Here is a 57229-nt window from a genome sequence, read left to right on the forward strand (position 1 = left end):
CCAGCGCGGTCGTCGGCTCATCGGCGAGGATCAGGCGCGGCTTGCAGATCAGCGCCATGGCGATCACGATCCGCTGCCCCATCCCTCCGGAAAACTCATGCGGATAGGCGCGGAGCCGGTTCTTGGCATCGGGAATGCGCACGGCGTCCATGACCTCCAGCGCGCGCCGCCGCGCCTCGGCCCGGCTGACGCCTTCGTGCAGTTCCACGACCTCTCCCAATTGCCGTTCGATGGTCATGTAAGGATTGAGTGAGCTCATCGGATCCTGAAAGATCAACGCGATTTCCCTGGCCCGCAGCCTGTTCAACTGCGCCTGGGGCAGGCCGATCAGGTTGCGCCCGTCAAAGAGGATTTCGCCCTCCACCTCGGCGTTGCGCGCCAAGAGGCCCATGATCGCCAGCGCGATCTGGCTCTTGCCCGATCCGCTTTCCCCAACGAGCGCCAGTTTTTGCCCCTCGGCCACGTCAAAGCTGACGTCGTTGACCGCATGTACCTTGCCGTCTCCGGTGCGAAAGCGGATCTTCAGGTTTCGGACGGACAGCAAGCTCATCGGCGATCCTTGGGGTCAAGGGCGTCGCGCAGCCCGTCGCCAATGTAATAGAGCGAGACTTGGGCGATCACGAAGAAGGCCGCCGGATACACCAGTTGCCAGAGCGTGCCGAATGTCATGGTGCCCGCCCCCTCAGAGATCAGCGCACCCCAGCTGGTGTTGGGTTCCTGAATGCCGACGCCAAGGAAGGACACAAGGCTTTCGGCCATGATGATCTCCGGGATCACGATGGAGGTGTAGATTACGATCACCCACAGGATGTTTGGCGCGAGATGTTTGAAGATGATGGCAAGGTCCGACATGCCCAGCATCCGCGCGGCATCCACAAATTCGCGGTTTTTCAGCATCATCACCTGTCCACGCACGATCAGCAGCCCGGCGGTCCAGTTCACGATGATGATGACGATGATCATCTGCGTCAGCGACCGGCCAAAGAAGGCCTGCCAGACGACAAAGAAGATGATGTAGGGGATCGAGATCCAGATTGTGTAAAGGCCCACGACCATCTGGTCGAAGCGCCCGCCGAAATAGCCCGCCAGCGCCCCGATGGTCGCCCCCAGCAGAACCGAGATCGGCCCCGCGACAAACCCCACCATCAGCGAGGTGCGCGAGCCTTGAACGACGCGGGCATAGAGATCACGGCCCAACTCGTCGACGCCGAACCAGTGACCGTTCTGCAGGCTTGGGCCGCCGTCGGTCTTGACCCGTCCTAGAACGTTCCAGTCAATCTCTTCGTAGCTCCACCGTGCAAAGGCGTGGCCGAAGATGGCGAAAAGCACCAACGCAAGCAGCATGAAAACGGAAAACACTGCCAGACGGTGGCCAAGGAACCGCCGCCCGGCATCGGCCCAGAAACTGCGCGATGTGACCATCTCTTCGGCGGTGCTGTCGGCAAAGCCGGGGGAGTTCAGGTGTTTGCGGGCCTCGGTCACAGGCTGCTCCTGACTTTCGGGTCGATCCAGGCGTACATCAGGTCCAGCATCAGGTTCAGGGTAAAGGTCAGAAGGCTGTAGAGGATCGCCAAACCCAGAAGGATGGCATAGTCGCGGCTATAGGCCCCGTCGATGAAATCCTGCCCGATGCCGCCGGTGGAAAAGAACACGTCGATAAAGACCGATCCGGTGATCATGTAGACAAAAACCGGCCCCATGTAGGTCAGCGTCGGCAAAAGCGCCGGTTTCAGCGCGTGCCGCCAGATGATCGTGCGTTGCGGCAGCCCCTTGGCGCGGGCGGTCAGGATATAGGGCGCATTCAGCACCTCCAGCATCGACCCGCGCGTCAGGCGGGCGACGGCGGCCATGTAGGACGTCCCCAGTGCAATCGCGGGCATGACGATGTATTCCCATTGCCCGCCGTTCCAGCCGCCGCCGGGCAGCAGGCCCCATGACAGCGTGAACAGAAGAACGAGGATCGGCGCCAGAACGAAGTTCGGAAAGATCTGCGAAAAGATCGCCAGCCCGGTCATGGTGTAATCCCACAGGCTGTTCTGTCTCAACGCGGCGATGATGCCCAGCGGCACCCCCAGCACCAGAACGAAGACCGCAGACCAGAAGCCATAGGTCAGCGTCACCGGAAACCCTTGGGCGATCACGTCGTTCACCGTCCGGTCCTTTTGGCTGAAGCTCGGGCCGAAATCGAAGTGAAAGACGATGTTCTTGATATAGGTCCAGAGCTGCACATACAGCGGCTCATCCATGCCGTAGCGTTCCAGCACATTCTGCATGACCGCCGGCGGCAGGGGCTTTTCCGAGGTGAACGGACCGCCGGGGGCCAGCCGCATCAGGTAAAAGGAAAAGACGATCAGAACCAGCAGCGTCGGAATGATCGTCAGCAGACGGCGCAGCGTGTAATTGAACATGACAGACCTCACAGGCCCTCCGCCCGCAGGGGCGGAAGGCTGTCTTTGTCAAAGGGGCAGGATTATTCGGCGACCTTGTAGAGGTCCTTGGAATACCAGGTCTGCTCGACGTTGTTCACCGGCCAGCCCTTGAGGCTGTCATTCAGCATCATGTTGGTCGAGGCATGGTAGACCGGGATCACGGGCATCTCCTCGGCGAGGATCTGCTCGACCTTGCCATACAGCGGATTGGCGTTTTTCGAGGTCTTCGCCTCTGCCATCAGCGCGTCCACATCGGCATTGGAATACTTGCCGTCGTTATAGCCGGATTGCGTGGTCAGCAGATCGAGAAAGGTGGAGGCCTCATTGTAATCGCCGCACCATGCCCCACGCGCCAGTTCGAAGTTCTGGTTGCCACGGGTTTCAAGAAACACTTTCCATTCCTGATTGGCCAGCGTGACCTCGATCCCCAGCTTTTGTTTCCACATCTGGCTGGCGACGATGGCGATCTGCTGATGCGCCTCGGAGGTGTTGTAGAGATAGGTGAACGACAGTTTGTCGCCGTCCGGGCCATAGCCCGCATCCGCCAGCAGTTCTTTGGCCTTCGCGTCCCGTTCGGCCTGAGTCATGTTGGCGAAATCCACCTCCGGGATTTCGAAACCGTCCGTCGCGCCGGGGGTGAAGGTGTAGGCCGGGAACTGGCCGCCCTGCAGGACGCGTTCGACGATCACGTCACGGTCCAGCGCGTAGGACAGGGCCTGACGCACGCGCAGGTCCTGAAACGCCTCCGGTCCGTCCTTGAGGTTGAAGGTCATGTAATAGTTGCACAGGCGCGGCAGGGCGTAGGCCTCTTCGGGGAACTCTTCTTTCAGCGCTGGATACTGGCCCGAGGGGATTTCTGTCTTGTCGACCTCTCCGGCGCGCCAGCGGGTCAGACCCTGCGCATCGTCGCCGATCACCAGCGTCACGACCTTGTCCAGCACGGTCTTGTCATTGTCCCAGTACATCGGGTTGCGTTCCCGCTCGGACCGTTCCTTGGGCACATGCTGGGTCAGGATATAGGCGCCGTTGGTGACGATGTTTTCCGGGCGGGTCCATTCGCTGCCATGTTCGTCGATCACCCATTTGGGCGAGGGAAAGGTGGTCGCGTGGCTGACCATCTTGGCGAAATAGGGCAGGGGTTGCGACAGCTGAACCACCAGTGTGTGATCGTCCGGGGCCGAGACGCCCAGATCGGTGATCGGCTTTTCACCGGCAATGATCGCCGCACCGTTCTGGATCGACATTAGTTCCATGTACCACGCATAGGGCGAGGCCAGTGCAGGATCGACGGCGCGCTGCCATGCGTAGACGAAATCGCCCGCCGTGACCGGTTTGCCGTCCGACCATTTGGCATCGTCGCGCAGGGTGAAGGTGTAGGTCATGTTGTCGTCGCTGACCTCATGGCTCAGCGCGACACCGGGCACGATCTCGCCGGCCGCGTTCTGATTGTAGAGACCTTCGAACAGGTCACGCACCACTTCGGAGCCGTTCACATCCTCGACAACCTGCGGATCGAACGAAGAAAATTCATCAAGGACCCGGTAGGTGAACACCTGTTCGCCCGCCAGTTGCGTGCCTTCGGGAACATCCGCGGCAAAGGCGGCTGTGCTCAGCGCGGTCGACAGCAGCAGCGCGGTGAAAGTCCTGCAATGTTTCATGGTTCTCCCCTGAAGATGAATGGCTTTGGCCGTAGCGTGACGGAACGGGCACGCATTGGAAAGGGGATTCTCGACGGAGAGTGGCGTGGTTGATCAACTTTTGCGTGTAGGGATTGCGCTGGCCTTTTTTGGCCATCCCGTCGCGTCAAGACAGCAGGCGGACCATCCCATGGGGCATGCCGGACCAATATGCGGAAAGCTCTGGCAGGCTGTCCGCGTCAAAGACCAAGGCCAGCCAGTTTCCGTCCTCATTTGTCAGCCCGATCGCCAGATCTGCACTGTCGAAAGGAGCAAGGAACAGAATTTCGCCGGGGCCGATCTCACCCAAAGGCCCGTCCGGGTCCGAGGCTGTCTGAACGATGGCGTCATGCAAGGCAAGTGGGGTTCTGAAACCTTCCCGAAGGGGTGTTTCCCCGCCTTCAGGCTTGTGCACCGCAGCCAAGACATCTGCTGCGGCCTCTTGGAAGTGGTCCAGGGGATCGGGGACCGCTGCTGCGAATGGCGCAAGGCCCAAATGGCGCATCAGCACCTCCGCCGAGATCCCTGATTGCGCCGGGTCCGGCTCGACACTTGGCGGTTCCGCACGGACAGAGGCTTCAACCGCCTCGCCAAACAGATCTTCCAGCACCTTGGCGACGGCGCTCACCTCCGCCGGATCGGTTGCGCGGAGCGGATGGCCGGTCAACCCTGAACTCTCGGCGCCCTGAACCTCGACCAGGGTCTGCAGGGTTCCGCCCGATACCTCTGCCTTGATCATGGCGCCGGTGTCCGCCTGAATGGTCAGGCAGCGCGGCAGGATGGTGTTGCGGATCGCGCGAAGGGCCAGCCCCAAGGCGTCCTCGCTCAGTCCTTGCTGGGCGCCTTGCCGGTCGACGCCAACGGCGGAGGCACGTGCCAGCAGAGCCGCGAGTTCCTGCGCGGTGGTCATGTCCCGGTGTCCTCGGATCGGATCAGGTCGAGACCGGCGGTATCGACCGCGCTCAGGTCCGCGCCCGGCGCAAAGAGGCAGCACAACGCCTCTGCCGAGTCGCCCGCGGCGCGCAAAAAGACACGGCATCCGGTCGGCCCGGACAACACGGCAAGCCGTGCGGGCAAAGTGGCTGCGGGATCGAACAGGCGAGCCGCTGTCCGGCAGAGTGCATCCAGATGCTCCTGCCCAAGACGAATGGCACTGTCAGACATCAGAACGGTGCCTGCCGAGATATCGGCAAGCAGGACCAGTTCACAGGATGCGAAACCGGCGCGAAATCTGACAAGATCGTCACGGGTCATGAAATCAGCCTTCCTGGCTCCTTCATGACCTCTGGGCAGTTAATGTCAGATTGACGTCAGGCGGATCGCATGTCGGGGCGTGGCGTGCGGGTCTTGGGGCGGGCAATGCGGCGCGGGATAACCTTGCCCGGCTGCGCACGCGCCGGTTGGATAGGCGGGGCGGCTTGCGCGCGCGCCTGTGGTTGCGGCGTCATGGAGGGCGCTTGCCGGGGGGCGGGTTCGGCCGGGAAGTCCGGCGTTCCCGGCGCCTTCAACCCGTCCAATGCATCGCAGAGAAACCGCACAAGGGCCGCCGCGCCGGTCGCCTCCAGCACGGCGTCATCCTCGCGCCCGGCAAGGGCGGCGGGCAGGGCAATGGGCAGGACCTCCCGGAACAACGCGCCGGCCTCTCCCCGGACACGCGCCAGAACGCGCGCCCGGTCCCGCTCCGTCTGCATCTTGTCCATCCGCGTCACCAGCAGCAGGCTTTTGGTCCAGAGCAGCGGTGGAACCTGTTCCCACAAGGCCGCCTCCGACTGACGCCACGCCTGATTGGCGGGGGTGCACCAGATCACCAGATCGACCTGCGGCAGGAACGCCTCCCAGAAATCCGGCACCATGTTCGGGTCCGATGTGCCGGGCATGTCGATCAGATCGCAGGCGTGCAGGAAATCCGCGTCCAGGGACACCGAAATCATCTGCGTGTCATCCGGGCGGCAGCCGGACCAGTCGTCCAAGGCAAGCGGCTCTGCCGTGCCCGCCTTGGACAGCCGTTGCGCGGACGGCGCTCCCAGCCGGTACCAGACCGGTGGCAGTTGCGTCGCGGTGACCTGCACCGGAGAGCTTTGCTGCCCGAGCAACAGGTTGGCGAGCGTGCTTTTACCGGCGCTGAACTCTCCCATCAGCGCAAGGCGCGGTTTGCGGGATGCGGGGGCTTTGGGGGCGTCGCTGGTCATAGGGCGTGCCTCAGATTGTCTTGGGGTTGGAGTTTTGACACGGGCGGCGGGGCCGTTGCCTGACCGGCAAGCCCCAGAACAATGTCGCGTTGGCCCTGAATGAATTCCGCCAGCGCGGTGCGCATCGCGCGCGAATAGGGCGCAGCGCTCTGGTGATGCAGGGTGTCGACGACCGGTTTGGTCTCTTCGTGGATGAGACGGGCAAAGTCCTGCGAAAAAGCCTCGTAGCCACGCTGTCGCCGCCAGAATCGTGACCACCACCCGCCGCGCAGGTCCAATGCGATGGTCTGGCCCAGATTGACCGGCGCCGGGGCGGTGGGCAGGGGCGGCGGTGCGATGCTGCGGACCTCGGGCGAAAGTCCAAAGGCATGGCGATAAAGCGCATCGATGTCAGAGGCCGCGGTCTGAAACACATCCGTCCCCGCCTTGCCCGCGCCCTGAACAAAGACCTTGTAGGCGCTGCGCAACAGCATGCGCAGGCCGGAGGGGTCATAGGTCCAGACCTCGCCTTCGCCGAATTGCTCCAGATGTTTCACTAGCGATTTCGTGGCGCGGCCCAGAAAGGCCCGCTGCGCATTGTCCGACCGTCCGGCAAAAACCTCATGCGCCTTGGCAAGACGCGACTCCAGCGCCGCACTTGCGCGGTCTTCGATCTGCTCGAAACTTTGCAGGATCTCCTGCGCGGACATGTTGATGCTCTGCACCTCTGCCGCATCGGGGCCGCGCAGACTGTCATGCGCCTGAGCCCCGGTCTGAAGGTTGCCAAGTGCGACCTGCAGGCTTTCCTCCAGCTTGGCGCCAGTGCTTTCTTCCACCCGCGCCGCGATGGCCTGCCCCAGAGCGGGCACACCGGACAGGTGCCAGATGATTTCTTGCGGGCTCAACTGGGCCAGATCGCCGTTCAGCTGCGCCTCGGCCCAGCCGATCAATGCTTGCGCGCTGTCCTCACCAAGCGCATCAAAGCTGCCAGAGGCGGCGTGGCTGGCCCAATAGCCGCTACCGAACAGGATCTCGGCGTCCTTGGGGCCGTCGAAACGTTCCAGGGTCGCCAGAATGCTCTTGCGGATTTCCGGAACGGCGCGCGCCGGGTCCGGCAGTTCGTCGATCCGGTTCACGAAGATGATGACCTCGCGCGCGCGGACGTTTGAAATCAACCGGATCAGTCCAAGGTCCACAGAGGAAAGGGCCTGCGCCGCAGACAGGACCACCACGCACAACCGGCTGCCGCGCAGCGCGTTGATGGTGATCTGTTCGCGGATCATGAAGGTATCGTTGACCCCGGGAGTATCGCGTATGCACAGGCCCAAAGGCAGATCGGGCGTGGGCAGCCAGAGATCCGCGGACCGGGTGATATCGGCAAAACGACCCTGTTCCCGGGTGCCGCCGGCCTCTTCCCAGAAATCGTCGCCAAGGCAGACGTAGCGTTTGATCAGCTCCTCATCGAACCGCTCGTATTCATGGGTCTGGCCCAGAAGCATGTGAAACTTGCGTCCCAGACGGGCGCGCGATTTCTCCCGCATCTCGTCCAGTTGCGCGCGGACCTTTTCCATCTCGTCCGCCGCCCCGGCGCGGGCGGCCATCTCCCCCACGCGTCCGCCTTGGCGGATCAGGTGGTTCCATTCGTCATCGGTGAAAAAACGAAAGGCGGCCCGCCGGTCATGGGCCTGCAGATGGGGCGAAAGATGCAAGGAGGTGACGACCGAGGTCCACGGATTGACGTCAGCAGGCAGCAGGTCCGGCCAGCCAATCATCGCGTTGACCAGCGTGGTCTTGCCGGCCTTGACCTGCCCGATCATGGTGACGCTGGCCTCGAAGGCGCGGATGCGGGCGCGCTGATCGCGGGCCTGTTTTGCCAGCGGAGCCTCGGACGATTGCCCGATTTCGGCAAAGGACTGATCAAGCGCGTTCAGCCGGGTGGCCAGCCCGTTCAATCCGTCAAATGCGGTCAGGGCGGTCTGTCTGCTCTGCTCTGGTCGGGTCATGTTTCTGCCTCGGTTTTTTTGCCTGTGCCTTGTTCGCGTTACGCGACAAGGCGTGTTTCTATGTCCTGCCGCACCTGCAACAGCAGACGCGCTGCGTCGCCGACCTGTTCTGCGCCGCCCTCGATGCGCAAGAGCAGTGCGAGGTCTCGGGCCTCGGTCACGGTCGTGCAGAGATCGGGGCAGGCGTCTTCAAGGCTCGGCATAGCCTCCGCCTGATCGCAGAGCCTGTCGAACGCTTCCTCGAAGGCGGTCAACCCCTCCTCCGGGTTGGCGGGATCGAACCGGCCGAGGATCACGTTTTGGCGCATCTGCTCTGCTTCACGCCGGACGGATTGGAACAGCCGCGCAAGATCGGCGCGCGCTGCCTCGTCCAGCGTGGGCGGCGCCAGTTCAGGCTCTGCCACGACGGTTGAGGGAGTAGGGTCAAGGACAGGGGCGCCGGGGGCCTCGACCAGACCATGCCGCTGCAGGAACAGGTGGGCCGTGTGGATGTCCTGCGTCGTCGCCTCTTCGATGACCGTGTTCAAATGCGCCGCCAGCCGTTCTGCCGCGAAGTCGGTCTCGGCGCTGCTGCGAAAGGCGATGTCAAAGGCGGTGTCAAATCCCCAGTCATGCGCTTTGAACCCCTCGGCGGCGGGGGCCTTGGTAAAGATCAGCAGCGCATGATTTCTCAGGCTGTCCGGCGCCTCGTTCCAGGCGTCCTGCTCGGCCCGGGTCCAGCTGCGGGTGCACCACAGCGTCAGATCCGTTCGCGAAGCGGCCCAGCCCAAACCGGCGCGGAGGTCATCGCCGCTGTCTTCGGAGATGATCAGCAAGTAGCGCCGCCCGATCAACCCGGCGGCTGCGGCGGTGACACGCAGAAAGACCGGGTTCTGCCGCAGGATGCTGGCGCTGGGCAGTCCGACGAATGCAAGGTAAGAGCCGTCCGCCAGCATCGCCTCCGTCGACGGCCCCTGACCATACTTCAGGTCCAGCGTCGGCAGATCCAACCCGGGCTTGACGATCTCGGCCCGGCACAGGGCATTCAGGAGCGGACGTTTGCCGGTTCCGGGCAGACCGAAAATGCCGATCCGCACCGGCGCGGTCAGTTTGTCGATCAGTCGGTCACAGGTGGCACGCGCCTTGGCGGACAGGCTTTCGCGCTCTTTCAGCGCTTCGAGCCGGGCAAGTGTGGCGGCCTTCAGGTCCTCGGTGTCCATCACAGCCGCAGCCCTCCCAGCGCGTCTCGCACCGCGCGGCGGCCCTCGGCGACGGGGTGAAGCCGTGGCAGCAGGCGGGACAGGGATTTGCGCAGGCGGGCAGGCAGGCGGACGGGCTGGGACACAGGCGCCGCAAGCCGGATAACAACAATGGAGACATTGTCCTGTTCGGGGCGGTCCTTGTCAGCCACCGCAGCCATCAGGGCGCGCGCCAGCGCAGCACTGTCGGATCCGGCGTGGCGGGCGATCAGATTCAGGATTTCCGTGTCCGGCAGAACGTCCAGACCGTCGCTGGCCAGCAAGAGCGTATCACCGGGCAACAGCCGCAACGGATCCGCCGGGCAGTCAACGCGCGGGATCTGACGCCCGGTGACCGCCGAGGTCAGGCAGTGCCGGTGCGGATGACGCTCTGCCTTGTCCGCGTCCATCGCGCCGTTTTGCACCATGAGGTCCAGCTGTTCCGCCATCGAGTGGTTTTCATTCAGCCGGGTCAGCGCGCCGTCGCGGCACAGGTATAGCGGGCTGTCGCCAACCGACAGCCATGACAGGTGGTCCCCATCCACCGCGACGGAAACCAGCGTGCCACCGGTATCGGGGGAAATGCAGCCCGCGCCGATGTGCTGGCGCAGACGCGCATTGGCGCTGTCCAGCGCTGCGCGGAAAGGTGCCTGCCCGGGGGTGCTGCGGGCGGCGGCCATGAACAGTTCGCCAAACATTTCGGACACCAGGATGCGGCTGGCCAGATCGCCGTCGTCATGGCCTCCCATGCCGTCGGACAACACCGCAAGACCCGGTCCGCCCTGTGGCATATGTGCGATCACCGCGTCTTCCTGCCGGGCGCGGCGGCCGATGTTCTGGGCCGTGGCGGCATCGGCGGTCAGGTCAGCCATCGGAGGCCTCATGCCCCGTGGTCCAGGAAAACTCTGCGCTGCAGAAGGCGACAAAGCGCAACCGCGTCTTTCCGATCCGGATGCAGTCCTGATCCTTTAGTTCCTCTGTGGTCAGCAAAGGCTTGTCGTTCAGCTTGACGATATTGGCCTTGCCGCCGTGTCCGACATAGGTGCGGTTTTCATCCTCGTCATGGGCGATGGCCACATGCCGTTCGCGCGAAATGGCGGCGTCGCCAAAATCCAAGGTGACGGTCTGATCGACGTCACGGCCAATGGTGGACAGACCGGCGGTCAGCGTGAACGACGCGCCGCGTCCGGGGCCGTCAATGACAACCAGCCAGCCGATGGGAAAGCGCGGCGCCTCTGACGCTGCGGCGGCGGGGGCGGTGTCCATGACATCCGGCTCGGCATCCGAATGAAACCCCAGCAGCCGGGTCTTGGCCCGGGTCGAGGCCGGTCGCGGTGCGGCCGAGGGTTCGGTGCCATAGGCCGATGCCGCGCTTTGCGCCAATGCCGAAACCGGGGCGGAAGGCGCGCGAGGCGGCGCCGGTGTTTCTACAGGATCGATGTCCCAGACCTTGGGCCGACTGGGCATGGGCGCCGCTGCGGCGGGGGCTGCCGGTTGAGAGGGTTCCCGTTGTGGGGCCGGTCCGGCGGCAGGCAAATCTTCCCGGATCGTTTCCAGATCGGCAAGGATCATGCGCGTCTGCGGCGGCCTCCGCGAAGGTGACGGATCGCGCAGCGCTTCAGCGACGGCCTCTTCTTCGCGCGGCGTTTCTTGCGCCGCCTTGCGGGCGGCTTCGGCAAGATGGGCATCCTGCGGCGTCCATTTCCGGCTCATCATCGGTTTGGGACGCGGCGGGCGCGGGACGTGATCGCGGGCCTCGCGCGCCTGCGTTTCCTCATCGAACCGAGGGCTGCTGCCGGGTCGGGACGCCGAGCGTTGCAGATCTTCCCAAGGGTCCACCAAGGGGTCGCCCTCTGGTGGTTGCTCGGTTCCGCCTTCGGTCGTTGGCCGTCTGCGTGCGATCAAGTCCTTGAAGCCCCGCATGTTTCTCTGCCCCTGTTATATGTTCGATTGAATGGATTGGCGTGTGCTGCGGGCCGACCACGGCAAGAGCGCTGACAGCGAGAACCGCCGCCGGGGAGGCGGTTCCTGATCGGTTTCTTCGTGCGCGTGTTGCGGCGTGGTCGGCTCGGCGGGCACCTGTTCCCAATCAGCGGGATCTTCGTTCAGGATCGCCCAGTATTCACGTTCGGCGGCGCGTTTCGCGGCCTCATGGTCTTCCTGCGGTGTGGGCGGCGGGGCCGGTGGCGTGGTTTCGGCCTCTTCGGCGATGGCCCGGTTGTTGATCTGCACCATTTCGGCGATGGCCAGATCGATGACCGGATCGGGTGCTGTGGCAATGGATGCAGGACCAGCATCGGCAGGCACCTGCGGTTCACCGCTGATTGCCGCCAACCAGGCCTCTGCCGTTGGCAAACGGTCCTTGGCGAACAGGCAAAGGCATTTGTCGATGGCGGCCAGAAAACGCGGGTCATAACCGGAACAGAACGAAGCCAGCGGGCGATAAGGGTCGGGCCGTTGTTCGGCGACCGCAGCCAATCTCAGACTGCTGTTGGGCGGCGGGCTGCCGGTGATCAGGTGGACGAAGGTCGCCGCCAGTGCATAGAGGTCACTGGCCGGGGACTGATCACTGCCCGCGATATAAAATTCCTGCGGGGAATAGCCGTCTTTGACCGTGTGCACGCGTGACAGGATGCGGCTGGCCTGCGTCGCGCTCTGCCGGGCTGCGCCAAAGTCGATCAGTACCGGGGTGCCCGATGTGTCCAGCAGGATGTTGTCGGGGGAAATGTCGCGATGCAGGATGCCGTTCTGATGCACATAGCACAGCGCGTCCAACAGGACGTAGGCCAGTTCCTCGATCGCGGCGGGGGTCAGGGCGTCGGGGTTCTGATCCAGCAGATCAAACAGGTCGCGCCCCTCGACGAAATCCAGCGCCATGTAGGCGGTGCCGTTGGCTTCGAATATCTGGTGCACACCGACGATATTGGGGTGCTGCAACTGCGCCAGCGCGCGCGCCTCCTTCTGGAACAGCTTGACCGCTTGTCCGAAATCGACGTGGAACGACTCCGAGCGCAGCCGGACTGCCTCTCCGGCGCGGCAGCAGATCGAATTTGGAAAGCATTCCTTGATCACAACCTTTCGGCCAAGGCTGTCGCGGGCCAGGTAGGTGATCCCGAAGCCGCCGGAATTCAGATATTTGTCAATGAGATACTGACCATTGCACAGCTCTGTCCCCGGGCGCAGGGCGTCGCCGAAGTGCTGCGGGGCCTCCGCAGCCGGGATAGAGGACTGATAGGTCATACCGTTACTCCGATCTCCGGTGGAGCGTGTTTCAGTGGGACAGGCCGAATGGCGGGCCGCAGGGGACCCGAGGTCAAAACTGATGAATGATTGCGGCTGCGCCGGTGGTGCAATCCCGGCGAAAATGCGGCGCTTCCGGAGACTGAAGCTCAACCTTTATGGGAATTGTCGTGATATCCGTCCGGGGACGGGATCACTTCGCCGTTCGGGCCGGTCTTTCGCGGCGCCGCGCGCGCAGGCGGACAAACAGGGCAACACCCAGCGCGATGGCAGCCGCGACCGAGGCGAGCAGGCTGGACCAGTCCGATACGATCTGGGTCAGATCGTCCAGCCGGGTGCCAAAGCTGTAGCCAAGAATGACATAGACGCTGACCCAGATAGTCTCACCAGCCACATCTGCGATCGTGAACCGCCAGCGTTCCACCCGACCGGCCCCGGCGATCAAATTGACCCAGGGGCCCAGCGGCGCCACCAGCCACGTGGAGAAAAAGACGCCGACGCCGCCCCAGTTCTGAACGGTTTCCCGGGCCTGCCCGATCAGCCGGTGCCGGCCTGTACGATGCGCAATGACGTCGATGAGCGGCGGACCGCCCCAGCGACCGATGTGATAGCCGGTCTGGTCGCCGGCCACCGCCGCCAGCCAAGCGGTGCCCATCACCTGCCAGAAACTCAGGTCTCCCGATGCGGAAAACGCTCCGGCGGCCAGCATGACCACCGCCGTCGGGATCGGGATGGCAAGGCAGGACAGGTAGGCCGATGCCGCCACGACGATCAACCCATAGGTGGAGACCAGCGAAATCAGGGTCTCCGTCATGGATGCGTCCTGCGGTGCTCTGCGATCGCCGCCTCCAGATCCTTGATCAACTCGCTTACGGGCATGCCACGCTCTGCCGCCAGTTGGTCCAGCGTCACGCGGCGGCCGCGTGTTTCTCGGTTCAGTTGCAGCGTACCTTCCACGACCTCCGGCGGCACCCGCCACGACATCGCGACGAAACGTGGGGTCATCCAGGGGCCAAGCGGGACATCCTGATGTGCGGGATCCCCCCAATAGATCGCGCCCATGATCAGCCGACCCGAAAAGAACAGGATCAGCAACAGCGCCGCCACAAAGCCCAGCGTCAGAACAGGGGCTTCTTGCCACAGCCTCCGGGGCAGGCTGGGTTTCTTGCGGGGCACGGTGTCATCCTGATCCGAGGGCATATCCTATGCCTGTGCCAAGCGGCGGCGCTTGGCAAGACCTTCCCGCTGCGAAATCGGCAGGCAGTTCGCACCCTGCAAGACATTGCAGCGCAGAGCGGTCTTGCAGGCGCAGGACGGGGCAGCGATGAATGGGAGGCGAACAGGACGGGCGCACGCCCGCATTTGGCCGTTGCAAGGGGCAGACGGCCAATGCGAACCGGTGCGTCAGAGGGGACGATCATGGCAAAACTCTTGGTCTATTATGCCCATCCGGGGCAGCGCTATTCCCATGCCAATGCCGCTATGGCCATAGCGGCGCGCGCCTTGTCCGGGTTTACCCTGGTTGATCTTTACGCCGAATATCCGCGTCACAACATCGACGTCGACCGTGAACAGGCGCGCCTGCTGAACCATGATGTGATCCTGTTCCAGTTTCCGCTGTTCTGGTACTCGACGCCTTCATTGATCAAGGAATGGCAGGACCTGGTTCTGGAACACGGCTTTGCCTACGGCCACGAAGGCGACCGGCTGGCGGGCAAGATCATGATGCTGGCCGTGACCGCCGCCGGACCGGAAGAGGCCTATGCCCCGGACGGGTATCAGCATTTTCCGCTGCGCACCTTTCTGTCGCCGCTGGAACAGACCGCGCGTCTGTGCCGGATGCGCTTTCCCGCCCCTTATGTCCTGCACGGGGCTTTGGCCGCACAGAACTCTGGCCGGATCGGTCCACACGCCGAAGGCTATGCGCGCCTGCTATGTGCCATACGGGACGACTGTTACGATTTCGACGCGGCAATGACCCGGGAGATCGTCACCGCTGATGATCTGCCCCTTGTGCAAGAGGCCTGAGACATGACCGATTTCCTGTTGCTGGCCTTCATCTTTCTTGTCGCCGGGGTCTTTGCCGTGCCCGTCGCCACGCGCCTTGGGCTTGGCTCTGTCCTTGGCTACCTGATCGCAGGCATCGTCATCAGCCCGATCCTTGGCTGGCTGCATGTGGACGTGATCTCGATCCAGCATTTCGCCGAGTTCGGCGTTGTCATGATGCTGTTCCTTGTCGGGCTGGAACTGGAGCCGCGCCTGTTGTGGGAGATGCGCGCGCGGCTCTTGGGACTGGGCGGGCTGCAGGTGGGGCTGACCACGCTGGCCGTCATGGGGGTGGCGATGGTGTTCGGGATTTACTGGACCATTGCGCTGGCCATCGGGTTGGTGCTGGCGCTGTCCTCTACCGCCATCGTGCTGCAGACCCTGAACGAAAAGGGATTGATGCGCAGCGACGGCGGGCAGGCGAGCTTTTCCGTGCTGCTGTTTCAGGACATTGCGGTGATCCCGATGCTGGCGCTGATCCCGCTGCTGGCAATGCCGGACCTGATGGACACGGTCACAGCCGTCGCACATGGCGCGGAGGCCGCCCACGGTGATGACAGCCATGACAGCGGCCTTAGCCTTGTGAACGGGCTGGCAGGCTGGCAGGTGGCGTTGGTCACGGTCGGGGCCATTGCCACGGTCATCCTGCTGGGCATCTACCTGACCCGCCCGGTGTTCCGCTTCATCGCCATGGCGGGCCTGCGAGAGCTGTTCGTCGCCACCGCGCTGATGATGGTCGTGGGCATCGCCCTGTTGATGAGCCTTGTGGGGCTTTCCCCGGCGCTGGGCACCTTTCTGGCCGGTGTCGTGCTGGCCAACAGCGAATACCGGCATGAACTGGAATCGGACATCGACCCGTTCCGGGGTCTTCTGCTGGGTCTGTTCTTCATGACCGTGGGGGCGGGGATCAATTTTGCGCTGCTCTTTGACAATATCCTGACCGTCGTGGGCCTGACGCTGGGGCTGATCGCGCTCAAGGTGCTGGTCCTGCTCATTCTTGCGCGGATCTTCAAGGTGGGCGGATCGGACAAATTCCTCTTTGGGCTTGGCCTTGCGCAGGCGGGTGAGTTCGGTTTCGTGCTGCTGTCCTTCACGGTCACCAGCAAGGTGATCCCGCAATCCATCGCCGACCAGCTGCTGTTGATCGTGGCGCTGTCGATGCTGCTGACGCCCGCGCTTTTCATCCTGTATGAGCGGGTGATCGTACCCAAATTCACCGTCGATCAGGACCGCGAGGCCGATGATATCGACGAAACGTCAGAGATCATCATCGCCGGGCATGGGCGGGTCGGCGGCGTGGTGCACCGGATGCTGCGCGCGGCCGGCCACAAGCCGACCGTGCTGGACTACAGCGCCGGGCAACTGGAGGTCATGCGCACCTTCGGGATCAAGGCCTTCTTCGGGGATGCGACCCGGCCGGATCTGCTGCACGCGGCGGGCATCGACAGGGCCAAGCTGCTGATCATCGCCATCGACGGGAAGGATCGGATCACCGAACTGGTGCGCTATGTCCGTCAGAACCATCCCCACGTACATATCATCGCGCGGGCGGTGACGCGGCACCATGTCTATGACCTCTATGCGGAAGGCTGCCGGGACATCATCCGCGAGACGTTCGACAGCTCGTTGAGGATCGGACGGTCGGCTTATGAGGCGCTAGGCATGCATCCCTTCGATGCGGAACAGACCGCCCGCAACTTTGCCAAGGAAGACCGCAAGATCATCGCCGAACTGGCCGAGGTCTATGACCCTGATATCCCGCCGCATGAGAACACGGCCTATGTGGAAAAGACGAAGGCCCTGATGGAGGCGCGTGAGGCGGTCTTGTTTGGCAAGCAGTCGGCCTTTTCCACGCGGACCGACCGGGGCTGGACCCCGCCGACGGCGGCGGATCTGGAGGCGGAAAAGGCGCGTGGAGGCAGCGGGGACTGACCTGCGAAAATGCGTGTCCACGCGTGGACACGGGTTGGCCTTATACAAATCAATGGCTTACAGAGGCGAATTAACCTTTCGTCAGGTTTTGCAGCCGGTGCGCGGCGCTGGCAGGACCCCTCTGGGCCGCCGTCGTGGCCCTGACTTTGACACACATCAACGCGCTGGAATGTGTTTCCCGGCAACCTGAGTTCGTTCTGATCAAAGGGAGGGATTTGAGATGAAACGGAACCTTGTTGGCGCATTGGCGCTGGTCGTGAGCATGTCGATACCGTCGCTGTCTGCGGCGGATGACGCGTCGGACGCCGCGGCGATCGACGCCGTCTGGGAGGCTTATGAAACCGCGCGGGTGGCGGGGGATGCCGACGCCTGGCTGGCGCTGTGGGATGAGGGCGGGGTTCAGATGCCGCCCGGAATGCCTGCACGTGGCAAGGATGTTCTGACCGTGGGCGTGCCCAAGGCCTTTGCGGCGATGCCCGCCTCTGCGATGGACATCAGCCCGGTCGAAACCGTCATCATGGGGGATTGGGCGTTTTCGCGTGGCACCTACACCGCGGCGATCACCTCCGGGGGCAATGCGGTCGCGCTGGACGGCAAGTTCATGACGATCTTTCGCCGTCAGGACGATGGCGCTTGGCTGATCTACCGCGACATCTTCAACGCCAACAATTGAGCCTGTTTCCGCTCTGATCCGCCGCGCAAATACGCTGCCTTGTCGGCGGCGGCGGATTGCTTGCCATCCGGTCGCGAAGCGGACAAGAGTGGCGGCCATGACGGACGAGACAAAGAGAGACGGCGGAGCGCCTTTCGACCCGGCAGGCGACGGGGCGAAGATGGGCTTTGCCGATGCCATGTCCTATGGCGATTACCTGCATATCGACGCGCTGTTGGCGCAGCAGCATTGCCTGTCGGATGCGCATGATGAACTGCTCTTCATCATCCAGCATCAGACCTCTGAATTGTGGATGAAGCTGGCGATTCACGAACTGGCGGCGGCGCGCGATGCCTTGTTGGCGGGGGACACCCCCAAGATGTTCAAGATGCTGGCCCGAGTGAGCCGCATCTTCGAACAGTTGAACAACCAGTGGGACGTGCTGCGGACCATGACGCCGGCGGATTACACCCGCTTCCGCGAGGCGCTGGGGCCCTCGTCAGGGTTCCAGTCCTATCAATACCGGATGATTGAATTCATCCTTGGCAATCGCAATACCCACATGCTGAAGCCGCATGAACACCTGCCCGAAATCGACAGGGCGCTGCGGGCGGAACTGGCGCGGCCCAGTTTCTATGATGAGGTGGTGGCGCTGCTGTTCCGGACGCTTGACGGCGATACAGGCGGGATGCCCGCGCCGCAGCTGGACAGCCCGCACGCCGCCCAGCCCGAGATCCAGGCGCGGTGGAAGCGCGTCTACGAAGATATCGACGGGCATTGGACCCTGTATGAACTGGCGGAAAAGCTGGTCGATCTTGAGGACTATTTCCGGCGCTGGCGGTTCAACCATGTCACCACGGTGGAACGTGTCATCGGCTTCAAGCGCGGCACCGGCGGCACATCGGGCGTGGCCTATCTGCGCCGGATGCTGGGCGTCGAACTCTTTCCCGAACTCTGGCACCTGAGAGGTGAGCTATGACCACGTTGCCCCGCAAGGACCTGTTCGAATTGCCCGAGGGCGTGATCTATCTGGACGGCAATTCGCTGGGCCCCTTGCCCAAGGGCGCGGTGGAGCGTGCCGCCACGGTGATGCGCGACGAATGGGGGCAGGAGCTGATCCGCGCGTGGAACACGGCGGAGTGGATGGCCTTGCCGCAAAAGGTGGGTGACCGGATCGCGGGACTGATCGGCGCGCCCGAAGGGACCGTCGCCACCGGCGATACCCTGTCGATCAAGGTCTATCAGGCCTTGGCGGCGGCACTGAAGATGCGGCCCGACCGGCGGGTGATCCTGTCCGACAGCGGCAATTTCCCGTCGGATCTTTATATGGCGCAGGGGCTGATCGGCACCATCGACAAGGGGTACGAATTGCGCACCCCCGCACCAGAGGAGGTGGCCGATGCGATCACCGATGAGGTGGCCGTGGTCATGCTGACACAGGTCGATTACCGATCGGGCCGGATGCACGACATGAAGGCGCTGACGGAAAAGGCCCACGCGGCGGGGGCGGTCATGATCTGGGATCTGGCCCATAGCGCGGGGGCGGTGCCGGTCGGAATGACCGCCTGCAACGCGGAATTCGCGGTGGGATGCAGCTATAAATACCTCAACGGCGGGCCGGGGGCCCCGGCCTTTATCTACGTGCGGCCCGACCTTGTCGAAAAGGTGGAGCCGGCGTTGTCGGGCTGGCTGGGCCATGCGGCGCCCTTTGCGATGGAGCCGGGCTATCGCCCCGCCATGTCGACCGAGCGGATGCGCGTGGGCACGCCCCCGATCCTGCAACTGGCGGTTCTGGATGCGGCACTGGATGCGTGGGAGGGCGTTGACATGAACGACCTGCGCGCGGCCTCTGTCGCGCTGTGCGAGCGTTTTATCCGCGAAGTCGAGGTGCGTTGCCCGACGCTGCGGCTGGCCTCGCCGCGCGATGCGCAGTTGCGCGGGTCGCAGGTGTCCTTTGCCTTCGAGGACGGCTATGCCGCCATGCAGGCGTTGATCGACCGTGGCGTGATCGGCGATTTCCGGGCCCCGGACATCATGCGCTTTGGCTTTACGCCGCTGTATATCGATGAGGCGGATGTGGTCGCCGCTGCAGAGATCATCGCAGAGGTGATCGTGCAGGGGCTGTGGCGCGATCCCAAGTATCAGGTCCGCTCACGCGTGACCTGAGCGGCTCTTGCCGGTGGAGCGTCGGAACGGGCCAAGGACCTTGCGCACCTCGGTCTGGTCCAGCCGTTGCCGGGCGGAGGGATAGGCGGTTGCGACAGGCTCTGTCAGAAGGTGGAACAGGTCGTGCCGGGCCGATGGCGACAGCACGTTGAGGGCAAGGCCCATTGGTCGGAAACTGGCACACCATGTCCCGTTGGCGAGGATCAGTTCGTGCCGGTCCAACAGGATCAGGACCAGCGGCCCAGCCGGCTTGTCCTGCCGCGAGACACCGACAAGGCAGGTGAGATCGGAGGCGCTGACGAGGGCTTCTGATTGGCCGGAGTATTGGCCGGACGTCTTGCGCAAGTGTCCGCCGCCGATCAGGAACTGCTGGTCGGGGCCGACCCGCAAACCGCGTTCCGGCATGGCACGCCCCAGCGCGCCCTTGCGGATCCGGATGCAGACATCGGGTGAGGATGGCGGGTGATACTGACCTGTCCAGAGCAGCGCCTGATAGCCATTGTCTCTTGTCAGGATCCGGTCCCCGCGGCGCAGCGTTTCGGCGGCAACCTCCCCGCGCAGGGTCTTTATGCGGGTTTTGCCGGCAAAGCCCGCAAACCGCGCTGTGCTGGCCGCCAGCCCGTCCTGTCCCGTGTCGCGCGATGCGTCGAACACGGGTGATACAGGTTCGCAGGAGAGGTGATCCCCCCGAAGAAAAGCGCTTCGATCCATTGCGCGGTCAGCCCCCAACAGCTTGTTGCCGCCAGTTTCCCCTCAAATTATGGAGGAAAGACCTACTTCACCGCCAAAAGCGCATCGCATTTTAACCGGGTTGTAACGGTTACAACCCACGCACGGCGCCACCGGACAGATCGGCGATCTCTGACGCGGCTTCGGCCACGCGGCGGCCAAGGTCGGCGATGCGTTCGCCGTTGAAGCGTGCCGTGGGGCCGGAGACAGAGATGCCCGCGCAGGGTTCGCCGCGGTCGTTCAGGATCGCCGCCCCGATGCAGGACATGCCGGCGTGGCGTTCCTCGCGGTCATGCGACCAGCCGCGCGCGGCGATGGTCTGCAGGTCGCTGGTCAGGCCCGAGACGGTGACATGAGTGCTGGCGGTGAAGGGGGGCAGGGGCATGTCCTCCAGCAGGCGTTGCAACTGTCCGTGGGGCAGGGCGGCCAGGATCGCCTTGCCCGTCCCGCTGGCGTGCATCGAGGTGCGGGTGCCGGGGGGAAAAAAGGCGCGGATCGGGTTCGGCGTCTCCACCTGCCCGACAAAGACCACCTCTGTCCCGTCCGGCACCGCAAGGTTGGCGGTCTCCCCGGTCTCCTGCATCAGTCGGCGCATCACGGGACGGCCGATTTCCAGCACGGAGTTGCGTTTGAGAAAGGCCGCCCCAGTGCGATAGGCCTCGATCCCCACGGTCCATTCCTGCCGTTCCTCGTCAAAGGACACGAAGCGGTGGTTCTGCAGTGTGGTCAGGATGCGGTGGGTGGTGGCGGTGGGCACGTCGATTTCGCGCGACAGGTCGCTGAGGGTGCTGCCCTCATCCCGGGCCAGCGCGGTCAGCACGCCAAGCGCGCGGTCCAGCGCTTGCAGGGTTCCGGCGCTGCTTTCCTTGAACTGCGACTTGGGGCGGCCACGGGGGCGTTTTTCGGCGGCCATGAGCGGGCTGTCCTTTTGGAAAAGTTTTTCGCTGCAGGTGCGAAGGTGAAAAATGAGAAACTGAAAACCGTTTCCCATCAGTGGTTTGATTTAATGTACTCAAAAATGAAAAACGTTTTCAAGAAAATTGCATGGTCGGCGTGATTCCAGCGATATTGGTGGCAAGCAAGGAGAGCCCACCATGACCGACCAGAACCCGGTTTTCATCCCCGGCCCGACCAACATGCCCGACCGCCTGCGCCGGGCGATCCAGGTGCAGACACGCGACCATCGCGCGCCCGATTTCGTTGAGACATTTGCCCCGGTGCTGGAAGACACGAAAAAGGTCTTTGGCTCGACCGAGGGAAAAATCGTCACCTTTCCGGCCAGCGGCACCGGCGGCTGGGAGGCGGCGGTCTGCAACACGCTCAGCCCCGGCGACAAGGTTTTGGTCGGGCGCTACGGCGTCTTTTCGAACAAGTGGATCGACCTGTGCAACCGGCACGGGCTGGACGTTCAGATCGTCGACGTCCCGTGGGGCGAGGGCGTTCCGGCGGACCGCTTTGCAGAGATCCTTGCCGCCGACAAAGGGCATGAGATCCGCGCCGTTCTGACCACGCACAATGAGACCGCCACCGGGGTCATGTCGGACATTTCCGCAGTGCGTCGCGCGCTGGACGGGGCGTCGCACCCGGCGATGCTGTTTGTGGATTGCGTCAGTTCGCTGGCCTCCGTCCCGTTCGAATTTGATGCCTGGGGCGTGGATATCGCGGTTTCTGGCTCGCAGAAGGGGTTTATGCTGCCCACCGGCATGGCGATCCTCTGCGTGTCACTCAAGGCGCTGGACGCGATGGAAAGCGCGAAGCTGCCGCGCACCTTTTTCGACTTTCGCGACATGATGAAGGCCAATGCCTCTGGCGGTTTTCCCTACACGCCGCCGCTGCAACTGATCCACGGGTTGCGCGAGAGCCTGAACATGCTTTTCGAAGAGGGGCTGGAAAACGTCTATGCCCGCCACTTCCGTCTGGCCGAGGGCGTGCGCCGCGCGGTCGATGCATGGGGACTCAGCCTCGTCGCACGCACGCCGGACCTGTATTCGCAGACGGTCAGCGCGATCTATGTCCCCGAAGGCTTTGATTCCAATGTCCTGACCGATCACGCCTATAATGCCTACAAGGTGTCCTTTGGCGTCGGGCTGGGGCAGTTGGATGGCCGCGCCTTTCGCATCGGGCATCTTGGCAGCTTGACGGACGTCATGGTCCTGTCCGGTCTGGCCACGATCGAGATGGCGATGGCGGACCTGAACTATCCGATCACTCTGGGCAGCGGGGTTGCCGCCGCGCAGGAGTATTTCCGCCACAGCAACGCGATCGCGTTGCGCACCGCAGCCTGAGGGAGGGACCGATGCTTGACGCCATGACCCTGGCCGAGGCGCTGACCATCGACGACATGCGGGCGGCCCACGCCCGCATCAAACCCTACATCAACCGCACGCCGGTCTTGCAGTCGCAGTACCTGAACGAGCTGACCGGCGTGCAGCTGTTCTTCAAGTGCGAGAATTTTCAGGAGGCGGGCGCCTTCAAGGTGCGTGGTGCTTGCAACGCGGTGTTCGGCCTGACGGACGAGGCCGCAAAGCGCGGCGTCTGTACGCATAGCTCTGGCAACCATGCGCTGTCGCTGTCCTATGCGGCGGGGCGGCGGGGCATTCCCTGCAACGTGGTCATGCCGCGCACGGCACCGCAAGCCAAGAAAGACGCCGTGCGCCGCTATGGCGGGATCATCACCGAATGCGAACCCTCGACCACATCGCGCGAGGCGGTCTTTGCCGAGGTGCAGGCGGCCACGGGCGGGGAGTTTGTGCATCCCTACAACGATCCGCGCGTGATCTGCGGGCAGGCGACCTGTTCCGCAGAGATGCTGGAGCAGATCGACGGGCTGGACGCGGTGGTTGCACCGATCGGCGGCGGCGGCATGATTTCCGGCACATGCCTGACGCTGTCGAACCTTGCGCCAGAGGTGAAGATCTACGCCGCAGAGCCGGAGCAAGCCGACGATGCCTATCGCAGCTTCAAGGCCGGGCATATCATCGCCGATGACGCGCCCGAGACCATCGCCGACGGGCTGAAGGTGCCGTTGAAAGAGAACACATGGCATTTCGTGTCGCATTTCGTGACCGATATCCAGACCGCCTCGGAGCAGGAAATCATCGACGCGATGAAGATCACGTGGAAGCATCTGCGCATCGTGATGGAGCCCAGCTGTGCGGTGCCCCTGGCGGTGATCCTGAAGGACCCGGAGGTCTACGCGGGAAAACGCGTGGGTGTCGTGATCACCGGCGGCAATGTGGATCTGGATCGGCTGCCGTGGATGGCGGGTTGATAACTCTCGCTACCCGGAACTGAACGTTTTTGGCGGGTTCGCCCCGCCGCATCAAGACAAGGGAGTTTCCCAATGAAAGACGTGACCAAGTTTGACGATCTCGAAGTCGGCTATGACGTTCCGGCCCTGCCGGGCATGGATGAGGCCGATATTCAGACGCCCTGCCTGATCCTCGATCTCGACGCGTTGGAGCGCAATATCAAGAAGATGGGCGACTACGCCCGCGCGCACGGGATGCGCCACAGGGTGCATGGCAAGATGCACAAGTCCGTGGACGTGGCAAAACTGCAGGAAACCCTTGGCGGCTCCTGCGGGGTCTGCTGTCAAAAGGTGTCAGAGGCAGAGGTCTTTGCCCGTGGTGGCATCAAGGACGTTCTGGTGTCGAACCAGGTTCGCGACCCGGCCAAGATCGACCGGTTGGCGCGCATGCCCAAGCTGGGCGCGCGGACGATTTGCTGTGTCGATGACGTGACCAACGTGGCCGACCTGTCGGCGGCGGCGGTCAAACATGGCACCCAGATCGAATGCCTCGTGGAGATCGACTGCGGGGCAGGGCGCTGCGGTGTGACCACCACGCCGGCGGTGATCGAGATCGCCAAGGCGATCGAGGCAGCACCCGGGCTGAAGTTCGCCGGCATCCAGGCCTATCAGGGCGCGATGCAGCACCTCGACAGCTACGACGACCGAAAGGCCAAGATCGACGTGGCCGTGGCGCAGGTGAAGGATGCGGTCGACGCGCTGAAGGCCGAGGGGCTGGACTGCGATATCGTCGGCGGTGGCGGCACGGGGTCGTATTACTTCGAGTCGACCTCGGGCGTTTACAACGAGCTTCAGTGCGGGTCCTACGCTTTCATGGATGCTGACTATGGTCGCATTCTGGACAAGGACGGCAACCGCATCGATCGGGGCGAATGGGAAAACGCGCTGTTCATCCTGACCAGCGTCATGAGCCATGCCAAACCGGACAAGGCCATCGTGGATGCCGGGCTGAAGGCGCAGTCGGTGGACAGCGGGTTGCCGGTGATCTTTGGCCGCGACGACGTCGAATACGTCAAATGCTCGGACGAGCATGGGGTTGTCGCGGACCCCAAAGGCGCGCTCAAGGTCAATGACAAGCTCAAGCTGGTGCCGGGTCACTGCGATCCCACCTGCAACGTGCATGACTGGTACGTCGGTGTGCGCGGCGGCAAGGTCGAAACGCTCTGGCCGGTGTCGGCGCGCGGCAAGGCTTATTGAGACCGCAAGGCGGCATGAGGCGCGGGGTTTTGTCCTGCGCCTTCCCTCTCGACAGAAGGACAAGGACAGATGAAGGACATGCCCCAGACTGAGGGACTGATCATCGTGGGCGAGGCCGACTGTGAACGGCTGGTCGGCCGCAAAGAGGCGTTCGAGGCGGTGCAGGCGGTGTTCGGCGCCATGGCGCGGGGGGATGCCTACAACTTTCCGGTGATTCGCGAGGCCATCGGATATGCGGACGCGCTGTATGGCTTCAAGTCCGGCTTCGACAAGGCGGGCATGGTGCTGGGCGTGAAATCCGGCGGCTATTGGCCCGGCAACATGGCCAAGGGACTGACCAACCACCAGTCGACGGTGTTCCTGTTCGATCCGGACACCGGACAGTTGGCGGCACTGGTTGGCGGCAACTACCTGACGGCGGTGCGTACGGCGGCCTCTTCGGCTGTTTCCATCGCGCATCTGGCGCGCAAGGACGCGCGGGTCCTGGGCATGGTGGGCGCGGGGCACCAGTCCGGCTTTCAACTGCGAGCGGCGGTGGAACAACGCGATTTCGACAAGGTTGTCGCATGGAACCCGCACCCCGAGATGCTGCCGAAATTGGCGGCGGTGGCCGAGGAATTGGGTCTGCCCTTCGAGGCGGTCAGCCGCGAGGAATTGGGTGCGCAAGCGGATGTGATCATCACCATCACCTCGGCCTTTGAACCGTTGCTAAACCGCGAGTGGATCAAGCCGGGCACGCATATCGCCTGCATGGGCACCGACACCAAGGGCAAGCAAGAGGTCGACGCAGCGCTGGTCGCCGCAGCGACGGTCTTTACCGACGAGGTGGCGCAATCCATCAGCATCGGAGAGGCGCAGCACGCCATTGCGGCAGGCACGCTGACCGAGGCGGCGATCACCCCCATCGGCCGGGTCATCAACGGCGACCATTCGGGCCGGACCTCGGACAGTGAAATCACGTTGTTCGACGGCACGGGCGTCGGGCTGCAGGATTTGGCGGTCGCCTCCGTCGCGGCGCGGCTGGCCAGCGAAGCAGGCACGGCGCACCGCGTCACCCTGTAAACGACGGGACTGGTCCTGATGGGGGCCGGTCCGCGCGGCGGGCCGTTAATGTCAGGTGAATTTCCGGAACAACCGCGTCCGGTCAAACGCCTGTTCCAGCGCGTCGGTCCGGTCCTTGACCGTCTCCCACAGCATTTCCTGAACAGAGGCGATCACGCATTCCACCAGCAGCATCAGCGTCGCGTTGGAATCCCATGCAGAGGGCACCGCAATCCGTCCCGACAGAGTATGGGACGCAATCCGGTGGATCGGAGAGCGCCACGGATCGGTGAACAGCACGATCTTCGCACCGCGTTCGTGGCACATCTGCCCCATCAAAAGCGTCGCGTTTTCATAGCGGCGTACGTCGAAGGCAACCAGCACGTCGCCTTCGCGCATGTCCAGCAGGTCATGCGGCCAGGAGGCGGCAACCGGCATCAGGCGCACATCGGGCCGGATCATCTGCAAGTGCAGGTAGAGGTACTGCGCCAAAGTTCCGGTGATCCGTCCGCCCGCGATGAAGATGCGCCGGTCCTGATCCGCCAGCAGGCGGCACAACCCGTCGAAATCCGCCGGGTCCACGTCTTCGACCGTGTTGCGCAGGTTCTCGATGGCGCGGCGGGCATAGCGGTTGAGGATATGCTCTTCCGGCAGGTCGGTCTTCCAGTTGTCGTGCTTGGCGATGGGATTCGAGATCATTTCGCCCAGTTCGGCGCGCAATTCGGACTGGAATTGGCCGTATCCGGAAAAGCCCAGTTTCTGCACCAGGCGGGCAACCGTCGGCGTCGAAACCCCGGCCTTTTCCGCCAGTTCTGTGATGCTGCACAGGCCGGAGATCGGGTATTCGTCCAGCAGGACATTGACCAGTTGCCGCTCTGAGCGGGTCATTTCGTCCCGCCGGGACTGAATGGATTCGGCGATGGACATGGGGCAGGGCCCTCGGTGCTTGCAATGTCTGTGAACAGAATTTTACATCCCCATCGCTTCTGTGCAATCTTTTTCACAATCGTCGTTGACAAGGTGTTTCGCGATGCAACAGGCTGGCCGCATGCAAGACTCGCTCGACACCATAGATTTTGGCCCGGCGGTTCACCTTGTCCCCGGCGCGCCCGGCGGATCGGGGGCTGAGGTGCTTGTGGTGTGCGAACATGCCTCGAACCGGGTGCCCTCTGCCTTGCGCGGGCTTGGCCTGTCGGACGACCTGCTGCACAGCCATATCGCATGGGATCCCGGCGCTCTGGATCTGGCGCGGATGATGGCGGCGCAGACCGGGGCGACGCTGGTTCACGGCGGCATTTCCCGGCTGGTCTATGACTGCAACCGCCCGCCGGAATCGCCCGGCGCGATGCCCGAACGCAGCGAACATCACGACATTCCCGGCAACCGCGATCTGAGTGACGCGGACCGTGCCATGCGGGTCGCCGCGGTCTATCGCCCCTTTCACGACAAGGTGTCGGACCGTATCCGGGTCCTGCGTCCGGTGCTGACCCTGATGGTCACGGTGCACAGTTTTACCCCCGTTTTTCAGGGCGTGCGCCGGGCGGTCGAGATCGGCATTTTGCATGGCCGCGATCCGGGCTTTGCGCGGGCGATGATGGCAACCGCGCCCAAGGGGTACGATGTACGGCTGAACGAGCCCTACAGCGCGGCAGACGGTGTGGCCCATACGCTGGACCTGCATGGCGCAGTCAACGGCCTGCCCAATGTCATGCTGGAGGTGCGCAACGACCTCTTGGAAACCGAACAACAGCAAGAGGAAATGGCAAAGCTGTTCGTGCAATGGATCTGCCGCACGCGGGCCCTGACGGAACGTGGAGCACGCGCATGATCGCAGCGATGCGCGTCTACGTCCGCACGGTGGATGCGGTGAATTACCGGATCGGCCGTGTCATGATGTGGGGCCTGTTCGTGATGATGGGGATCCTGCTGTGGTCCTCGATTTCCAAGACCTTTTTCCTGCCCTCGCTCTGGACGCTGGAAATGGCCCAGTTCGCCATGGTGGTCTATTACATCATGGGCGGGCCGTATTCGATCCAGATGGGATCGAACGTGCGGATGGACCTGTTCTATCACCGCTGGAGCGACCGGCAAAAGGCATGGGTCGACGCCTTTACCGTCTTCTTCCTGATCTTCTACCTTGGCGTGCTGCTCTATGGTGGGCTTGGCTCGACCGCCTATTCGCTGGGCTACTGGGGGATGGAGCCGGTCGACTATTTCACCGGGTTGCTGACCGGCGAGGAACAGATCGGGCGGCTGGAACGGTCGTCGACCGCGTGGCGGCCGTTCGTCTGGCCGGTCAAGGCGCTGATGACCTTCGGCATCTTCCTGATGCTGCTGCAGGCCGTGTCGGAGTTTTTCAAGGATATCGCCCGCATTCGGGGCCATGAGATCGGCATCGACCGGACCGAGGAGGCAACCGTATGAGCACGGCTTCGGAGGCGACGCGGTGAGTCAGGACTATATCGCGATCTTCATGTTCGCCTCGATGATGCTGATGCTGTTCACGGGCCAGCGCGTCTTTGGCGCCATCGGCGCGGTGGCCAGCGTGGCGGTGATTGCGCTTTATGGCACGGGCGGGGTGGACATCCCCTTTGCGGCGGCGATGAAGCTGATGAAATGGTATCCGCTGCTGACGCTGCCGATGTTCATCTTCATGGGCTACGTCCTGTCGGAAAGCCGGTTGGCGGATGACCTGTACCGGATGTTCCACGTCTGGATGGGCGGGGTGAACGGCGGGCTTGCCATTGGCACCATCGGGCTGATGGTGCTCGTGTCGGCCATGAACGGTCTGTCCGTAGCGGGCATGGCCATCGGCGCCACCATCGCGCTGCCGGAACTGCTGCGCCGCGGCTATGACAAGATCATGGTGACGGGAGTCATTCAGGCGGGATCGTCTCTTGGCATCCTTGTGCCGCCCTCTGTGGTTCTGGTGCTTTATGCGATGATCGCGCGGCAGCCGGTGGGGCAGTTGTGGCTGGCGGGCGTTCTGCCGGGATTGATGATGGCGGGGCTGTTCATCCTCTACATCTGGGTGCGCTGCAAACTGCAGCCCGATCTTGGCCCAGCGATGGAAGACGCGCATGAGGTTTCCCGCGCCGAAAAGTTCCGCCTTCTGGGCGCGGGGGTGCTGCCGCTGGCGATCTTTGCCGCGATGATGGTGCCCTTTGTGAATGGCTGGACCTCGCTGGTGGAAAGTTCCGCCATTGGCGCGCTGACGGCGCTGGCGGCCTCAATCCTGAAGCGGCGGATGACGTGGAAGATCTTTGAGACCTGCACCAAGCGCACGCTGGGCATTTCGTGCATGTTCATGTGGATCATCCTCGCGGCGCTGGGCTTTGGCGCGGTGTTCGACGGGCTGGGCGCGGTAAACGCAATCGAGAACCTGTTCACCGAGAAGATGGGCCTGAGCCCCTGGATGATCCTGATCCTGATGCAGCTCAGCTTTATCATCATGGGGACGTTTCTGGACGATACCGCGATGCTGGTGATCGTGGCGCCCCTGTATGTGCCGCTGGTGGGCGCGCTGGGTTTCGACCTGATCTGGTACGGTGTGCTATACACGATCACAACGCAGATCGCCTACATGACGCCGCCCTTCGGCTATAACCTCTTTCTGATGCGCGCCATGGCCCCGCCGGAAATCGGTCTGGGGGACATCTATCGCTCGATCATCCCGTTTGTCGGCGTGATGGTGGTGGCATTGGCATTGATCATGACCTTCCCGCAGATCGCCCTGTGGCTGCCGGAGACCGTCTACGGAAATTAACCAGAACGCTCCGCCAAAGGGGCGCATTTTCAACCCAGACAGAGAGGATATTGGTATGACGACCAGACGTAAGTTCCTGACAACGGCGGCCATCGGTGCGGCCGCTTCCCCGCTGGCCACGCCGGCGCTGGCGCAATCCACCATCAAATGGCGGATGCAGACCTATGCCGGCCCCGCGCTGGCGGCACATGTGATCGACCCGGCAATCGAGATGTTCAACAAGATCGCCGGCGACCGGATGCAGATCGAGCTGTTCTATGCCGATCAGCTGGTGCCCACGGGAGAGCTGTTCCGCGCCATGCAGCGCGGCACCATCGACGCGGTGCAGTCGGATGACGACTCCATGGCCTCGCCCACCGATGTCACCGTCTTCGGCGGCTACTTCCCCTTTGCCTCGCGCTACAGCCTCGATGTGCCGGTGCTGTTCAACCAGTACGGCCTGAACGAGATCTGGGATGAGGAATATTCCAAGGTCGGCGTCAAGCACATCAGCGCGGGCGCCTGGGATCCGTGCCACTTTGCCACCAAGGATCCGATCAACAGCCTTGCCGATCTGCAGGGCAAGCGGGTCTTCACCTTCCCGACGGCGGGCCGCTTCCTTGCGCAGTTCGGCGTGGTGCCGGTGACATTGCCGTGGGAAGACATCGAGGTTGCGGTGCAGACCGGAGAGCTGGACGGCATCGCGTGGTCCGGCATTACCGAGGACTACACTGTCGGCTGGGCCGATGTGACCAACTACTTCCTCACCAACAACATCTCCGGCGCATGGGCGGGCAGCTTCTTTGCCAACATGGACCGCTGGAATGAACTGCCCGAGGATCTGCAGACCCTGTTCCGGGTCTGTTGCGACCAGTCGCATTATTACCGTCAGTGGTGGTACTGGGGTGGTGAGGCGAGCTTGCGCGTCAAAGGCGACAAGATGCAGTTGACCACGATCCCCGATGACGAATGGGCACAAGTCGAGGCCGCTGCGCGTGTCTTCTGGGATGAGATCGCCGCCGAGTCCCCGGTCAAGGCCAAGGTGGTCGAGATCTTCAAGCAGTACAACGCCGACATGGAAAAGGCCGGGCGTCCGTACCGCTATACCTGAACCAAGGCGGGGCCGGTGACATGCCGGCCCCGCGCCACGTCCGGGGACACCCCCCGGATGAACTTCGGAGCGCGACATGGCCACCTCTGAAAAGATACCCGGCGTCTACATCGTCGAAGAGGATGCCTTTCCCAATTCGGTGGTAGAGGTGGCGACGGCTGTACCGGCCTTCATCGGCTATACGGAAAAAGCTGCGCGCGGCGCCGTTCCGATAGCCGCCGTTCCGACCCGGATCACGTCGCTTTCGGAATACACGTCGTATTTTGGCGGCCCCCCGGCAGAGCTTTTTGACAGCGCGGACGGCGTGGCGTTCGTCTCAGCCGCTCCCCGGTTTCGGTTATATGACGCGCTGCGCATGTTCTTCAGCAATGGCGGCGGTCCGTGCTGGATCACCTCCATTGGCGGCTACGGATCAGGCCCGCCTGCGGTCGCGGCCTATACAGACGCGATCTGGGAAACCCTCGCCAAGGAGCAGGAGCCGACGATCTACGTCGCGCCGGACGCGGTTTCACTGGACTTGTCAGGCTACAAGACGGTTACAGAGCGGATGATGCGAGAGTGCCAGACCCTGCAGAACCGGGTTGCGCTGTTGGACCTGCCGGGCGGGGCGGGACAGGATTTGCAGAGCGCAATTCAGACGTTTTGGGACGAGATCGACCTTGGGGACCAACCCAGCTACGGCGCGATCTATGCCCCGTGGCTGAATACGAACCTGCGATCCTCCACTGACGTGACCTACCTGCAATTGAAGACAGACGCGCGCGCGGCCCTCTCTGACAAGATCAAGCAGGAGCTTCCAACCTCTGGCGATACGGCCGCGAATGCGGCCATTTCCGAACTGGCGGACAAGCTGTCGTCGGGCCCGGCCAACCCGCAGGACGCAATTGGGACGGATCAGGCCCTGCGCAATGTCAGCGCGGTCTACCGGACCTGGATGGACGGGCTGCTGGAAGCGGTCAACGTTGTGCCGCCCGCCGGGGCCATGGCCGGTGTCTGGACCCGCACCGACAACAATGTCGGCGTCTTCCAGGCCCCGGCGAATACCGGGATCGTCTCTGTGATCTCGCCGACCGTGACCATCTCTGACGCCGATCAGGGGGATATGAACGTCCCGCTGAACGGCAAGGCGGTGAACGCGATCCGTAGCTTTCCGGGGCGCGGCGTCCTGGTCTGGGGCGCGCGTACGCTGGACGGCAACTCTCAGGACTTTCGCTATATCAACGTGCGCCGCACGCTGATCATGCTGGAACAGTCGATTGCCTTCGCTGCGCAGGCCTATGTCTTTGCACCCAATGACGCGGGCACCTGGACCGCAGTCCAGAGCATGATCTCCAACTTTCTCAACAACCAGTGGAAGGCGGGCGCATTGGCCGGGTCGACACCCGAACAGGCCTATTCCGTGGATGTGGGCCTTGGCAGCACGATGACCGGCAACGACATCCTTGACGGCTACATGCGCGTGACCGTCAGGGTGGCGATCACGCACCCCGCCGAATTCATCGTCATCACGTTCCAGCAAAAGATGCAGACGTCATGACAACCGTTTGACTACAACCCGTCCGACCACGCTTTCCCGTGCCGACCGCCAACCAAAGGGCCAGACCAGCGCGGGTGAGCCTCCGAAATCCGCCCAAAAGGGCATCAAGATCAGCAACGGCTGAAGAGGGCAGACATGACATTGAGCTATGAGGCGCTGAAATCCGCCATCGCCGAGGGGACCATCGACACGGTGTTGACCTGCATCGTCGACATGCAAGGCAGGCTTATGGGCAAACGGTTCCACGCCGAGGCGTTTCTGGACATTGCCGAGGGTGAGACGCATTGCTGCAACTACCTGCTGGCCACCGATATCGACATGGCCACACCCGATGGCTATGCCTCTGCCTCCTGGTCGCGCGGCTATGGTGATTACATCATGCGCCCCGATCTCAGCACCCTGCGTCCGGTGCCCTGGCTGGACGGGACCGCCATTGTGCTCTGTGATCTGATCGACCACCACACCCACGCGCCTGTCCCGATGGCCCCGCGCGAGATCCTGAAACGCCAGATCGCGCGGGCCGAGGCGATGGGCCTGACACCCGTGATGGCGACGGAACTGGAATTCTTCCTGTTTCAGGGCACGGCGGATGAGATCACGCGCGGCGGCTTTGATCTGAAACCGGTGTCTAACTACAACCTCGATTACCATATCTTCCAGACCACAAAAGAAGAGCCGGTGATGCGCCCGATCCGCAACCACCTGCGCACTATGGGTGTCCCGGTCGAGGGGACAAAGGGCGAGGCGGAAATCGGTCAGGAGGAACTGAACATCCGCTATGCAGAGGCGCTGGCCACGGCTGACCATCACACGATGGCCAAACACGCGGTCAAGGAAATCGCCTGGCAGAACGGCTGCGCCGCGACCTTCCTTGCCAAGTGGCACCACGACAAGGTCGGCAGCGCCGCCCATGTGCATCAGTCTCTGTGGAAGGATGGGCAGAACGCCTTTCACGATCCCGACCGCCCGCTTTGCAAGTCGCAACTGATGGACCACTACATGGCGGGGCTGCTGAAATACGCCGCCGAAAGCACCTATTTCGTGGCGCCCTATGTGAACAGCTACAAACGCTTTGCCAAAGGCACCTTTGCGCCGACACAGGTCGTCTGGTCCGTCGACAATCGCACTGCCGCTTTCCGCCTCTGCGGTGATGGCACCAAGGCCGTGCGCGTGGAATGCCGCACGCCGGGCGCCGATATGAACCCTTACTTGGCGCTGGCCGCGATGCTGGCCGCCGGCCTGAAAGGGATCGAGGAAAAGCTGGACCTGCCGGAGCCCTTTGCCGGGGACGCCTATGAGAACGACGAGGCGCGTCACATCCCGCGCACCCTGCAGGAGGCGCGCGAGGCGCTTCTGGGGTCGGACATGCTGCGCGAGGCGTTCGGCGATGACGTGGTGACGCATTACGCCCGCGCTGCCGAATGGGAGATAGACGACTACAACCGCGTGGTGACCGACTATGAAATCGCCCGCGGATTCGAAAAGGCCTGAACCATGACCACCCTGACCTGCATTTCCCCGATCGACGGATCGGTCTTCGCCACGCGTGAGGCGCTGCCGCTCGACAACGCGCAACAGGCAGTGAGCCGCGCCCGCGCCGCTCAGAAAGACTGGGCCGCCCGCCCGCTGTCCGAACGCATTCAACTGGTGCGCGCGGGCGTCGCGGCGGTCGGCGCGATGAACGACGAGATCGTGCCAGAACTGGCGCAGATGATGGGCCGCCCGGTCCGCTATGGCGGCGAATTCGGCGGCTTCAACGAACGCGCCTCCTACATGGCCGATATCGCCGCCGACGCCTTGGCCGATATCGCGGTGGGCGAGGACGAGGTCTTTCGCCGCTACATCAAGCGTGTGCCGCATGGTGTCGTCTTTGTCGTGGCCCCGTGGAACTATCCCTACATGACCGCCATCAACACCGTCGCGCCCGCGCTGATCGCAGGCAATGCCGTGGTCCTGAAACACGCCACCCAGACCCTGTTGGTGGGCGAACGCATGGCGTGCGCCTTTCATGCGGCGGGCATCCCCGAAGACGTCTTTCAGAACGTCTTCCTCGACCATGACACCACCTCCGGCCTTATCGCCGGGGGCGCCTTCGACTTCATCAACTTCACCGGCTCTGTCGGCGGTGGTCAGGCGATGGAACGGGCGGCGGCAGGCACCTTTACCGGCTTGGGACTGGAACTGGGTGGCAAGGATCCGGGCTATGTCATGGAAGACGCCGATCTGGATGCTGCCGTTGACACGCTGATCGACGGGGCGATGTTCAATTCGGGGCAATGTTGCTGCGGCATCGAACGGATCTATGTCCACCACGGCCTTTTTGACGCCTTCGTCGAAAAAGCTGTGCAGATCGTGCGGGGCTATCGTCTCGGCAATCCGCTGGACCCGGAAACCACCCTTGGCCCGATGGCGCACAAACGCTTCGCCGATGAGGTCCGCGCCCAGACGGCAGAGGCGGTGGCACAGGGCGCGACGCCTCTGATCGACCGCTTTGACGCAGACGACGGCGGCGCCTATCTCGGCCCGCAGATCCTGACCAATGTCAGCCACGACATGCGCGTCATGCGCGATGAAAGCTTTGGCCCCGTTGTCGGCATCATGCCGGTCCGCGATGACGCAGAGGCGCTGACCCTGATGAACGACAGCCAGTTCGGCCTGACCGCCAGCCTCTGGACGACCGACCCGGAGCGCGCCGCCGCCCTTGGCGACCGGATCGAAACCGGCACCGTCTTCATGAACCGGGCCGATTATCTCGACCCCGGCCTGTGCTGGACCGGGTGCAAACAGACCGGCCGGGGCGGCGGCCTGTCGGTCATCGGCTACCACAATCTCACCCGCCCGAAATCCTTTCACCTCAAGAAACGCACGGGCTGACTTGCGTTTCTTCTCTTTCCAAATACTGCCGGGGGTGAATGGACCGCAGGTCCAGAGGGGGCAGAGCCCCCATCCCCGTTCACCATCACCAAAAGGGTCCCCGACATGAGCCCCACTGCAAACTGGTCCTACCCCACCGCCATCCGCTTCGGCGCCGGGCGCATCAAGGAAATCGCCGAGGCCTGCGCCGCCGCCGGCATCTCGAAACCGCTACTCGTGACCGACCGCGGCCTTGCCTCCCTGCCGATCACGTCGGCGACGCTTGACCTGATGCAGGCCGCCGGTCTGGGAAGTGCGCTGTTCGCCGAGGTCGATCCCAACCCGAACGAGACCAATCTCGCCGCCGGGGTCGAGGTCTTCCGGTCCGGTGGCCACGATGGTGTCATCGCCTTTGGTGGCGGCTCCGGGCTGGACCTTGGCAAGATGGTCGCCTTCATGGCCGGTCAGACCCGCCCGGTCTGGGATTTCGAGGATATAGGCGACTGGTGGACCCGCGCCGACGCCGATGCGATCTATCCCAACGTGGCCGTGCCGACCACCGCCGGAACCGGGTCAGAGGTCGGGCGCGCATCCGTCCTGACCAATTCCGTGACTCATGAGAAGAAGATCATCTTTCACCCCAAGGTCCTGCCTTCGGTCGTGATCGCTGATCCCGAACTGACCGTTGGCATGCCCAAATCGATCACCGCCGGGACCGGGATGGATGCCTTTGCCCACTGCCTCGAGGCCTATTGCTCACCGCATTACCACCCGATGAGCCAGGGCATCGCGCTGGAGGGGATGAAACTGGTCAAGGAAAACCTGCGCCGGGCTTACGCCTCGCCCGACGATCTGGAGGCGCGCGCCAACATGATGTCGGCGGCAATGATGGGGGCGGTGGCCTTCCAAAAGGGGCTTGGCGCGATCCATGCGCTCAGCCACCCCATCGGTGCGCTCTACAACACGCACCACGGCACGACCAACGCGGTGGTTATGCAGGCGGTGTTGCGGTTCAACCAATCCGCTATCGAGGACCGGCTGGCGCAGGCGGCGGCCTATTTGGGCATTGAGGGCGGTTTTGACGGGTTCTACCAGTTCGTGGGTGAGATCAACGCAACGCTGGGCATCCCCGCCAACCTGGCCGAGATGGGCGTGACCGATCCAGACAAGGTGGCGCTGCTGGAGGGGGCGATGAAAGACCCCAGTTGCGGCGGCAACCCGATCGAAATGACCCGCGACAATACCGCTGTGCTGATCGACAGCCTGTTCTGATCCCGGCGTGTGATTCACAAATCCACAAATCCGGGGTTTGTGAATTACACCTGTTACACATCGACCCGTGTCTTGCTGCAGCCCTTCGCATCCGGCGCTAGGGTGATCTTGTCGAACGGGCGCAGACAGGCGGTTGGGACCTTCCCCGACACGAGCGCCAGTCCCGCCCGCTCGACACGAACTTTCGGAACACAGGTGCGCGGGGTAAGCTGTCATGACGACTCACAAGAAGGACGGAGTTCATGGGGGGAACCTTGAGGCAGCTTTTGGCCACGCACCCGGAGGCGGCGCCAGCGATCGGCGCGCCCTCGCGCGAGTGGCTGAGCTATGGCGCGCTGCGAGCGCAATCGGACGCGATCCGGCAGCAGTTGCGCGCGGCGGGCGTGGGGCCACTGGACCGGGTGGCGATCGTGCTGCCCAATGGCGCGAGCATGGCGACGGCCTTTGTGACGGTGGCCTTGTCGGCCACGACAGCGCCCCTCAATCCTTCGTACCGCGAGGATGAATACGCCTTCTACCTCGAGGATCTGAAGGCCAAGGCCATCATTCTGGAAGAGGGGTACGACGGTCCGGCGCTGGCGGCGGCGCGCCGTTTTGGCCTGACGGTACTGCGTCTGCATGAGGACCCGGAAGTTGCGGGCAAGTTTTCCCTGTCCCCCGAGGCAGGGACCGAGGCGGCGGAGGATGGCTCCCCCGGACCGGAGGACGTGGCCCTGATCCTGCACACCTCGGGCACCACCTCTCGGCCCAAGATCGTTCCCCTGTTGCAGTCGAATATCGCGGCCTCGGCGGAGCATATCGCGCAGTCGCTGGCGCTGACGCCGCAGGATCGCTGTCTGAACGTCATGCCCCTGTTTCACATCCACGGTCTGCTGGCGGCGGTGTCGGCCTCGCTGGCCGCGGGCGGGTCGATTTTCTGCGCGCCGGGGTTCAACGCGCTGAGCTTCTTTGGCCAGATGAAAGAGGCGCGGCCCAGCTGGTACACGGCGGTGCCGACGATGCATCAGGCGATCCTGTCGCGCGCGCCGCGCAATGCCGATGTGATTGCCGATGTGCCGCTGCGTTTCCTGCGCTCGTCCTCGGCCTCTCTGCCCGCGCAGGTGATGGAACAGCTGCGCGAGACCTTCGGCGCGCCGGTGGTCGAGGCCTACGGCATGACCGAGGCGGCGCACCAGATGTGCTGCAACCCGCTGGACCTGCAAAAGCCGGGATCGGTCGGGCGGGCGGCGGGCCCCGAGGTGGCCATTGCCCATGAGGTGGAGAACCGGTTGATCGACGGTATCGGCGAGGTGGTGATATCCGGCCCCAACGTGACGCCGGGCTATGAAGCAAACCCCGAAGCCAACGCCAAGAACTTTTTCGAAGCGGATGGCAAACGCTGGTTCCGCACGGGCGATCAGGGCGGGTTCGATGCCGACGGCTTCCTGAGCCTGACCGGGCGGCTGAAGGAGATCATCAACCGCGGCGGCGAAAAGGTTTCGCCGCTGGAGGTGGATGGCGTGTTGATGGATCACCCAGCGGTGGCGCAATGCGTGGCCTTTGCCCTGCCGCATCCAAAGCTGGGCGAAGAGGTCGCCGCGGCGGTGGTTCTGCGCGAGGGCATGCAGGCAGACGAGGCCGCGATCCGCGCCTTTGCTGCCGAACGCATGGCCGATTTCAAGGTGCCGCGCCGCGTGGTGATCCTGGAAGAGATCCCCAAGGGGGCGACGGGCAAGATGCAGCGCATCGGCATGGCGGAAAAGCTGGGGCTGGTTGCGACCGCGTGAGCGAATGATCGGGCGACCGTGCCTGTGGCGCGGTCGGATGCCTCCGGCGGGCAGTATTTTCAAAGAGAAGAAGCAGGGGGCGCGCGCTGATCCGGCGTGGGAGGGGACATGAAGATCTGTATTTTCGGAGCTGGCGCGATTGGCGGCTACATGGGCGTCAAGCTGGCGCAGGCGGGGGCGGATGTCAGCCTGGTGGCGCGCGGGCCGCATTTGAAGGCCATGCAGGAAAACGGGCTGCGGCTGATCGAGGAGGGGGGAGAGACCACGGTGGACGTGCGCGCCTCTGAGGATCCGGCGGAGTTGGGTGTGCAGGACTATGTGATCGTCACGCTAAAGGCGCATTCGGTGCCAGGTGTGGTGGGAAAGATGGCGCCGCTGATCGGCGAGGGGACGACGATTGTCAGCGGCGTGAACGGCGTGCCGTGGTGGTATTTCCATGGCATCGGCGGCGCGCTTGAAGGGACGCAGCTGGCCTCTGTCGATCCGGGCAACGCGCAATGGGACGGGTTTGGTCCCGACCGGGTGCTGGGCTGCGTGGTCTATCCGGCGGCGGAGGTGATCGAGCCGGGGGTGATCCGGCACGTGGAGGGCAACCGGTTTTCTCTGGGCGAGCCTTCGGGTGAGAAATCGGAGCGGGCGCTGGCCCTGTCCAAGGCACTGGCGGCGGCGGGGTTGAAGGCGCCGGTGCGGCCGCGTTTGCGGGATGAGATCTGGGTCAAGCTGTGGGGGAACCTGTCGTTCAATCCGATCTCTGCCCTGACCCATGCCACGCTGGACGTGCTCTGCACCGATCCGGGCACGCGGGGTGTGGCGCGGGGGATGATGCTTGAGGCGCAGGAGATCGCCGAAAAGCTGGGGGTGAAGTTCCCCATCGATGTGGAGCGGCGGATTGATGGGGGGGCGGCCGTGGGGGCGCATCGGACCTCGATGCTGCAGGATCTGGACGCGGGGCGGCCGATGGAAATCGATGCCTTGGTGGGGTCGGTTCAGGAGCTGGGGCGGATCACCTCGACCCCCACGCCGACCATCGATACGGTGCTGGCGCTGGTGCAGTTGAGGGGGTGTGTGGCGGGCCTGTACGGGTGAACCAAAAAGGGGTGTCCACGCGTGGACAACAAGTTGACGTAACGACCTCAATGGCTTGCAGAGGCAAGTTCATCCTTCCTTAGGATTTGCATCCGGGTCAGTCCGCGTCGATCCTCAGCTTTTGGCCCTCTGCGGCGGAGCTGTAGACGGCCTCTTCGATGGCGATGACCTGCAGGTAATCGCGGGCCGTGTTCTCTGGCCGGGTGCCTTGAGCAAGGCAGTTCACCACGTGGCTTTGCAGTGCCAGAACGCAGTCGCCGCCGAAGGTGCCGGAGGTGTCGGGCGGCAGGATCGTCTCAACCTCCAGCGCGCCGAAGCGGCGCAGGTGAAGTGCGCCGTCGCCGGTGAGGGTGAGGGTGCCTGTGGTGCCTTCGGCCAGCGCCTCTCCCATGGTGCAGCGGGTGTTGGTGGCGGCGTGATCCAAGAGGCGGTTGCCGTCAAAGAGCGCGCGTGCTCCATTGGCATGATCGAAGAGGATATAACCCGCATCCTCTCCCGCGATCACCGGGTTCATCTGCCGCAGGTCGGCATAGACCGCCGAAGGCGGGCCCAGCAGAAAGCGGAAAGTGTCGATCCAGTGGACGGCGGTTTCATGCACCAAGAAGCGCGGCATCTGCTGGAAATAGGGCTGCCGGTCGAGGTAGGCGCGGGGGCCCTGTCCGTCGCCGGGGCGCAGGCGAAAGGTGACTTGCAGAACCTCGCCAATCTCACCGGCGTCCAGACGGGATTTCAGCGCGCGATACCACGGCTGAAAGCGGAAATTCTCGTGGATGACCAGCAGGGCGCCCGCCTCTTCGGCCTCTTGCGTGATGGCGCGCGCCTCTTTCATCGAGGTGCAGAAGGGTTTCTGACAGATGATCGCGCGGACACCGGCGGCCAGCGCCGTGCGGATGGCCTGTGCCTGTGCCGGAGGCGGCACGATCACATCCAGCAGGTCGGGCGTTTCGGCGCGCAGCATCTGGTCCAGATCGGTGAAGGCGGCCACGCCGATGGCGCGCGCCCTGTCCGCGTCGCGGTCACAGGCGGCGATCAGATCGACGCCGGGGATCTTGCGCCATGCGGTATAGTGGAACTGGCTGAAATAGCCCGCGCCCAGACCGGCAACCTTGATCGGGCCGGTGCCCGGCTGTTGTGTCATGCCTGTTCTCCTCTCCTGCCGCAGCCGAGCATAGACCGGCGCGCGCGGCCTGCCTACAGTGCGCGTGGGCCGATTGGGTCCGGGGGAGGGAGAGCAGTCATGTTTGCGGTCGTCGTCACGTTCGAGATCAAACCGGAGGGCGCGGGCGCCTTTCTGGATCTTGTCACGCAGAATGCGCACGCCTCTGTGCGCGATGAACCGGGATGCCATCAGTTCGACGTCTGCGCCGACCCCGCGCGCCCCGGCGAGGTGTTCCTGTACGAATTGTACGACGATCAAGCTGCCTTTGAGGCGCATATGACCACCACGCATTTCATCAGCTTCGATGCCGACAGCGCGCCATTTGTGTTGTCGAAATCGGTCCGGACCTATGCGCAGGTGTTTCAATGACCGCCTGGGAGGTGCATGCGGTCAAATACGCCGATCGCGCGGCGCGGGTGCGGGCGGACAGCTTTATCTTTGACGACAACCACGATGCGCCGCATGCGATGGATTATTTCATCTGGGTGTTGCGGCGGGGCGCGGAGGTGATCCTTGTCGACACCGGCTATGACGATGCCGAGGCGCAGGCGCGCGAGCGGCCGATCCGGCTGGACCCGGTGGCGGCGCTGAAACCCTTGGGCATCGCGCCCGAGGCGGTGACGCAGCTGATCGTGACGCATCTGCATTATGATCACGCCGGGGGGCTGCACCTGTTTCCCAATGCCACGCTGCACATGCAGGCGGCAGAAATGGCCTATGCCACCGGGCCGTGCATGTGCCATGACGTGCTGCGGATGCCCTATACCGCCGGTCATATCTGCGAGGCGGTGAAGCGGCTGTATTCCGGCAAGGTGGTGTTCCACGAAGGGGATGCGCAGATCGCCGAGGATGTGACCGTGCATTGCATCGGCGGGCATTCGCGCGGGTTGCAGGCGGTGCGGGTGCTGACGACGACCGGCTGGATGGTGCTGGCCTCTGACGCGACGCATTTCTACGAGAACTTCTGGCTGCGCAAACCCTTTCCCATCGTTGTCGATCTGCAGGACATGCTGGACGGGTTCGGGCGGCTGGAGCAACTGGCCTCTCGCCGGGAATTGGTGGTGCCGGGGCATGACCCGCTGGTGCGGCGGCTGTTCCCCGCGGGCGTGGCGGATCATATCACCCGGCTGGACCCCGGACCGCAGGAGGTGATTTCGCCCGCGCTGTTCCGGTCTGATGCGGTTTGACGTGACCCTTGCAAAGCGGTCCTCCCGCTCTGTCAGGAATGATAGATAATCGCTCATCTTGCTGCGGCGCGGCTTGTCTGGGCGGGGTGTCACCCGGCATATGCGAAAGGACCGCGCGGCGTGAAAAGGAGGCCGGGGCGGGTTTTCCGGGGAGAGAGACATGACACTTGGATTTGCCATTCTGGGCGCGGGCCGCATCGGTCAGGCCCATGCCCGTGCCATTTCGGCGACGCCGGGTGCGACATTCGTGGCGCTGGCCGAGCCCTATCAGGCGGCGGCCGAGGATATGGCGGCGCGCTATGGCTGTGACCTGCGGTCGATCGACGAGATCGCGGCAAGCGATGACATTCAGGCGGTGGCCATCTGCACGCCGACCGACACCCATTCCGACCTGATCGAGAAATTCGCCAAGGCGGGCAAGGCGATCTTTTGCGAAAAGCCGGTGGACCTGTCGGCAGAGCGGGTCCGGCAGGCCCTGGCCACGGTCAAAGAGACCGGCGCCAGGCTGATGGTCGGTTTCAACCGGCGCTTCGATCCGGATTTCACCGCCGTGAAGGCGGCGATCGACGATGGCAGCATCGGTGACGTGGAAATGGTGGTGATTACCTCGCGCGATCCCGGCCCGCCGCCGGCCGCCTACATCAAGGTCTCTGGCGGGATTTTCCGCGACATGACGATCCACGATTTCGACATGGCGCGCTGGCTGTTGGGCGAAGAGCCGGTGACGGTCATGGCGCAGGGGTCCGTTCTGGTGGACCCCGAGATCGGCGAGCTGGGCGATTTCGACAGCGTGAACGTGATCCTCAAGACCGCGTCGGGCAAGCAGGCGGTGATCACCAACTCGCGCCGGGCCACCTATGGTTATGACCAGCGGATCGAGGTGCATGGCTCTGAGGGCATGGTCTCTGCGGCGAACCGGCATGAGAGCACGGTCGAGCTTGCGGGGCTGAAGAGCTATGCGCGTCCGCCGCTGCTGAACTTCTTCATGGACCGTTACGCGGCTGCCTATGCCAACGAGATCGCGGCCTTCGTCAAGGCGATCAACGAGGGCACCGACCTGCCGACCACAGGTCTGGACGGGCTGAAGGCGCTGGAACTGGCCGATGCGGCGCTGGAATCGGCGCAGACCGGCAAGGCGGTGACGCTGTCGTAAACCGGATCAACGCGCCCGGTGATGGCCGGGCGCGTGAATTTTTGGGGCAGGACCCCCTGCAAAGCCGGCTCTGCCGGCTTTTTTCTTGTGTCAGCTGGGGGTTTCGGGCTGAGTTAGTGCTCTCAAATTTGTTTCCTTGTAAACAAACTCTGGACAAGGCGGTTTGAATTTGGTCCCATGCGCCAAGACGATCAAGAGCATGGACAGGTGGCATGCCGCATATTAAACCGACCGTGCGGGCGGGTAATGTGTTGCGATATAGTGCAAGCTGTGCAAAATTCTGCACATCGTTCGGCGCCGCCCGGCGCATTCTGAGGGGAGGTCAGAATGAAGGGACGTTGCGAGGCATGGCCCGCCGTGAGCGGGCCCCGATTCCACGGTTCGTTGCGGGGGGCTATCCCTAGGGTTGCGACAGCTTCGACCGCCATGGACATCACCGATAACTGCGGCCATCGTTGCCGTTGCATCGGCGCGGATTTCGGGCCGAACGGGTTTTCAGGATAATCGACCGCGGTCTTCGGGCAGCGGCAAAACAGGGTCATCAGGGAGGAACACATGACCACACGGAGAACACTTCTGGGCGCGGCCGCGGCAATTGCCATGGCGCTGACCGGCACCACTGCAATGGCCAAGGAGGTGCTGACGCTGCACCAATTCCTGCCGCCGCAGGCCAATGTGCCCAAGCTGGTGCTGGACGTCTGGGCCGACCGGGTCGAAGAGGCCTCGGGCGGGGAGATCGTCGTCGAGCGCTATCCCTCGATGCAACTGGGCGGGACGCCGCCGGAACTGATGGATCAGGCCATCGACGGCATTGCCGACGTTGTCTGGACCGTGGTTGGCTATACGCCGGGCCGCTATCCCTCGACCGAGGTATTTGAACTGCCTTTCATGGTGAATGATGCGCGCGCCGGATCCTACGCCTATTGGAAGCTGTTCGAAAAGCACATGGAGAACGGCGAATTCGCCGATCTCAAGATCCTTGGCACCTGGGTGCACGGGCCGGGCATGTTCCACACCAACAAGCCGGTCAACGTACCGGGTGATCTGGACGGGATGAAGATCCGTGGCGGCTCGCGTCTGGTGAATGACCTGCTGACCCGCGTGGGCGCAGAGCCCATCGGCATGCCGGTTCCGGCCGTGTCCGAGGCGCTGTCCAAGGGCGTTCTGGACGGCACCACCATCCCGTGGGAAGTGACCCCGGCGCTGAAGGTGCCCGAACTGGTCACGAACCACACCGAGTTCGACGGTCCCGGCCTTTACACGCTGACCTTTGTTCTGGCCATGAACAAGGACCGCTACGAGACCCTGCCGGAGAACCTGCAGAAGGTGATCGACGACAATTCCGGGCTGGCCTTCTCGATCTTCGCGGGCGGCACGCAGGGCGATGCCGACGGTCCGGCGCGCCAGATCGCCGTGGATCTGGGCAACAATATCATCACCGTCTCCGAGGAAGATGCCGGCAAATGGGCCGAGATCGTCGACCCGATCTATGCCGACTGGATCGCCGACATGACGGAAAAGGGCATCGACGGTCAGGCGCTGATCGACGAGGCCAAGGCGCTGATGGCGGAATATACGCCTGACATGGACACCTTCGCCAAGTAAGGCATCCATACCGGGCCGCGGGCAGATCCCGCGGCCCAATTTTCCGAATAGCAAATGGGGAGCAAAGGGATGATCGGTTTTCACCGCATCGTGCTGGGGCTGGCGCGCCTGATGGCCCTGCTGGGCGGGCTGGTCCTGCTGATCTTGGTCCTGATCACCTGCATTTCCATTCTGGGCCGGGCTGCAAATACCACGCTGCATTCCGACACGATGATGGCGATCATGCCCGGTGTCGCCAATGCGCTGATCGATGCGGGCATCGGGGCCATCCGCGGATCCTATGAGATGGTCGAGGCCGGAATGGCCTTTTGCATCTTTGCCTTTCTGCCCTTTTGTACCGTGACCACCGGTCATGCCTCTGTGGATGTGTTCACCAACAACCTGCCGCGCGGTGTGAACCGGGTGCTGGAATTGCTGATCGCCATCCTGTTTGCCGGGGCCTTGGTGCTGATCGCGGTGCAACTATACGAAGGCACCTTGCGCAAGTTCAGTTCCGGCCAGACCTCTTTGCTGTTGGAATATCCGATCTGGTGGGCCTATGCGGCCAGCCTTGCCGGTGCGGTCGCCGCGGCGCTGGCCTCTGTCTACATGGCGCTGGTGCGTCTTTACGAACTGGCCAGCGGACGGATCGTCGTTCCGAATGCCGTGGGAGCGGACCATTGAGCAACCTCGAAATCGGCATCTACTCTTTCCCGGCGCTGCTGCTGTTGATCTTTCTGCGCGTGCCGATCGGGCTGGCGATGTTCGTCACCGGTTTCGCGGGGTTCTACCTGGTCATGGGCAGCACGCGGCTGCCGATGGCGCAGTTGAAAGACCTGACCTATTCGACCTTTTCGAACTACTCGCTGTCCATCGTGCCGATGTTCCTGCTGATGGGATATTTCGCGACGCTGGGGGGCATGAGCAAGGCGCTGTTCAAGGCGGCGGAGAGCTTTCTGGGCCATCGGCGCGGCGGCGTGGCCATGGCGGCCATCGGCGCCTGTGCGGGCTTTGGCGCCATTTGCGGATCCTCTTTGGCGACGGCCGCCACCATGAGCCGCGTCGCCCTGCCGGAACTGAAACGCTATGGCTATGAGGGCGGATTTTCCACCGCCACGCTGGCGGCGGGCGGCACCCTTGGCATCCTGATCCCGCCCTCTGTGGTGCTGGTGATCTACGCCATCCTGACCGAACAGAACATCGCCAAGCTGTTTCTTGCGGCCTTTATCCCCGGCATCCTTGCCGCCATCGGCTACATGATCGCGGTGTCGATCTATGTCCGGGTGAACCCGGGGTCCGCCGGCGTGCGCGAGCCGGTGCCGATGTCGGAACGGTTCGCCGCCCTGTTCGATGTCTGGCCCGTGCTGATGGTGTTCATCGCGGTGGTTGGCGGCATCTACGGCGGCATCTTTACCCCGACCGAAGGCGCGGCGGTGGGCGCGCTTGGCACCGGGATCATCGCGCTGGTCAATGGCGGGCTGACGTTCCGCACGCTGCTGGACAGCTTTACCGATACGGCGCGGTCCTCTGCGATGATCTTTTTCATCGTGTTCGGCGCGGCCTTTTACAACCTGTTCCTTGCCCGCACGCGGGTGCCGCAGGAACTGTCGAACTGGGTTGTGGAGCTGGGCATGTCGCCGATCGCGGTGCTGGCGATCATCCTTGTGATCTACCTGCTGCTGGGCTGTTTCATGGACAGCCTGTCGATGATCCTGCTGACGATCCCGATCTTTTTCCCGGTGATCACGGCGCTGGATTTCGGCCTGTCGGCGGAGCACACGGCGATCTGGTTCGGCATCCTCGTGCTGATCGTGGTGGAGGTCGGGTTGATCACGCCGCCGGTGGGAATGAACCTGTTTGTGATCAACGCGATGGATCCGGAAACCCCGATGGTGCAGACCTACAAGGCGGTGCTGTTTTACGTCGCCTCGGATCTGGTGCGGGTGGTGATCCTGGTCGCCTTTCCGGCGATCACGCTGTTTTTGCTGCCGGGGTAGGGGTGTTCTGCCGTAGGCGCGCCTTCGGCAGCTGTCCCGTCACAGCGGATCTGTGGCGCCCTGGCGTATTTTTAAAGAGAAGAAACCCGTAAGCGGGAGGAGCAAGTCATGGACATCAGTGGACAGGTCGCCATCGTCACCGGGGGGGCTAGCGGATTGGGCGCGGCGACGGCGCGGCGGTTGGCGGCGGACGGGGCGCGTGTCGGCATTCTGGATTTCGATGCAGAGCGGGCCTCTGCTGTGGCGGCGGAAATCGGCGGCCATGCGGTGCGCACGGATGTGGGCGATGAGGCCAGTGTCGAGGCGGCGGTGGCAGAGATCGCCGATAGCCTGGGCGCGCCACGGGTGGCGGTCAGCTGCGCCGGCATCGGCCCTGCGGCGCGGATCGTGGGGCGTGAGGGCAAGCTGTCGACCGACCTGTTCGAAAAGACCATCCGGGTGAACCTGATGGGCACCTATTTCGTCATGTCCCACGCGGCGCGGGCGATGATGGCGCTGGACCCCATGGAGACCGGTGAGCGCGGCGTGGTGGTGAACACCGCCAGCATCGCCTTTCAGGACGGCCAGATCGGGCAGTCGGCCTATGCGGCCTCCAAGGGGGCGATTGCCGCCATGTGCCTGCCTGCCGCGCGCGAGATGGCCAAGCAGGGCGTACGGGTGATGGCGATTGCACCGGGGCTGTTCAACACGCCGATGATGGAGGGCCTGCCAGAGGAGACGACGGCGGGGATCGTCGCCAACATTCCTTTTCCGCACCGGCTGGGCGATCCGGCGGAATATGCGCAGATGGTCAGTCAGATCGTCGCCAATCCCTATCTGAACGGCACCACCATCCGTCTGGATGCGGCGGTGCGGCTGCCGCAGCGCTGAGGAGGCCGCCATGTCGCGCTATCGCTCCCACGCCGTTGTTCGCGAGGATCGGGCCGATGGCTCGGTGATCCTGCGTTCGGGGCACGAGATGACGACACCGGCGCAAAAGACCGGTGACTGGCTGGATCACTGGGCCGAGGTGGCGCCCGACCGGGTGTTCCTTGCGGAGCGGTCCGGCGCGGGATGGCGCGAGGTGACCTACAAGGAGGCGCGCGATGCGGTGCGCCTGATCGCGGCGAGCCTGCTGGAGCGGGGGATGGGGGCGGAGACGCCGATCCTGATCATTTCGGGCAACGGAGTGGACCACGGGTTGCTGGCGCTGGCGGCGCAATATGTCGGGGTGCCGACCGTGCCGCTGGCCGAGCAATATGCGCTGATTCCCGGGGCATGGCCGCAGTTGGAGCATTGCGCGCAACTGGTGCAGCCCGCGATGGTCTTTGCAGATGATGGCGAACGCTTTGCCACGGCGCTGGCGCACGACCTGTTCGACGGGATGGAACGGGTTGTCGCCCGCAATCCGCAGGTGGGCGAGACGGAGCTGACCTCCATGCTGCGCGGGGGCGACGGGCTGGCCGTGGCGGCGGCTGCGCTGGAGGTGGGGCCCGATACGGTGGCGAAATACCTGATGACCTCGGGCTCTACCTCGTACCCAAAGGGGGTGATCACGACGCAGCGGATGATGTGTGCCAATCAGGCGCAGATCGCCGATGCCTTGCCTTTCCTGCGGGAGCGTCCGCCGCGCATCGTCGATTGGCTGCCGTGGAACCATGTCTTTGGCGGGTCGCACAACGTCAACATGATGCTGGCGAACGGCGGGTCGCTGTATATCGACGGCGGCAAGCCGATCCCGGCCAAGATCGCGGAGACGATCGAGAACAACCGCCTGATGAACGGGACGCTGGCCTTCAACGTGCCGGTAGGCTTTGCTATGTTGCGCAATGCCCTGAAGGCGGATCCGGAGCTGCGGCAGAGCTATTTCCGCGAATTGGACATGCTGTTTTATGCGGGGGCCTCGCTGCCGCAGGATGTCTGGACCGATCTGGAAGACATGGCGCGCGAGGTGCGGGGCGACCTGCCTTTGTTCACGACCTCCTGGGGGCTGACGGAAACTGCGCCCGCTTGCCTGATCCAGCATGAGCCGGGCGGGCGTTCGGGCAATATCGGCGTGCCGATGACCGGGGTAGAGGTCAAGCTGATCCCGGATGACGACATGCGCTGTGAAATCCGGGTGCGCGGGCCGAATATAATGCCGGGCTACCTGCATGACCGTGAAAAGACCGCCGAGGCCTTTGACGACGAGGGTTATTTCATCACCGGGGATGCGGTGAAATTTGTCGATCCCGCAGACCCGAACAAGGGGATGCGCTTTGACGGGCGGATTTCCGAGGATTTCAAGCTGATGACTGGGACCTGGGTGCGGGCGGCGACGCTGCGACTGGAGTTGTTGCAGGAATATGCGCCCTTGGCGCAGGACATCGTGCTGTGCGGGGCCGACCGGAACGAGGTGGGGGTGATGATCTTTCCCACGGCCGAGGTCATCGAGATGGGCGAGGCCGATGGGGCTGTGCTGATCGGCGACGCGCTGCGCGACGCGCTGACCGGGAGAATGCAGCTGCGCACCGATCACGGGTCTGCCGCGCGGGTCATGCGGGCGCTGGTTCTGGCGGAACCGCCCTCGCTGGGCGATGGAGAGATTACCGCCAAGGGCAACCTGAACTACCGCAAGATCCTGACGCGACGCGCGGATCTGTTGGAGCGGCTCTACAGCGACGATCCCTCTGTCATCCGGATTTGAGCAATATAGTGCGTAAATCGTGCCAATTGCACGCGTCCTGTCATGAAAACTTGCAATGATGCAGATATTTTGCATCATAGTGCATGTTCGAGTCACCCTTGGGGAGAGGAGCCCCGCGCGACAGGTCGGTCTACGGCCGCGGGGTGAGGCAAGTCCCGGAGGCTCTCCGGGCGAGGGGAGGATCCATGACGGACAATCAGAATGCAGCGCTGTATTTTGTCGACCGCCACCTGCACGAGGGCCGGGCCGACAAGCCCGCCTTTCGTGAGGCAGCCGGGCAAAAGCGCACTCTCAGCTATGGTGATCTTGCAGCGGGCAGCGACCGGGTGGCCGGGGCGCTGGTCCGCGCCGATATCCGGCCCGAAGAGCGGATCGCCTGCATCGTGCTCGACCAGATCGAATATCCGCAACTGTTCTGGGGCGCGATGAAGGCGCATGTGGTGCCGATCGCGCTGAACACTTTGCTGACCGGTGAGGCCTATGAGTTCATCCTGAACGACAGTCGCGCGACCTGCCTGTTCGTTTCCGCGGAATTGCTGGATTCCGTTTTGCCTGCCGCACGCAAAAGCCGGCATCTGCGCCGGATCGTGGTGATCGGCGGCGAGGCGCCGGAGGGCACCGAAAGCTGGGACAGCTTCATGGCCGGCGCCGAACCGGTCGAGGCCGCGCGGGTCAGCGAGGATGAATGCGCTTTCTGGCTCTATTCCTCCGGCTCGACCGGCCTGCCCAAGGGGGTGCGGCATGTGCACGGCGCGTTGCGGGCGACATCCGACACCTACGGGGCGCAGGTGCTGGGCATCCGCGAAGAGGACACCGTTTTTTCGGTGGCGAAGATCTTTTTCGCCTATGGCCTTGGCAATGCGATGACGTTCCCCCTGTCCGTCGGGGCGACAACGGTGCTGTTCAATGGCCGCCCCACGCCGGATGTGGCGGTCAGGATCGTGGCCGAGGAAAAGCCCACGATTTTCTGCGGGGTGCCGACGCTCTATGCAGCGACGGTGCATTGGCTGGAACAGAACGGCGTGCCGGATCACAGCCTGCGCTGCTGCATTTCCGCCGGGGAGGCGCTGCCCGAAGAGGTGGGCAATGCGTGGCGGCGGCTGTGGGGCGTGGACATTCTTGACGGTGTCGGGTCGACCGAGATGCTGCACATCTTCCTGTCGAACCGTCCCGGGGATGTGGTCTATGGCACCTCCGGACTGCCGGTGCCGGGCTATGAATTGCGCTGTGTCGATGAGGACGGGCAGGAGATCACGCCGGGGGGCGTTGGCGAATTGCTGGTGCGCGGGGCCTCTGCCGCCGATGGTTATTGGAACAAGCGCAACAAAAGCCGGGCGACATTCGAGGGCGAGTGGACCCGGACCGGCGACAAGTACGAGATCACCGAAGAGGGGCGGTTTGTCTACTGCGGGCGCACCGACGACATGTTCAAGGTGTCAGGCATCTGGGTGTCTCCGTTCGAGGTGGAGCAGGCGCTGATCGCGCATCCTGGCGTGCTGGAGGCAGCGGTGGTGCCGCACCGGGACGCCGAGGGGCTGGAAAAGCCGCGCGCCTTTGTCGTCCTGAAAGACGGGGCCACGGCCGAGGCGGTGACGTCGGAGCTGAAGGATTTCGTCAAGGCCAAGGTGGGCGCGTGGAAATACCCGCGCTGGATCGAGGTGGTCGAGGATCTGCCCAAGACGGCGACGGGCAAGATTCAGCGTTTCAAATTGCGGGAGGTGGCGTGATGGAGTGGTCTGACGGGGCAAAGGGGTTTGTGACGGCGGGTGGCAAGCGGCTGGAGGCGCAGTGCTTTGGCCCATCGCCTGCAGAGGCGCCGACCATCGTGCTGTTGCACGAGGGGCTGGGCTGTCTGGCGCTGTGGCGGGATTTCCCGCAGGCCTTGGCGGAGGCGACCGGCTGGGGCGTGTTTGTCTACTCGCGGGCGGGCTATGGTCAGTCCGATCTGGATGCCTTGCCGCGGCCGCTGGATTACATGACGCGCGAAGCGGTGGAGGTGCTGCCCGAGGTGCTGGACGCCTTTGGATTTCAGCGCGGGGTGCTGATGGGTCATTCGGACGGCGCGACGATCGCGGCGATCTATGCCGGGTCGGTGTCCGATCACCGGGTGCGGGGGCTGGTGCTGATGGCGCCGCATTTCTTTACCGAGGAGATGGGGCTGCGCCAGATCGCGGCAGCGCGTGAGGTCTTTGCCAGCGGCGATATGCGCGCGAAGATGGCCAAGTATCACCGCGACCCCGAGCATACCTTCAAGGGCTGGAACGACGCCTGGCTGGATCCGGGGTTCAAGGCGTGGAACGTGGGCGATGTAATTGACTACCTCCGCATCCCGGTGCTGGCGGTGCAGGGGCGTGACGACGAATACGGCACGCTGGCGCAGATCGAAGAGGTCGAGACGCGGTGCTATGCGCCGGTCGATACGCTGATCCTGGACGACTGCCGCCATGCGCCGCAGATGGATCAGCCCCGGGCGGTGCTGGACGGGGTGACGGAGTTCGTGACCCGGTTGGACCGCATCGAACGGGCCGGGCCCGAGGCGGCCTGAGCCATGGACCTGCCGGACCAGCCCTACCTGCCGGGATTGACCGCGCGGCCCGCCGAGGAGGATTTCGACGGGTTGAAAGGCGTATCAGCGCCGCTGAAAGACTGCCCTGCGTGGCAGGCAGGGAGGCGCTTTTTCGACGCGGGATACTATTGGGAGGCGCATGAGGTCTGGGAGGCGGTCTGGATGGCGGCACCCGCCAATTCGGCGGAACGGCACCTTGTGCAGGGGATGATCCAACTGGCCAACGCCGGGCTGAAGCGCCGCATGGGCCGGACCCGCGCGGCAGAGCGGCTGGACGACATGGCCGGGGTGATTCTGTCCGAGGCTGTGGCGCGGGGCGGGGCGGCGGCGATGGACCTTTCGGAGAGCGATCTGACCGGGGCGCGGCAGGCCGTTGAGGCGGTGCTTGCCGTGAATAGTGCAATATAATGCATGTAATGACGCTGTGTCTCGGCAAAATCTCAAGAAAAGACGCAGTTTCGGTGTACTTTTTGCCGAAAGCCGTGTAGATCAAATGAATAATGGCACTATAGTGCATGTATCGGGAGGAGGATGGACCCATGGCCAAACGCATAGACTTTCAGGTGGACCCCTCCAGCTATCGCCATTGGCGGGTGGAGTATGACGGTCCGGTCGCCAACCTCTACATGGATGTGGATGAGAACGGCGGTTTGTTCGACGGCTATCTGCTGAAGATGAACTCTTATGATCTGGGCGTGGATATCGAGCTGGCTGACGTGGTGCAGCGGATGCGGTTCGAACACCCGGAGGTGAAGGTGGTGGTGATGCAGTCCGGCAAGGATCGCATCTTTTGCGCCGGGGCCAACATCCGCATGCTTGGGGGCGCTGCGCACAGTCACAAGGTCAACTTCTGCAAGTTCACCAACGAGACGCGCAACACATTCGAAGCCGCCGAGGAGGACTCGGGGCAGAAATACATCGCGGCGGTGCGCGGGTCCTGTGCGGGCGGCGGCTATGAGCTGGCGCTGGCCTGCAACCACATCATGCTGACAGATGACAGCACTTCGAACGTGGCGCTGCCAGAGGTGCCGCTGCTGGCGGTGCTGCCGGGGACGGGCGGGCTGACCCGTGTGACCGACAAGCGCAAGGTGCGCCGCGATCGGGCGGATGTCTTCTGCTCGACCGAGGAAGGGGTGCGCGGCAAGCGGGCCAAGGACTGGCGGTTGGTGGATGAGGTCATCCCGAATTCCAAGTTCGACGCCACGGTGCAGGAACGGGCACAGGAATTTGCCGCCGCTTCCAAGAAGGCTGATGTCGCGCAGGGGATCACCCTGACGCCGCTGGACCGGTCGTTCCATGACGATGGCTCTGTCACATATTCCACCGTCGAGGTGGCTGCCGACCGCGCCGCGCGCACGGTGACGATCACCCTGAAAGGCCCGGATGCCGAGGCCCCCGCCGACATGGAGGCCTTTACCGCCGAAGGCGCGCAGGCCTACATGCTGCGCCTCGCGCGCGAGTTGGACGATGCGATCCTGCACCTGCGCCTGAATGAGCCGGAACTGGGCCTGATGATTTTCCGCGCGCAGGGCGATCCGGAGGTGCTGGCCGGGCATGAAAAGCTGCTGATGGACAACGCCGATCACTGGCTGGCGGCGGAGGTTCTGCAATACTGGAAGCGGATCTTGAAGCGGGTCGATGTGACCTCGCGCAGCATGGTGGCGCTGGTCGAGCACGGGTCGTGCTTTGCGGGGATCCTGGCCGAGTTGCTGTTCTCCGTCGACCGCAGCTATATGATGGAAGACGAGTTCGAAGGCGACAACCGTCCGATGGCGACGGTGACACTGAGCGACGCCAACTTTGGCCCGATGAAGATGGCCAACGGGCTGACCCGTCTGGAAACCCGGTTCCTTGATGATGACGAGGCGCTGGAAAAGGCACGCGCCACGAAGGGCGAGGCGCTGGAGGCCGAGGAAGCCGAGGAGGCGGGCCTTGTGACCATGATCCTAGACGATATCGACTGGGAGGATGAGATCCGCATCTTCCTCGAAGAGCGCGCCAGCTTCAGCCCGGATGCGATGACGGGGATGGAAGCGAACCTGCGCTTTGCCGGGCCAGAGACGATGGAGACTCGGATCTTTGGCCGCCTGACCGCATGGCAGAACTGGATCTTCATCCGGCCCAATGCGGTGGGCGCGGATGGCGCGCTGCAGCGATACGGCACGGGCCAGCGCGGCGAATATAGCATGGAGCGCGTGTAACGGCGTTCGGAACGGCGGGGTAAACCCCGCCCTAAGGGTCCCGGTGCCGCCGGTCCCGATCAGAGATGTAGGGCGGGGTTCACCCCGCCGCCCAAGGAGGAAAAGCAATGCTCGACCTGATCAACGTGAGCTATGACACCCAGATCCCGAACAACGTCGGGCTGTCGTCGGACAAGAAGGTGCTGAAGGCGCTGGAACGCTGGCACCCCGGTTATATCAACTGGTGGAACGACCTGATCCCGCAGAACTTTCAGGAATCGATGGTCTATCTGCGGACGGCCGTTTCGGTAGACCCCAAGGGCTGGGCCAAGTTCGATTACGTGAAGATGCCCGAGTATCGCTGGGGCGTCTTGCTGGCGCCGCAGGTCGAGGACCGGCGCATTCCCTGTGGCGAGCACGCGGGTGAACTTGCCTGGCAGGAAGTGCCGGGCGAATACCGCAACCTGATGAAGCGTCTGATCGTCATTCAGGGCGACACAGAGCCGGGCTCGGTCGAGCAGCAGCGCTTTCTGGGGCTGACGGCGCCCTCGCTTTACGACATGCGCAACCTGTTCCAGGTGAACGTCGAAGAGGGCCGGCATCTCTGGGCGATGGTCTACCTGCTGTTCAAGTATTTCGGCAAGGATGGCCGCGAAGAGGCGGATGATCTCTTGCGCCGCTCGTCCGGGTCCGAGGAAGCGCCCCGGATGCTGGGCGCGTTCAATGAGGAAACGCCGGACTGGCTGTCCTTTTTCATGTTCACCTACTTCACCGACCGTGACGGCAAGATGCAGTTGGAAAGCTTGGCGCAGTCCGGGTTCGATCCGCTGTCGCGCACGTGCCGCTTCATGCTGACCGAGGAAGCGCACCACATGTTCGTGGGCGAAACGGGCGTGGGCCGCACAATTCAGGCGACCTGCGAGGCGATGAAGAAGGCGGGCATCAGCGATCCATACGACATCAACAAGATCCGCGAGCTGGGCGTGATCGACCTGCCCACGATCCAGAAAAAGCTGAACCTGCACTATACCCTGTCGCTGGACCTGTTCGGGCAGGAGGTGTCGACCAACGCGGCCAATGCCTTTAACGCAGGGATCAAGGGCCGCTACATGGAGACCCGGATCGACGACGATCACAAGCTGACGGGCGACACCTACAAGGTGCTGGACATCGTCGACGGTCAGGTGATCGAACGCGAGGTGCCGGCGCTGACCGCGATCAACATGCGCCTGCGGGATGACTATGTCCGCGATGCGAGCGGCGGTGTCGGGCGCTGGAACAAGCAGATCCAGAAGTCCGGGATCGAGTTCGAGCTGAAGCTGCCGCACCAGGCCTTCAACCGCAAGATCGGCGTGTTCTCGGGCAAGAACTTTGACCCGGATGGCAATGTCGTGTCGGGTGAGGCCTATGACAAGGGCATAACCGAATGGCTTCCGACCCATGCGGATGGCGATTTTATCCAGTCGCTGATGAAGCCCTGTTTCGAGCCGGGCAAATTCGCCAGCTGGATCGCGCCGCCGAAGGTTGGGATCGACAACAAGCCGGGCGATTTCGAATACGTCAAGCTGCACATGGCCTGACACCATGGCAGGGATGGGGCGGGTTTTCGATGAAATCTCGCCCCCTCCTTGATCCAGAACAAGGACGGGCAGGGATTTGTCCGTAGGCTTTAGCGCCGTCTCTTCTCACGCGAACAGGAAGATCCGAGATGCAAACCGACAGATTGATTGGCCACGCCCCCCGCAGCCGCGCCTTCGGCGAAAAGTTCCTCGCCAGTGAAACCTGCATTGGCTGCAAGGGGTGCACCGGCCTGTGTCAGGCCCTGATCGAGGCGCTTGTGGTGCCCGACGTGGTGCTGGACCGCGACGACTGACAGCGGCGAAATTCCAAGCTAGAAAAACAGGATACCGGGGCCATTTCAGGCAACCGGGGGGAGGGTTCCGTCATGAACAAGCCGGTCAAACAGCATCTGATCGACCCGGAAATTTGCATCCGTTGTTACACCTGCGAGATGACCTGCCCGATCGAGGCGATCACCCACAATGACGACAATGTCGTGGTGGACGCCGACAAATGCAATTTCTGCATGGACTGCATTCCGGTATGTCCCACCGGGTCGATCGACGAATGGCGCGTGGTGGCCGAGCCCTACAGCCTTGAGGAGCAGTTCGAATGGACCGAATTGCCCGACCAGGAGGATCTGGGCGAGGGGGCTTCTGGCGATACCGGGATCGAGGCGCTGGACGATGCCGTTGCGGCGCTGCTGAACGAGGCGCATGCGGGCGTCGGCGGCAAATCGGTCGCACCGCGGAGCGCCTCCAAGCCCTCGGTCAATCTCTACAGTCTGGGCAAGCCCGCCAAGGCGGTGGTGCAGGGCAACTATCGCCTGACCAAGGACCCGGAACACGACGTGCGGCACATCATTCTTGATTTCGGCGGGCAGCCCATGCCGGTGCTGGAGGGGCAATCCATCGGGATCATTCCACCCGGCACCGATGCCGAGGGCAAACCGCACCTGCCGCGTCTGTATTCCGTGTCCAGCCCGCGCGATGGCGAGCGCCCGAATTACAACAACGTCTCGTTGACCGTGAAGCGCGAGGACGGCGGGCTGTGTTCCAACTACGTTTGCGACCTGAAGCAGGGGGATGAGGTGCAGGTGACCGGGCCGTTCGGGGCAACCTTTTTGCTGCCGGACGATCCCGAAGCGCGGTTGTTGATGATCTGCACCGGTACCGGGTCGGCCCCGATGCGCGCCTTTACCATGCGCCGCCAGCGCGCCGTGGGCGGGAAGTCCGGTGGCATGGTCATGTTCTTCGGTGCCCGCACCGCCGACTCGCTGCCCTATTTCGGGCCGTTGAACAAAGTGCCGGGCGATCTGCTGGAAAAGCACCTGGTGTTTTCACGGGCTGGTGACACGAAAGAATACGTGCAGGACCGGATGCTGGTCGAAGAGGAAAAGGTTGCCGACCTGCTGACCGACGCCAAGACGCATGTCTACATCTGCGGCCTGCGGGGGATGGAGGAAGGGGTGGAAAGCGCCTTTACCTCCATCGCGGAAAGCATCGGCGAAAGCTGGCCCGCGCTGCGCGATGTGATGCGCGGCGAGGGCCGGTATCACGTCGAAACCTACTGAGCGCGGCGACCGCGCAAATGCGTATTTGGAAAGAGAAGAAACGCAGGGAGACGCAGGAGGTGGCGGGCGCGGAATGACTGATAAGACAGTGGCACCATATCAGCACGTCATCCGCGTCACATGGGGCGATTGCGACCCGGCGAAGATCGTCTACACGGCGCGCATTCCGTGGTTTGCGCTGGATGCGATCAATGCCTGGTGGGAAGACACGCTTGGTGAGGGCTGGTTCCAGCTGGAGCTGGATCGCGGGGTTGGGACGCCATTCGTCAACATGACACTGGATTTTCGTGCGCCGATCACGCCGCGTCACCGGCTGATCTGTGACGTCTGGCCGTCGCGGCTGGGCGAGACGTCGATTTCCTTTCGGGTCATCGGACGGCAGGACGGGGTGATCTGTTTCGAGGGGCGGTTTACCTGTGTGTTCACGGA

53 protein-coding genes (2 of these 53 running past the window's edge) are annotated in these 57229 nt (G+C 63.5%); 35 read left to right on the forward strand and 18 right to left on the reverse strand.

The features are described 5' to 3' along the window. The 14 genes from ACTXGA_RS18365 to ACTXGA_RS18430 form a co-directional block, all read right to left on the reverse strand. On the reverse strand, positions 1-550 hold the 5' portion of the coding sequence (locus ACTXGA_RS18365) for an ABC transporter ATP-binding protein (RefSeq protein ID WP_443396062.1). It extends 404 nt beyond the left edge of the window; 550 of the gene's 954 nt are visible here — the first part of the coding sequence; its start codon is at positions 548-550; its stop codon lies off the left edge, out of view. Then, a complete protein-coding gene (locus ACTXGA_RS18370; protein ID WP_443396063.1) occupies positions 547-1482 on the reverse strand; it encodes an ABC transporter permease in 936 nt (311 codons plus the stop codon). The genes ACTXGA_RS18365 and ACTXGA_RS18370 overlap by 4 nt, the downstream gene beginning before the upstream one ends. Then, a complete protein-coding gene (locus ACTXGA_RS18375; protein WP_443396064.1) occupies positions 1479-2408 on the reverse strand; it encodes an ABC transporter permease subunit in 930 nt (309 codons plus the stop codon). The genes ACTXGA_RS18370 and ACTXGA_RS18375 overlap by 4 nt, the downstream gene beginning before the upstream one ends. Before the next feature lie 62 nt (positions 2409-2470). Further along, positions 2471-4087 (reverse strand): peptide ABC transporter substrate-binding protein, encoded by a 1617-nt coding sequence (locus tag ACTXGA_RS18380; RefSeq protein ID WP_443396065.1) that lies wholly within the window; start codon positions 4085-4087, stop codon positions 2471-2473. Between the two features lie 145 nt (positions 4088-4232). After that, positions 4233-5015: a hypothetical protein gene (locus tag ACTXGA_RS18385; protein ID WP_443396066.1), complete on the reverse strand. Its 783-nt coding sequence runs from the start codon at positions 5013-5015 to the stop codon at positions 4233-4235. Beyond that, a complete protein-coding gene (locus tag ACTXGA_RS18390; protein WP_443396067.1) occupies positions 5012-5359 on the reverse strand; it encodes a hypothetical protein in 348 nt (115 codons plus the stop codon). Before ACTXGA_RS18390 ends, ACTXGA_RS18385 begins: the two co-directional genes overlap by 4 nt. Before the next feature lie 56 nt (positions 5360-5415). Then, the gene (locus ACTXGA_RS18395) at positions 5416-6294 is read right to left on the reverse strand and encodes a dynamin family protein (RefSeq protein WP_443396068.1); all 879 of its coding nucleotides are present in this window, start codon (positions 6292-6294) and stop codon (positions 5416-5418) included. After that, positions 6291-8276, reverse strand: coding sequence for a dynamin family protein (locus tag ACTXGA_RS18400; RefSeq protein ID WP_443396069.1), 1986 nt, complete (start codon positions 8274-8276; stop codon positions 6291-6293). Before ACTXGA_RS18400 ends, ACTXGA_RS18395 begins: the two co-directional genes overlap by 4 nt. A gap of 38 nt (positions 8277-8314) precedes the next feature. Next, positions 8315-9475, reverse strand: coding sequence for a putative GTPase (locus ACTXGA_RS18405; RefSeq protein ID WP_443396070.1), 1161 nt, complete (start codon positions 9473-9475; stop codon positions 8315-8317). After that, positions 9475-10365 (reverse strand): PP2C family protein-serine/threonine phosphatase, encoded by an 891-nt coding sequence (locus tag ACTXGA_RS18410; protein ID WP_443396071.1) that lies wholly within the window; start codon positions 10363-10365, stop codon positions 9475-9477. Before ACTXGA_RS18410 ends, ACTXGA_RS18405 begins: the two co-directional genes overlap by 1 nt. Then, a complete protein-coding gene (locus tag ACTXGA_RS18415; RefSeq protein WP_443396072.1) occupies positions 10358-11416 on the reverse strand; it encodes an FHA domain-containing protein in 1059 nt (352 codons plus the stop codon). The genes ACTXGA_RS18410 and ACTXGA_RS18415 overlap by 8 nt, the downstream gene beginning before the upstream one ends. A gap of 15 nt (positions 11417-11431) precedes the next feature. After that, positions 11432-12733: a serine/threonine-protein kinase gene (locus ACTXGA_RS18420; RefSeq protein WP_443396073.1), complete on the reverse strand. Its 1302-nt coding sequence runs from the start codon at positions 12731-12733 to the stop codon at positions 11432-11434. Positions 12734-12926: 193 nt separating this feature from the next. Then, positions 12927-13547: a DedA family protein gene (locus tag ACTXGA_RS18425; RefSeq protein ID WP_443396074.1), complete on the reverse strand. Its 621-nt coding sequence runs from the start codon at positions 13545-13547 to the stop codon at positions 12927-12929. Next, on the reverse strand, positions 13544-13909 hold the full coding sequence (locus tag ACTXGA_RS18430; RefSeq protein ID WP_443396075.1) for a hypothetical protein: 366 nt from the start codon (positions 13907-13909) through the stop codon (positions 13544-13546). The genes ACTXGA_RS18425 and ACTXGA_RS18430 overlap by 4 nt, the downstream gene beginning before the upstream one ends. A 243-nt stretch (positions 13910-14152) precedes the next feature. On the opposite strand from ACTXGA_RS18430, the gene ACTXGA_RS18435 reads away from it, so the two are divergent. The 5 genes from ACTXGA_RS18435 (at position 14153) to kynU (ending at position 19529) form a co-directional block, all read left to right on the forward strand. Further along, entirely contained in the window at positions 14153-14761 is a 609-nt protein-coding gene (locus ACTXGA_RS18435; RefSeq protein ID WP_443396076.1) for an NAD(P)H-dependent oxidoreductase, read from the forward strand. 3 nt (positions 14762-14764) lie between these two features. Continuing rightward, on the forward strand, positions 14765-16711 hold the full coding sequence (locus ACTXGA_RS18440; protein ID WP_443396077.1) for a monovalent cation:proton antiporter-2 (CPA2) family protein: 1947 nt from the start codon (positions 14765-14767) through the stop codon (positions 16709-16711). Between the two features lie 220 nt (positions 16712-16931). Further along, positions 16932-17384 (forward strand): YybH family protein, encoded by a 453-nt coding sequence (locus ACTXGA_RS18445; RefSeq protein ID WP_443396078.1) that lies wholly within the window; start codon positions 16932-16934, stop codon positions 17382-17384. Positions 17385-17481: 97 nt separating this feature from the next. Next, the gene (locus ACTXGA_RS18450; protein WP_443396079.1) at positions 17482-18342 is read left to right on the forward strand and encodes a tryptophan 2,3-dioxygenase; all 861 of its coding nucleotides are present in this window, start codon (positions 17482-17484) and stop codon (positions 18340-18342) included. After that, complete coding sequence (gene kynU, locus ACTXGA_RS18455; protein WP_443396080.1) at positions 18339-19529, forward strand: kynureninase; 1191 nt, start codon at positions 18339-18341, stop codon at positions 19527-19529. Before ACTXGA_RS18450 ends, kynU begins: the two co-directional genes overlap by 4 nt. Here the strand turns inward: kynU and ACTXGA_RS18460 are convergent. Together ACTXGA_RS18460 and ACTXGA_RS18465 are read right to left on the reverse strand one after the other, a co-directional pair. Beyond that, the gene (locus ACTXGA_RS18460) at positions 19515-20183 is read right to left on the reverse strand and encodes a Hint domain-containing protein (protein WP_443396081.1); all 669 of its coding nucleotides are present in this window, start codon (positions 20181-20183) and stop codon (positions 19515-19517) included. The two genes, kynU and ACTXGA_RS18460, sit on opposite strands and share 15 nt — an antisense overlap. Before the next feature lie 166 nt (positions 20184-20349). Continuing rightward, positions 20350-21171 carry an IclR family transcriptional regulator gene (locus tag ACTXGA_RS18465; RefSeq protein ID WP_443396082.1) on the reverse strand — a complete coding sequence of 274 codons (822 nt, stop codon included), beginning with the start codon at positions 21169-21171 and terminating at the stop codon, positions 20350-20352. Between the two features lie 181 nt (positions 21172-21352). Here ACTXGA_RS18465 and bhcA point away from each other — a divergent pair, with 181 nt between their 5' ends. The 4 genes from bhcA to bhcD all read left to right on the forward strand — a co-directional run bounded on the left by bhcA (position 21353) and on the right by bhcD (position 25827). Further along, the gene (gene bhcA, locus ACTXGA_RS18470) at positions 21353-22543 is read left to right on the forward strand and encodes an L-aspartate--glyoxylate aminotransferase BhcA (protein WP_443396083.1); all 1191 of its coding nucleotides are present in this window, start codon (positions 21353-21355) and stop codon (positions 22541-22543) included. Positions 22544-22554: 11 nt separating this feature from the next. Next, positions 22555-23529: a beta-hydroxyaspartate dehydratase BhcB gene (bhcB, locus tag ACTXGA_RS18475; RefSeq protein ID WP_443396084.1), complete on the forward strand. Its 975-nt coding sequence runs from the start codon at positions 22555-22557 to the stop codon at positions 23527-23529. 72 nt (positions 23530-23601) lie between these two features. Further along, positions 23602-24765 carry a 3-hydroxy-D-aspartate aldolase BhcC gene (gene bhcC / locus ACTXGA_RS18480; protein WP_443396085.1) on the forward strand — a complete coding sequence of 388 codons (1164 nt, stop codon included), beginning with the start codon at positions 23602-23604 and terminating at the stop codon, positions 24763-24765. Between the two features lie 69 nt (positions 24766-24834). Further along, a complete protein-coding gene (bhcD, locus tag ACTXGA_RS18485; RefSeq protein ID WP_443396086.1) occupies positions 24835-25827 on the forward strand; it encodes an iminosuccinate reductase BhcD in 993 nt (330 codons plus the stop codon). Positions 25828-25878: 51 nt separating this feature from the next. On the opposite strand, the gene ACTXGA_RS18490 is transcribed toward bhcD, so the two are convergent. After that, positions 25879-26733 carry a MurR/RpiR family transcriptional regulator gene (locus ACTXGA_RS18490; RefSeq protein ID WP_443396087.1) on the reverse strand — a complete coding sequence of 285 codons (855 nt, stop codon included), beginning with the start codon at positions 26731-26733 and terminating at the stop codon, positions 25879-25881. 121 nt (positions 26734-26854) lie between these two features. On the opposite strand from ACTXGA_RS18490, the gene ACTXGA_RS18495 reads away from it, so the two are divergent. The 10 genes from ACTXGA_RS18495 (at position 26855) to ACTXGA_RS18540 (ending at position 39176) form a co-directional block, all read left to right on the forward strand. Continuing rightward, complete coding sequence (locus ACTXGA_RS18495; protein WP_443396088.1) at positions 26855-27634, forward strand: N-formylglutamate amidohydrolase; 780 nt, start codon at positions 26855-26857, stop codon at positions 27632-27634. Further along, positions 27631-28230: a TRAP transporter small permease subunit gene (locus tag ACTXGA_RS18500; RefSeq protein ID WP_443396089.1), complete on the forward strand. Its 600-nt coding sequence runs from the start codon at positions 27631-27633 to the stop codon at positions 28228-28230. The genes ACTXGA_RS18495 and ACTXGA_RS18500 overlap by 4 nt, the downstream gene beginning before the upstream one ends. 22 nt (positions 28231-28252) lie before the next feature. Continuing rightward, a complete protein-coding gene (locus ACTXGA_RS18505; RefSeq protein ID WP_443396090.1) occupies positions 28253-29572 on the forward strand; it encodes a TRAP transporter large permease in 1320 nt (439 codons plus the stop codon). 55 nt (positions 29573-29627) lie between these two features. Continuing rightward, positions 29628-30662 (forward strand): TRAP transporter substrate-binding protein, encoded by a 1035-nt coding sequence (locus tag ACTXGA_RS18510; RefSeq protein WP_443396091.1) that lies wholly within the window; start codon positions 29628-29630, stop codon positions 30660-30662. Positions 30663-30738: 76 nt separating this feature from the next. Then, positions 30739-32199: a phage tail sheath family protein gene (locus ACTXGA_RS18515; RefSeq protein WP_443396092.1), complete on the forward strand. Its 1461-nt coding sequence runs from the start codon at positions 30739-30741 to the stop codon at positions 32197-32199. 135 nt (positions 32200-32334) lie between these two features. Then, on the forward strand, positions 32335-33690 hold the full coding sequence (locus ACTXGA_RS18520) for a glutamine synthetase family protein (protein ID WP_443396093.1): 1356 nt from the start codon (positions 32335-32337) through the stop codon (positions 33688-33690). Between the two features lie 3 nt (positions 33691-33693). Continuing rightward, complete coding sequence (locus ACTXGA_RS18525) at positions 33694-35073, forward strand: aldehyde dehydrogenase family protein (protein ID WP_443396094.1); 1380 nt, start codon at positions 33694-33696, stop codon at positions 35071-35073. A gap of 105 nt (positions 35074-35178) precedes the next feature. Next, entirely contained in the window at positions 35179-36324 is a 1146-nt protein-coding gene (locus ACTXGA_RS18530) for an iron-containing alcohol dehydrogenase (protein WP_443396095.1), read from the forward strand. A 242-nt stretch (positions 36325-36566) separates the two neighbouring features. Then, positions 36567-38090 carry an acyl--CoA ligase gene (locus tag ACTXGA_RS18535; RefSeq protein WP_443396096.1) on the forward strand — a complete coding sequence of 508 codons (1524 nt, stop codon included), beginning with the start codon at positions 36567-36569 and terminating at the stop codon, positions 38088-38090. Between the two features lie 108 nt (positions 38091-38198). Further along, entirely contained in the window at positions 38199-39176 is a 978-nt protein-coding gene (locus tag ACTXGA_RS18540; protein ID WP_443396097.1) for a 2-dehydropantoate 2-reductase, read from the forward strand. 97 nt (positions 39177-39273) lie between these two features. On the opposite strand, the gene ACTXGA_RS18545 is transcribed toward ACTXGA_RS18540, so the two are convergent. Continuing rightward, entirely contained in the window at positions 39274-40314 is a 1041-nt protein-coding gene (locus ACTXGA_RS18545; RefSeq protein ID WP_443396098.1) for a Gfo/Idh/MocA family protein, read from the reverse strand. Between the two features lie 99 nt (positions 40315-40413). Between ACTXGA_RS18545 and ACTXGA_RS18550 the strand changes: the two genes are divergently transcribed. From ACTXGA_RS18550 to ACTXGA_RS18625, 16 genes are all read left to right on the forward strand, one after another. Next, the gene (locus ACTXGA_RS18550; protein WP_443396099.1) at positions 40414-40704 is read left to right on the forward strand and encodes a putative quinol monooxygenase; all 291 of its coding nucleotides are present in this window, start codon (positions 40414-40416) and stop codon (positions 40702-40704) included. Further along, on the forward strand, positions 40701-41522 hold the full coding sequence (locus tag ACTXGA_RS18555; RefSeq protein WP_443396100.1) for an N-acyl homoserine lactonase family protein: 822 nt from the start codon (positions 40701-40703) through the stop codon (positions 41520-41522). The genes ACTXGA_RS18550 and ACTXGA_RS18555 overlap by 4 nt, the downstream gene beginning before the upstream one ends. Positions 41523-41682: 160 nt before the next feature. Further along, positions 41683-42675 (forward strand): inositol 2-dehydrogenase, encoded by a 993-nt coding sequence (iolG, locus tag ACTXGA_RS18560; protein WP_443396101.1) that lies wholly within the window; start codon positions 41683-41685, stop codon positions 42673-42675. Between the two features lie 555 nt (positions 42676-43230). Continuing rightward, entirely contained in the window at positions 43231-44280 is a 1050-nt protein-coding gene (locus ACTXGA_RS18565) for a TRAP transporter substrate-binding protein (protein WP_443396102.1), read from the forward strand. 69 nt (positions 44281-44349) lie between these two features. Continuing rightward, positions 44350-44943, forward strand: a complete 594-nt coding sequence (locus tag ACTXGA_RS18570; RefSeq protein WP_443396103.1) for a TRAP transporter small permease — start codon at positions 44350-44352, stop codon at positions 44941-44943. Next, positions 44940-46256, forward strand: a complete 1317-nt coding sequence (locus ACTXGA_RS18575; RefSeq protein ID WP_443396104.1) for a TRAP transporter large permease — start codon at positions 44940-44942, stop codon at positions 46254-46256. The genes ACTXGA_RS18570 and ACTXGA_RS18575 overlap by 4 nt, the downstream gene beginning before the upstream one ends. A gap of 108 nt (positions 46257-46364) precedes the next feature. After that, positions 46365-47126 (forward strand): SDR family NAD(P)-dependent oxidoreductase, encoded by a 762-nt coding sequence (locus ACTXGA_RS18580; RefSeq protein WP_443396105.1) that lies wholly within the window; start codon positions 46365-46367, stop codon positions 47124-47126. Between the two features lie 10 nt (positions 47127-47136). Next, positions 47137-48921, forward strand: coding sequence for a feruloyl-CoA synthase (locus ACTXGA_RS18585; RefSeq protein WP_443396106.1), 1785 nt, complete (start codon positions 47137-47139; stop codon positions 48919-48921). 185 nt (positions 48922-49106) lie between these two features. Next, positions 49107-50648: a benzoate-CoA ligase family protein gene (locus ACTXGA_RS18590; protein ID WP_443396107.1), complete on the forward strand. Its 1542-nt coding sequence runs from the start codon at positions 49107-49109 to the stop codon at positions 50646-50648. Continuing rightward, positions 50648-51466: an alpha/beta fold hydrolase gene (locus ACTXGA_RS18595; protein WP_443396108.1), complete on the forward strand. Its 819-nt coding sequence runs from the start codon at positions 50648-50650 to the stop codon at positions 51464-51466. Before ACTXGA_RS18590 ends, ACTXGA_RS18595 begins: the two co-directional genes overlap by 1 nt. Before the next feature lie 3 nt (positions 51467-51469). After that, positions 51470-51895, forward strand: coding sequence for a DUF309 domain-containing protein (locus tag ACTXGA_RS18600; protein ID WP_443396109.1), 426 nt, complete (start codon positions 51470-51472; stop codon positions 51893-51895). Positions 51896-52026: 131 nt separating this feature from the next. Further along, positions 52027-53688: a 2,3-epoxybenzoyl-CoA dihydrolase gene (gene boxC, locus ACTXGA_RS18605; RefSeq protein ID WP_443396110.1), complete on the forward strand. Its 1662-nt coding sequence runs from the start codon at positions 52027-52029 to the stop codon at positions 53686-53688. A gap of 107 nt (positions 53689-53795) precedes the next feature. Continuing rightward, on the forward strand, positions 53796-55247 hold the full coding sequence (gene boxB / locus ACTXGA_RS18610) for a benzoyl-CoA 2,3-epoxidase subunit BoxB (RefSeq protein ID WP_443396111.1): 1452 nt from the start codon (positions 53796-53798) through the stop codon (positions 55245-55247). 128 nt (positions 55248-55375) lie between these two features. Beyond that, positions 55376-55540, forward strand: a complete 165-nt coding sequence (locus tag ACTXGA_RS18615; protein ID WP_443396112.1) for a hypothetical protein — start codon at positions 55376-55378, stop codon at positions 55538-55540. Positions 55541-55612: 72 nt separating this feature from the next. Next, complete coding sequence (gene boxA / locus ACTXGA_RS18620; protein WP_443396113.1) at positions 55613-56800, forward strand: benzoyl-CoA 2,3-epoxidase subunit BoxA; 1188 nt, start codon at positions 55613-55615, stop codon at positions 56798-56800. Positions 56801-56873: 73 nt separating this feature from the next. Next, a protein-coding gene (locus tag ACTXGA_RS18625; RefSeq protein ID WP_443396114.1) for an acyl-CoA thioesterase crosses the window boundary here: on the forward strand, positions 56874-57229 show its 5' portion. 91 nt of this gene lie beyond the right edge of the window; only the first 356 of its 447 coding nucleotides appear in the window; the start codon lies at positions 56874-56876; its stop codon lies beyond the right edge, outside the window.

Source organism: Antarctobacter jejuensis (genome assembly GCF_052266595.1).
Classification (GTDB): Bacteria; Pseudomonadota; Alphaproteobacteria; order Rhodobacterales; family Rhodobacteraceae; genus Antarctobacter; species Antarctobacter jejuensis.

Coding starts and splice junctions, on each gene's coding strand:
- ACTXGA_RS18375 (WP_443396064.1), bottom strand. CDS start 2,408: ATGTTCAATTACACGCTGCGCCGTCTGCTGACGATCATTCCGACGCTG.
- ACTXGA_RS18380 (WP_443396065.1), bottom strand. CDS start 4,087: ATGAAACATTGCAGGACTTTCACCGCGCTGCTGCTGTCGACCGCGCTG.
- ACTXGA_RS18385 (WP_443396066.1), bottom strand. CDS start 5,015: ATGACCACCGCGCAGGAACTCGCGGCTCTGCTGGCACGTGCCTCCGCC.
- ACTXGA_RS18390 (WP_443396067.1), bottom strand. CDS start 5,359: ATGACCCGTGACGATCTTGTCAGATTTCGCGCCGGTTTCGCATCCTGT.
- ACTXGA_RS18395 (WP_443396068.1), bottom strand. CDS start 6,294: ATGACCAGCGACGCCCCCAAAGCCCCCGCATCCCGCAAACCGCGCCTT.
- ACTXGA_RS18400 (WP_443396069.1), bottom strand. CDS start 8,276: ATGACCCGACCAGAGCAGAGCAGACAGACCGCCCTGACCGCATTTGAC.
- ACTXGA_RS18405 (WP_443396070.1), bottom strand. CDS start 9,475: ATGGACACCGAGGACCTGAAGGCCGCCACACTTGCCCGGCTCGAAGCG.
- ACTXGA_RS18410 (WP_443396071.1), bottom strand. CDS start 10,365: ATGGCTGACCTGACCGCCGATGCCGCCACGGCCCAGAACATCGGCCGC.
- ACTXGA_RS18415 (WP_443396072.1), bottom strand. CDS start 11,416: ATGCGGGGCTTCAAGGACTTGATCGCACGCAGACGGCCAACGACCGAA.
- ACTXGA_RS18420 (WP_443396073.1), bottom strand. CDS start 12,733: ATGACCTATCAGTCCTCTATCCCGGCTGCGGAGGCCCCGCAGCACTTC.
- ACTXGA_RS18425 (WP_443396074.1), bottom strand. CDS start 13,547: ATGACGGAGACCCTGATTTCGCTGGTCTCCACCTATGGGTTGATCGTC.
- ACTXGA_RS18435 (WP_443396076.1), top strand. CDS start 14,153: ATGGCAAAACTCTTGGTCTATTATGCCCATCCGGGGCAGCGCTATTCC.
- ACTXGA_RS18440 (WP_443396077.1), top strand. CDS start 14,765: ATGACCGATTTCCTGTTGCTGGCCTTCATCTTTCTTGTCGCCGGGGTC.
- ACTXGA_RS18445 (WP_443396078.1), top strand. CDS start 16,932: ATGAAACGGAACCTTGTTGGCGCATTGGCGCTGGTCGTGAGCATGTCG.
- ACTXGA_RS18450 (WP_443396079.1), top strand. CDS start 17,482: ATGACGGACGAGACAAAGAGAGACGGCGGAGCGCCTTTCGACCCGGCA.
- kynU (WP_443396080.1), top strand. CDS start 18,339: ATGACCACGTTGCCCCGCAAGGACCTGTTCGAATTGCCCGAGGGCGTG.
- ACTXGA_RS18465 (WP_443396082.1), bottom strand. CDS start 21,171: ATGGCCGCCGAAAAACGCCCCCGTGGCCGCCCCAAGTCGCAGTTCAAG.
- bhcA (WP_443396083.1), top strand. CDS start 21,353: ATGACCGACCAGAACCCGGTTTTCATCCCCGGCCCGACCAACATGCCC.
- bhcB (WP_443396084.1), top strand. CDS start 22,555: ATGCTTGACGCCATGACCCTGGCCGAGGCGCTGACCATCGACGACATG.
- bhcC (WP_443396085.1), top strand. CDS start 23,602: ATGAAAGACGTGACCAAGTTTGACGATCTCGAAGTCGGCTATGACGTT.
- bhcD (WP_443396086.1), top strand. CDS start 24,835: ATGAAGGACATGCCCCAGACTGAGGGACTGATCATCGTGGGCGAGGCC.
- ACTXGA_RS18490 (WP_443396087.1), bottom strand. CDS start 26,733: ATGTCCATCGCCGAATCCATTCAGTCCCGGCGGGACGAAATGACCCGC.
- ACTXGA_RS18495 (WP_443396088.1), top strand. CDS start 26,855: ATGCAAGACTCGCTCGACACCATAGATTTTGGCCCGGCGGTTCACCTT.
- ACTXGA_RS18500 (WP_443396089.1), top strand. CDS start 27,631: ATGATCGCAGCGATGCGCGTCTACGTCCGCACGGTGGATGCGGTGAAT.
- ACTXGA_RS18510 (WP_443396091.1), top strand. CDS start 29,628: ATGACGACCAGACGTAAGTTCCTGACAACGGCGGCCATCGGTGCGGCC.
- ACTXGA_RS18515 (WP_443396092.1), top strand. CDS start 30,739: ATGGCCACCTCTGAAAAGATACCCGGCGTCTACATCGTCGAAGAGGAT.
- ACTXGA_RS18520 (WP_443396093.1), top strand. CDS start 32,335: ATGACATTGAGCTATGAGGCGCTGAAATCCGCCATCGCCGAGGGGACC.
- ACTXGA_RS18525 (WP_443396094.1), top strand. CDS start 33,694: ATGACCACCCTGACCTGCATTTCCCCGATCGACGGATCGGTCTTCGCC.
- ACTXGA_RS18530 (WP_443396095.1), top strand. CDS start 35,179: ATGAGCCCCACTGCAAACTGGTCCTACCCCACCGCCATCCGCTTCGGC.
- ACTXGA_RS18535 (WP_443396096.1), top strand. CDS start 36,567: ATGGGGGGAACCTTGAGGCAGCTTTTGGCCACGCACCCGGAGGCGGCG.
- ACTXGA_RS18540 (WP_443396097.1), top strand. CDS start 38,199: ATGAAGATCTGTATTTTCGGAGCTGGCGCGATTGGCGGCTACATGGGC.
- ACTXGA_RS18545 (WP_443396098.1), bottom strand. CDS start 40,314: ATGACACAACAGCCGGGCACCGGCCCGATCAAGGTTGCCGGTCTGGGC.
- ACTXGA_RS18550 (WP_443396099.1), top strand. CDS start 40,414: ATGTTTGCGGTCGTCGTCACGTTCGAGATCAAACCGGAGGGCGCGGGC.
- ACTXGA_RS18555 (WP_443396100.1), top strand. CDS start 40,701: ATGACCGCCTGGGAGGTGCATGCGGTCAAATACGCCGATCGCGCGGCG.
- iolG (WP_443396101.1), top strand. CDS start 41,683: ATGACACTTGGATTTGCCATTCTGGGCGCGGGCCGCATCGGTCAGGCC.
- ACTXGA_RS18565 (WP_443396102.1), top strand. CDS start 43,231: ATGACCACACGGAGAACACTTCTGGGCGCGGCCGCGGCAATTGCCATG.
- ACTXGA_RS18570 (WP_443396103.1), top strand. CDS start 44,350: ATGATCGGTTTTCACCGCATCGTGCTGGGGCTGGCGCGCCTGATGGCC.
- ACTXGA_RS18580 (WP_443396105.1), top strand. CDS start 46,365: ATGGACATCAGTGGACAGGTCGCCATCGTCACCGGGGGGGCTAGCGGA.
- ACTXGA_RS18585 (WP_443396106.1), top strand. CDS start 47,137: ATGTCGCGCTATCGCTCCCACGCCGTTGTTCGCGAGGATCGGGCCGAT.
- ACTXGA_RS18590 (WP_443396107.1), top strand. CDS start 49,107: ATGACGGACAATCAGAATGCAGCGCTGTATTTTGTCGACCGCCACCTG.
- ACTXGA_RS18595 (WP_443396108.1), top strand. CDS start 50,648: ATGGAGTGGTCTGACGGGGCAAAGGGGTTTGTGACGGCGGGTGGCAAG.
- ACTXGA_RS18600 (WP_443396109.1), top strand. CDS start 51,470: ATGGACCTGCCGGACCAGCCCTACCTGCCGGGATTGACCGCGCGGCCC.
- boxC (WP_443396110.1), top strand. CDS start 52,027: ATGGCCAAACGCATAGACTTTCAGGTGGACCCCTCCAGCTATCGCCAT.
- boxB (WP_443396111.1), top strand. CDS start 53,796: ATGCTCGACCTGATCAACGTGAGCTATGACACCCAGATCCCGAACAAC.
- ACTXGA_RS18615 (WP_443396112.1), top strand. CDS start 55,376: ATGCAAACCGACAGATTGATTGGCCACGCCCCCCGCAGCCGCGCCTTC.
- boxA (WP_443396113.1), top strand. CDS start 55,613: ATGAACAAGCCGGTCAAACAGCATCTGATCGACCCGGAAATTTGCATC.